The organism is Nicoliella sp. ESL1113, from assembly GCF_058509245.1.
Genome location: NZ_CP196388.1, coordinates 403127 through 458274 on the forward strand (window position 1 = coordinate 403127; position 55148 = coordinate 458274).

The 55148-nt window shown below is 43.0% G+C and carries 69 protein-coding genes, 1 riboswitch and 1 other annotated feature (1 of these 71 cut by a window edge); of the genes, 12 read left to right on the forward strand and 57 right to left on the reverse strand.

What is annotated here, in order from left to right:
* The 45 genes from ACSYTJ_RS08685 to ACSYTJ_RS08905 form a co-directional block, all read right to left on the reverse strand.
* Window positions 1–1026, reverse strand: the 5' end (the start) of a protein-coding gene (locus ACSYTJ_RS08685) for a hypothetical protein (RefSeq protein ID WP_491720389.1). 1239 nt of this gene lie to the left of the window's left edge; only the first 1026 of its 2265 coding nucleotides appear in the window; the start codon lies at window positions 1024–1026; the stop codon falls past the left edge of the window.
* Window positions 1027–1031: 5 nt separating this feature from the next.
* A complete protein-coding gene (locus ACSYTJ_RS08690) occupies window positions 1032–1586 on the reverse strand; it encodes a hypothetical protein (protein WP_491720390.1) in 555 nt (184 codons plus the stop codon).
* Window positions 1587–1692: 106 nt separating this feature from the next.
* Entirely contained in the window at window positions 1693–2859 is a 1167-nt protein-coding gene (locus ACSYTJ_RS08695; protein ID WP_491720391.1) for a baseplate J/gp47 family protein, read from the reverse strand.
* A gap of 3 nt (window positions 2860–2862) precedes the next feature.
* Window positions 2863–3237, reverse strand: a complete 375-nt coding sequence (locus tag ACSYTJ_RS08700) for a contractile injection system sheath initiator (protein WP_491720392.1) — start codon at window positions 3235–3237, stop codon at window positions 2863–2865.
* Window positions 3230–3595: a Gp138 family membrane-puncturing spike protein gene (locus ACSYTJ_RS08705; protein ID WP_491720393.1), complete on the reverse strand. Its 366-nt coding sequence runs from the start codon at window positions 3593–3595 to the stop codon at window positions 3230–3232. The genes ACSYTJ_RS08700 and ACSYTJ_RS08705 overlap by 8 nt, the downstream gene beginning before the upstream one ends.
* A gap of 37 nt (window positions 3596–3632) precedes the next feature.
* Entirely contained in the window at window positions 3633–4589 is a 957-nt protein-coding gene (locus tag ACSYTJ_RS08710; RefSeq protein WP_491720394.1) for a hypothetical protein, read from the reverse strand.
* Entirely contained in the window at window positions 4582–4977 is a 396-nt protein-coding gene (locus tag ACSYTJ_RS08715) for a phage baseplate plug family protein (RefSeq protein ID WP_491720395.1), read from the reverse strand. The genes ACSYTJ_RS08710 and ACSYTJ_RS08715 overlap by 8 nt, the downstream gene beginning before the upstream one ends.
* A gap of 2 nt (window positions 4978–4979) precedes the next feature.
* Entirely contained in the window at window positions 4980–6143 is a 1164-nt protein-coding gene (locus ACSYTJ_RS08720) for a LysM peptidoglycan-binding domain-containing protein (protein WP_491720396.1), read from the reverse strand.
* A complete protein-coding gene (locus ACSYTJ_RS08725) occupies window positions 6143–11077 on the reverse strand; it encodes an NlpC/P60 family protein (protein WP_491720397.1) in 4935 nt (1644 codons plus the stop codon). The genes ACSYTJ_RS08720 and ACSYTJ_RS08725 overlap by 1 nt, the downstream gene beginning before the upstream one ends.
* Window positions 11078–11079: 2 nt before the next feature.
* Entirely contained in the window at window positions 11080–11205 is a 126-nt protein-coding gene (locus tag ACSYTJ_RS08730; protein ID WP_491720398.1) for a hypothetical protein, read from the reverse strand.
* A 145-nt stretch (window positions 11206–11350) separates the two neighbouring features.
* Window positions 11351–11977, reverse strand: a complete 627-nt coding sequence (locus tag ACSYTJ_RS08735; protein ID WP_491720399.1) for a hypothetical protein — start codon at window positions 11975–11977, stop codon at window positions 11351–11353.
* Between the two features lie 105 nt (window positions 11978–12082).
* Window positions 12083–12541 carry a hypothetical protein gene (locus ACSYTJ_RS08740; protein ID WP_491720400.1) on the reverse strand — a complete coding sequence of 153 codons (459 nt, stop codon included), beginning with the start codon at window positions 12539–12541 and terminating at the stop codon, window positions 12083–12085.
* A 17-nt stretch (window positions 12542–12558) separates the two neighbouring features.
* Window positions 12559–13740: a hypothetical protein gene (locus ACSYTJ_RS08745; RefSeq protein WP_491720401.1), complete on the reverse strand. Its 1182-nt coding sequence runs from the start codon at window positions 13738–13740 to the stop codon at window positions 12559–12561.
* 17 nt (window positions 13741–13757) lie between these two features.
* Complete coding sequence (locus ACSYTJ_RS08750) at window positions 13758–14222, reverse strand: phage neck terminator protein (RefSeq protein WP_491720402.1); 465 nt, start codon at window positions 14220–14222, stop codon at window positions 13758–13760.
* 34 nt (window positions 14223–14256) lie between these two features.
* Window positions 14257–14700: a hypothetical protein gene (locus tag ACSYTJ_RS08755; RefSeq protein ID WP_491720403.1), complete on the reverse strand. Its 444-nt coding sequence runs from the start codon at window positions 14698–14700 to the stop codon at window positions 14257–14259.
* Window positions 14701–14720: 20 nt separating this feature from the next.
* Window positions 14721–15080: a hypothetical protein gene (locus ACSYTJ_RS08760; protein ID WP_491720404.1), complete on the reverse strand. Its 360-nt coding sequence runs from the start codon at window positions 15078–15080 to the stop codon at window positions 14721–14723.
* 15 nt (window positions 15081–15095) lie between these two features.
* On the reverse strand, window positions 15096–15626 hold the full coding sequence (locus tag ACSYTJ_RS08765) for a hypothetical protein (RefSeq protein WP_491720405.1): 531 nt from the start codon (window positions 15624–15626) through the stop codon (window positions 15096–15098).
* A complete protein-coding gene (locus tag ACSYTJ_RS08770; protein ID WP_491720406.1) occupies window positions 15580–15978 on the reverse strand; it encodes a DUF4054 domain-containing protein in 399 nt (132 codons plus the stop codon). Before ACSYTJ_RS08770 ends, ACSYTJ_RS08765 begins: the two co-directional genes overlap by 47 nt.
* Window positions 15979–15994: 16 nt before the next feature.
* A complete protein-coding gene (locus tag ACSYTJ_RS08775; RefSeq protein WP_491720407.1) occupies window positions 15995–17170 on the reverse strand; it encodes a hypothetical protein in 1176 nt (391 codons plus the stop codon).
* Window positions 17171–17188: 18 nt separating this feature from the next.
* The gene (locus ACSYTJ_RS08780) at window positions 17189–17788 is read right to left on the reverse strand and encodes a DUF4355 domain-containing protein (protein WP_491720408.1); all 600 of its coding nucleotides are present in this window, start codon (window positions 17786–17788) and stop codon (window positions 17189–17191) included.
* Between the two features lie 115 nt (window positions 17789–17903).
* Entirely contained in the window at window positions 17904–18851 is a 948-nt protein-coding gene (locus ACSYTJ_RS08785; protein ID WP_491720409.1) for a structural protein, read from the reverse strand.
* Window positions 18852–18862: 11 nt separating this feature from the next.
* Complete coding sequence (locus ACSYTJ_RS08790) at window positions 18863–20665, reverse strand: phage portal protein (RefSeq protein ID WP_491720410.1); 1803 nt, start codon at window positions 20663–20665, stop codon at window positions 18863–18865.
* A gap of 19 nt (window positions 20666–20684) precedes the next feature.
* Entirely contained in the window at window positions 20685–21992 is a 1308-nt protein-coding gene (locus ACSYTJ_RS08795) for a PBSX family phage terminase large subunit (protein WP_491720411.1), read from the reverse strand.
* Window positions 21993–22007: 15 nt separating this feature from the next.
* Window positions 22008–22541 carry a terminase small subunit gene (locus ACSYTJ_RS08800; protein ID WP_491720412.1) on the reverse strand — a complete coding sequence of 178 codons (534 nt, stop codon included), beginning with the start codon at window positions 22539–22541 and terminating at the stop codon, window positions 22008–22010.
* Between the two features lie 284 nt (window positions 22542–22825).
* Entirely contained in the window at window positions 22826–23068 is a 243-nt protein-coding gene (locus ACSYTJ_RS08805; RefSeq protein ID WP_491720413.1) for a hypothetical protein, read from the reverse strand.
* 1 nt (window position 23069) lies between these two features.
* A complete protein-coding gene (locus ACSYTJ_RS08810; RefSeq protein WP_491720414.1) occupies window positions 23070–23264 on the reverse strand; it encodes a hypothetical protein in 195 nt (64 codons plus the stop codon).
* A 1-nt stretch (window position 23265) separates the two neighbouring features.
* Window positions 23266–23454 carry a hypothetical protein gene (locus ACSYTJ_RS08815; RefSeq protein ID WP_491720415.1) on the reverse strand — a complete coding sequence of 63 codons (189 nt, stop codon included), beginning with the start codon at window positions 23452–23454 and terminating at the stop codon, window positions 23266–23268.
* A gap of 276 nt (window positions 23455–23730) precedes the next feature.
* Complete coding sequence (locus ACSYTJ_RS08820) at window positions 23731–24204, reverse strand: ArpU family phage packaging/lysis transcriptional regulator (protein ID WP_491720416.1); 474 nt, start codon at window positions 24202–24204, stop codon at window positions 23731–23733.
* Between the two features lie 172 nt (window positions 24205–24376).
* Complete coding sequence (locus tag ACSYTJ_RS08825; RefSeq protein ID WP_491720417.1) at window positions 24377–24811, reverse strand: DUF1064 domain-containing protein; 435 nt, start codon at window positions 24809–24811, stop codon at window positions 24377–24379.
* Window positions 24812–24901: 90 nt separating this feature from the next.
* On the reverse strand, window positions 24902–25039 hold the full coding sequence (locus tag ACSYTJ_RS08830; protein WP_491720418.1) for a hypothetical protein: 138 nt from the start codon (window positions 25037–25039) through the stop codon (window positions 24902–24904).
* Window positions 25036–25341 carry a hypothetical protein gene (locus ACSYTJ_RS08835; RefSeq protein WP_491720419.1) on the reverse strand — a complete coding sequence of 102 codons (306 nt, stop codon included), beginning with the start codon at window positions 25339–25341 and terminating at the stop codon, window positions 25036–25038. Before ACSYTJ_RS08835 ends, ACSYTJ_RS08830 begins: the two co-directional genes overlap by 4 nt.
* Window positions 25334–25708 (reverse strand): hypothetical protein, encoded by a 375-nt coding sequence (locus ACSYTJ_RS08840; protein WP_491720420.1) that lies wholly within the window; start codon window positions 25706–25708, stop codon window positions 25334–25336. Before ACSYTJ_RS08840 ends, ACSYTJ_RS08835 begins: the two co-directional genes overlap by 8 nt.
* A 1-nt stretch (window position 25709) precedes the next feature.
* Window positions 25710–26018: a hypothetical protein gene (locus ACSYTJ_RS08845; RefSeq protein WP_491720421.1), complete on the reverse strand. Its 309-nt coding sequence runs from the start codon at window positions 26016–26018 to the stop codon at window positions 25710–25712.
* Entirely contained in the window at window positions 26008–26517 is a 510-nt protein-coding gene (locus tag ACSYTJ_RS08850) for a hypothetical protein (RefSeq protein ID WP_491720422.1), read from the reverse strand. Before ACSYTJ_RS08850 ends, ACSYTJ_RS08845 begins: the two co-directional genes overlap by 11 nt.
* A 12-nt stretch (window positions 26518–26529) precedes the next feature.
* Window positions 26530–27588, reverse strand: a complete 1059-nt coding sequence (locus ACSYTJ_RS08855) for a helix-turn-helix domain-containing protein (protein WP_491720423.1) — start codon at window positions 27586–27588, stop codon at window positions 26530–26532.
* A gap of 18 nt (window positions 27589–27606) precedes the next feature.
* Window positions 27607–28221: a hypothetical protein gene (locus tag ACSYTJ_RS08860; RefSeq protein ID WP_491720424.1), complete on the reverse strand. Its 615-nt coding sequence runs from the start codon at window positions 28219–28221 to the stop codon at window positions 27607–27609.
* Complete coding sequence (locus ACSYTJ_RS08865) at window positions 28214–29014, reverse strand: DnaD domain protein (protein WP_491720425.1); 801 nt, start codon at window positions 29012–29014, stop codon at window positions 28214–28216. Before ACSYTJ_RS08865 ends, ACSYTJ_RS08860 begins: the two co-directional genes overlap by 8 nt.
* A gap of 73 nt (window positions 29015–29087) precedes the next feature.
* A complete protein-coding gene (locus ACSYTJ_RS08870; protein WP_491720426.1) occupies window positions 29088–29813 on the reverse strand; it encodes a DUF669 domain-containing protein in 726 nt (241 codons plus the stop codon).
* Window positions 29764–30468 (reverse strand): AAA family ATPase, encoded by a 705-nt coding sequence (locus tag ACSYTJ_RS08875; protein ID WP_491720455.1) that lies wholly within the window; start codon window positions 30466–30468, stop codon window positions 29764–29766. The genes ACSYTJ_RS08870 and ACSYTJ_RS08875 overlap by 50 nt, the downstream gene beginning before the upstream one ends.
* Window positions 30469–30483: 15 nt before the next feature.
* A complete protein-coding gene (locus ACSYTJ_RS08880) occupies window positions 30484–30987 on the reverse strand; it encodes a siphovirus Gp157 family protein (RefSeq protein ID WP_491720427.1) in 504 nt (167 codons plus the stop codon).
* The gene (locus ACSYTJ_RS08885; RefSeq protein WP_491720428.1) at window positions 30975–31124 is read right to left on the reverse strand and encodes a hypothetical protein; all 150 of its coding nucleotides are present in this window, start codon (window positions 31122–31124) and stop codon (window positions 30975–30977) included. Before ACSYTJ_RS08885 ends, ACSYTJ_RS08880 begins: the two co-directional genes overlap by 13 nt.
* 11 nt (window positions 31125–31135) lie before the next feature.
* Window positions 31136–31321 carry a hypothetical protein gene (locus ACSYTJ_RS08890; RefSeq protein ID WP_491720429.1) on the reverse strand — a complete coding sequence of 62 codons (186 nt, stop codon included), beginning with the start codon at window positions 31319–31321 and terminating at the stop codon, window positions 31136–31138.
* Between the two features lies 1 nt (window position 31322).
* Window positions 31323–31598: a hypothetical protein gene (locus ACSYTJ_RS08895; protein WP_491720430.1), complete on the reverse strand. Its 276-nt coding sequence runs from the start codon at window positions 31596–31598 to the stop codon at window positions 31323–31325.
* A 13-nt stretch (window positions 31599–31611) separates the two neighbouring features.
* Entirely contained in the window at window positions 31612–32307 is a 696-nt protein-coding gene (locus tag ACSYTJ_RS08900) for a Rha family transcriptional regulator (RefSeq protein ID WP_491720431.1), read from the reverse strand.
* Window positions 32308–32462: 155 nt separating this feature from the next.
* Complete coding sequence (locus ACSYTJ_RS08905) at window positions 32463–32705, reverse strand: helix-turn-helix domain-containing protein (protein WP_491720432.1); 243 nt, start codon at window positions 32703–32705, stop codon at window positions 32463–32465.
* A gap of 149 nt (window positions 32706–32854) precedes the next feature.
* Here ACSYTJ_RS08905 and ACSYTJ_RS08910 point away from each other — a divergent pair, with 149 nt between their 5' ends.
* Together ACSYTJ_RS08910 and ACSYTJ_RS08915 are read left to right on the forward strand one after the other, a co-directional pair.
* Window positions 32855–33496, forward strand: coding sequence for a LexA family protein (locus ACSYTJ_RS08910; protein WP_491720433.1), 642 nt, complete (start codon window positions 32855–32857; stop codon window positions 33494–33496).
* A gap of 61 nt (window positions 33497–33557) precedes the next feature.
* Entirely contained in the window at window positions 33558–34073 is a 516-nt protein-coding gene (locus tag ACSYTJ_RS08915; RefSeq protein WP_491720434.1) for a hypothetical protein, read from the forward strand.
* A 40-nt stretch (window positions 34074–34113) separates the two neighbouring features.
* Here the strand turns inward: ACSYTJ_RS08915 and ACSYTJ_RS08920 are convergent, their stop codons facing one another.
* On the reverse strand, window positions 34114–34380 hold the full coding sequence (locus ACSYTJ_RS08920; protein WP_491720435.1) for a hypothetical protein: 267 nt from the start codon (window positions 34378–34380) through the stop codon (window positions 34114–34116).
* A gap of 149 nt (window positions 34381–34529) precedes the next feature.
* On the opposite strand from ACSYTJ_RS08920, the gene ACSYTJ_RS08925 reads away from it, so the two are divergent.
* Together ACSYTJ_RS08925 and ACSYTJ_RS08930 are read left to right on the forward strand one after the other, a co-directional pair.
* Window positions 34530–35666: a site-specific integrase gene (locus tag ACSYTJ_RS08925; protein ID WP_491720436.1), complete on the forward strand. Its 1137-nt coding sequence runs from the start codon at window positions 34530–34532 to the stop codon at window positions 35664–35666.
* Window positions 35667–35928: 262 nt separating this feature from the next.
* Complete coding sequence (locus tag ACSYTJ_RS08930; RefSeq protein WP_491717419.1) at window positions 35929–36111, forward strand: hypothetical protein; 183 nt, start codon at window positions 35929–35931, stop codon at window positions 36109–36111.
* A 61-nt stretch (window positions 36112–36172) separates the two neighbouring features.
* Here ACSYTJ_RS08930 and ACSYTJ_RS08935 read toward each other — a convergent pair whose 3' ends face one another.
* Window positions 36173–36982: a carbon-nitrogen hydrolase family protein gene (locus ACSYTJ_RS08935; protein ID WP_491717418.1), complete on the reverse strand. Its 810-nt coding sequence runs from the start codon at window positions 36980–36982 to the stop codon at window positions 36173–36175.
* A gap of 136 nt (window positions 36983–37118) precedes the next feature.
* Window positions 37119–37210: riboswitch (TPP riboswitch) on the forward strand.
* A gap of 83 nt (window positions 37211–37293) precedes the next feature.
* Between ACSYTJ_RS08935 and tenA the strand changes: the two genes are divergently transcribed.
* From tenA to thiM, 4 genes are read left to right on the forward strand one after another with little or no spacing between them, the layout of a single operon-like run.
* On the forward strand, window positions 37294–37998 hold the full coding sequence (gene tenA / locus ACSYTJ_RS08940; protein WP_491720437.1) for a thiaminase II: 705 nt from the start codon (window positions 37294–37296) through the stop codon (window positions 37996–37998).
* A complete protein-coding gene (gene thiD, locus ACSYTJ_RS08945) occupies window positions 37998–38810 on the forward strand; it encodes a bifunctional hydroxymethylpyrimidine kinase/phosphomethylpyrimidine kinase (protein ID WP_491720438.1) in 813 nt (270 codons plus the stop codon). The genes tenA and thiD (ACSYTJ_RS08945) overlap by 1 nt, the downstream gene beginning before the upstream one ends.
* A complete protein-coding gene (thiE, locus tag ACSYTJ_RS08950) occupies window positions 38797–39441 on the forward strand; it encodes a thiamine phosphate synthase (protein ID WP_491720439.1) in 645 nt (214 codons plus the stop codon). The genes thiD (ACSYTJ_RS08945) and thiE overlap by 14 nt, the downstream gene beginning before the upstream one ends.
* Window positions 39441–40223, forward strand: a complete 783-nt coding sequence (gene thiM, locus ACSYTJ_RS08955) for a hydroxyethylthiazole kinase (protein ID WP_491717414.1) — start codon at window positions 39441–39443, stop codon at window positions 40221–40223. The genes thiE and thiM overlap by 1 nt, the downstream gene beginning before the upstream one ends.
* Before the next feature lie 61 nt (window positions 40224–40284).
* Here thiM and ACSYTJ_RS08960 read toward each other — a convergent pair whose 3' ends face one another.
* Both ACSYTJ_RS08960 and ACSYTJ_RS08965 read right to left on the reverse strand, forming a co-directional pair.
* Window positions 40285–41049, reverse strand: coding sequence for a sulfite exporter TauE/SafE family protein (locus ACSYTJ_RS08960; protein WP_491717413.1), 765 nt, complete (start codon window positions 41047–41049; stop codon window positions 40285–40287).
* 85 nt (window positions 41050–41134) lie between these two features.
* Window positions 41135–42091, reverse strand: a complete 957-nt coding sequence (locus ACSYTJ_RS08965) for an NAD(P)-dependent oxidoreductase (RefSeq protein ID WP_491720440.1) — start codon at window positions 42089–42091, stop codon at window positions 41135–41137.
* 221 nt (window positions 42092–42312) lie between these two features.
* On the opposite strand from ACSYTJ_RS08965, the gene ACSYTJ_RS08970 reads away from it, so the two are divergent.
* The gene (locus tag ACSYTJ_RS08970) at window positions 42313–43404 is read left to right on the forward strand and encodes a PTS sugar transporter subunit IIC (protein ID WP_491720456.1); all 1092 of its coding nucleotides are present in this window, start codon (window positions 42313–42315) and stop codon (window positions 43402–43404) included.
* A 157-nt stretch (window positions 43405–43561) separates the two neighbouring features.
* On the opposite strand, the gene ACSYTJ_RS08975 is transcribed toward ACSYTJ_RS08970, so the two are convergent.
* Window positions 43562–44644, reverse strand: coding sequence for an Ldh family oxidoreductase (locus tag ACSYTJ_RS08975; RefSeq protein WP_491720441.1), 1083 nt, complete (start codon window positions 44642–44644; stop codon window positions 43562–43564).
* A gap of 133 nt (window positions 44645–44777) precedes the next feature.
* On the opposite strand from ACSYTJ_RS08975, the gene thiD (ACSYTJ_RS08980) reads away from it, so the two are divergent.
* Window positions 44778–45602: a bifunctional hydroxymethylpyrimidine kinase/phosphomethylpyrimidine kinase gene (thiD, locus tag ACSYTJ_RS08980; protein ID WP_491720442.1), complete on the forward strand. Its 825-nt coding sequence runs from the start codon at window positions 44778–44780 to the stop codon at window positions 45600–45602.
* Window positions 45603–45630: 28 nt separating this feature from the next.
* Here the strand turns inward: thiD (ACSYTJ_RS08980) and ACSYTJ_RS08985 are convergent, their stop codons facing one another.
* The 3 genes from ACSYTJ_RS08985 to ACSYTJ_RS08995 form a co-directional block, all read right to left on the reverse strand.
* Entirely contained in the window at window positions 45631–46794 is a 1164-nt protein-coding gene (locus ACSYTJ_RS08985; RefSeq protein WP_491720443.1) for an aminotransferase class I/II-fold pyridoxal phosphate-dependent enzyme, read from the reverse strand.
* Window positions 46795–46858: 64 nt separating this feature from the next.
* Window positions 46859–47102 (reverse strand) — a binding site (T-box leader).
* A gap of 156 nt (window positions 47103–47258) precedes the next feature.
* Complete coding sequence (locus ACSYTJ_RS08990) at window positions 47259–48086, reverse strand: 2-keto-4-pentenoate hydratase (protein WP_491717409.1); 828 nt, start codon at window positions 48084–48086, stop codon at window positions 47259–47261.
* Window positions 48087–48608: 522 nt separating this feature from the next.
* Window positions 48609–50024 carry an amino acid permease gene (locus ACSYTJ_RS08995; protein ID WP_491717408.1) on the reverse strand — a complete coding sequence of 472 codons (1416 nt, stop codon included), beginning with the start codon at window positions 50022–50024 and terminating at the stop codon, window positions 48609–48611.
* Between the two features lie 359 nt (window positions 50025–50383).
* On the opposite strand from ACSYTJ_RS08995, the gene ACSYTJ_RS09000 reads away from it, so the two are divergent.
* The gene (locus tag ACSYTJ_RS09000) at window positions 50384–51451 is read left to right on the forward strand and encodes a family 20 glycosylhydrolase (RefSeq protein WP_491720444.1); all 1068 of its coding nucleotides are present in this window, start codon (window positions 50384–50386) and stop codon (window positions 51449–51451) included.
* 49 nt (window positions 51452–51500) lie between these two features.
* Here ACSYTJ_RS09000 and ACSYTJ_RS09005 read toward each other — a convergent pair whose 3' ends face one another.
* The 4 genes from ACSYTJ_RS09005 to ACSYTJ_RS09020 all read right to left on the reverse strand — a co-directional run bounded on the left by ACSYTJ_RS09005 (window position 51501) and on the right by ACSYTJ_RS09020 (window position 54323).
* Window positions 51501–52250: a hypothetical protein gene (locus tag ACSYTJ_RS09005; protein ID WP_491720445.1), complete on the reverse strand. Its 750-nt coding sequence runs from the start codon at window positions 52248–52250 to the stop codon at window positions 51501–51503.
* Entirely contained in the window at window positions 52210–52563 is a 354-nt protein-coding gene (locus tag ACSYTJ_RS09010) for a hypothetical protein (protein ID WP_491720446.1), read from the reverse strand. The genes ACSYTJ_RS09005 and ACSYTJ_RS09010 overlap by 41 nt, the downstream gene beginning before the upstream one ends.
* 129 nt (window positions 52564–52692) lie before the next feature.
* Window positions 52693–53277, reverse strand: a complete 585-nt coding sequence (locus ACSYTJ_RS09015; RefSeq protein ID WP_491717405.1) for a hypothetical protein — start codon at window positions 53275–53277, stop codon at window positions 52693–52695.
* Window positions 53278–53393: 116 nt separating this feature from the next.
* The gene (locus ACSYTJ_RS09020) at window positions 53394–54323 is read right to left on the reverse strand and encodes an NADP-dependent oxidoreductase (RefSeq protein WP_491720447.1); all 930 of its coding nucleotides are present in this window, start codon (window positions 54321–54323) and stop codon (window positions 53394–53396) included.
* Window positions 54324–54501: 178 nt separating this feature from the next.
* On the opposite strand from ACSYTJ_RS09020, the gene ACSYTJ_RS09025 reads away from it, so the two are divergent.
* Window positions 54502–55148, forward strand: a 647-nt coding sequence (locus ACSYTJ_RS09025) for an SDR family oxidoreductase (protein WP_491720448.1), incomplete at its 3' end; no start/stop codon positions are given.

The following is a 55148-nucleotide window of genomic DNA, read 5'->3' on the forward strand; positions in this document are numbered from 1 at the left end:
ATTGGCATTGACCGCAATCGTTCCGTGGAACGTTCCAACGAAAGTGTTAGGGTTGTAGTCGAGGTAACCATTCGTAATGCTAAAGCTGCTGTTTAAATTATTGAGCGGTATTTCGATGTTGGGCGCTGGATTATCGCCGTACGTGTAGATGCCAGAAACATCCACTACTTTCCCGTATGCTTGGGACTCTGGATATACGCATAAACCAGGCCTGGTAGCAGTCAGAGCATAGCTAATCGCACTGCTCCGAGTCGTAAAAGGTATCACGGTCTGGTCAGTATAGTTCTTAGCGGTAGCAACTGCACTTTGATAAGCTGAAGAAGTAGTCGAACTGAAATGTGATTCGGCATTAGATATGCTAGCACTATTAGCAGCTACTGATGATTGAAGAGTAACGATAGCGTTGCTGTTGGTTGAAACGCTAGCTTCGACTGCGCTGAAAGATTGTGCGATTCCGCTATTGCTATTTACAGCAGAACTAATATCAGCAGCTGCTGCTGAATAAGCGCTATCAGCTAGTGATTTTGCGTTAGTGTTAGCTGACATTACAGCTGTTGACAGCATATCCTGCGTAACGTTTTCCATGTTAGTCATCGTGATGTTAACTTGACTAGCACGTCCGACGAAAATCCCCCAAATGAATTTTTCATGTTCAGCCACACTGCCGTTATAGGCTGGGAAAATAGTTGGTGCTTCGTTTACTAGAACTGAGTACAAGTACTCGTTCGTCCCGTCTGAAAAGTAGATGCCGACGGTCTTGATGTAGTTGTCACTGGTTTGTTTGTCATTTAAAAAGTCGATTGGAATGTTGACGTTAGAAGCGTCTTGGATAGCTCCAATATCAATTTTTATTTCAGTAAAACTGCTTAGCGAAGTTAAGGCTTCGATGGTATCGTCGTCTGCGTTCGAGTAGTCATCAGAACTTAGTACTGCTCTAGTTGGTGTTAACGTAATTTGCCCATTGATTGCTTGCTGAGCTAGCTCTTGCCCTTTATCAGTCTGATATCCTTGCTTGTACTTGGACAATTAAATCACTCCTTTTTATTGGTTTGCACATAGTTGACATGTTGATGTTGGACCCCGATTCCAGTGTATGCTTGCACATGATCTCTGGTAATTGCTTGCGGTGTGGTAACGTAGTTGACGTGTTGGTGTTGGACTACCACAGCTGTGTATGCTTGCTGGCTGAGATAAGTTTGGAAAGATACACTGTCCACTCTAATTCCGTATGCGACAGCATCTTGAATCGTGTCGAGCAGCAACGCTGTTTTACGAGCATCTTCAGCATAGTCAGCTGGGATATCTTTTACCGCAATCGTGTTGGGCGAGCCGTCGACATCCCACATCGTTTGAATCTTGAAGTCAGTTGGCTTACAACCGAGCGCAGATGATACCAGGTCATATAGTTTCGGCATCGAACCATCACAGAGTCTGACTAGGATGTGGGACTTGATTCGAAACCGTAGAAAGTCATCGTCATCGCCATCACGCTGGATGTCATAGTTGCGAGCGACATCATCAAGCATCTGGCCTGAGCAGTTGTCCAAGTCGTTGGACTGGTCGATCATGGTCAGCTTGTTCTGCACATCTTCGATTGGTCCATCCCAGATGCTGTAGTACTTCTGCCAGTTCGTACCATCATCGATGTGCATCGCAGTCGTGAACTCGTTGAGAATATCGTCAGTTGTGTAGTTAGCCATTGCCTACCACCACCAAGTCTGCGAGATTGGCAGAGTCGAAGGACGATAGCTGGATATCTGACTGGCCTAGTTTGTTAGGGTCAGTGCCAATCTGGATTTCAGCCGTCTTGATACCGTCGATGTTGTATGCTAGCTGGTAGAAGCGGTTGTAGTCAATCGTATCCCCCATTTCAAGTGAGTTGATGTAATTGCTCATCGATTGCTTAAGGTCGCTCATCCCGTTATCAGCATCGTACTCTGGACTAGTCGTGAACTTGATGCTGACGTAGATAGGTACGACCGTAGCAACATCGAAGTTGATCGTGACGGGGTTATCGCCATAGTCTCGAACTTGGACTGAAGTCGAGCCGACGGTGTGAATTCCCCAAGCGATATTGTCTTGGATCGCTTGGGCCACGTCCGTTGGGTTGCCGCCTTGCACGTAGAAGTGGAGAACGTCTGGAATCGACTTATCGCCGCTCTTAGCGACCTCTTGGTTAATCTTGACTAGCTTGACACCTGCCACGGCGTATAAGGCGTTATATAGGCCGTTCTGGGTTGGACTGGCCTTGGACGTGTTAGCCAGTTTCAGTCGAGCTCGATAAGCAGTATCATCTTCTTCGTCCGCACCACCGCTGGCTTGAACAGGGTTGGTAACTGAATCGACTCCGTTCACGACCTCTAGCTGGGTCGTGATGGTGTTAGCTGCCACGTTAGCATCATTGTTGCTATCAACACTGTCCGCATCACTTTCCGCGATACCACTGCCACTACCGTTATCATCGAGCGTCACATCATCCGTTAGCACGAACTCAACGTCGCTATCAGTCGCATAACGGCTGTTAGCTGGAATCGTTGTGCCTGGAGTTCCAGTGAACTGCAGCGTTACTTGCGCGTCGCTAGCTGGAATCCTGTCAATCGAAACGTTGGCACCGTAGCGATCAAGTTCAATCCCGTCCATCAAGTCTAGGAAACGACTGTAGTAGACAGCTTGTGCTTTTTGATTCAGCTGGGCCATGAAGTAGCTTAAGATGCGGTTCTGCATCCCTAGTGCCGAGTTAGCTGACACATCCGCTAACTCTGAGAAGATTACCTTGACGTGCGCGTTAGCTTGGTCAAGAATCTGATCGTAGTTGTCAAAGGTCAGCCCAGTGTACTGCGAGTTATCCGTATCCGCCATTCATCACACACCTCCAATCTTGATAGAATTTGAGAAGTCCCCTTCCGCTTGGTCTGCGGTAGTATACGATATCGTGATGTCCATGGAACGATTAGCCTTGTCCATGCTGATATCAATCGTATCGAGCGTGTCGATTTCGGGGATTTGGTCTTCGATAGCTTCGCGGACATCTTGTTTAACATAGTCTGGGACCACGTTCCGTCCGAAAAGGTTATCTGGTCTCAGACCGATGGTTTGGTCTAATTCGAACTCAGCTAGGCAGGTGCTGAGTGTGATGTAGACTTTTTGATTAACGGCTTCGATGGGGTCTTCGATGCCGATGAAATCGTTATTCTCAAAGGCTAAGTCACCCGTTTCAGTTAGTTTTAAGTCAATCATCGTCAATCACCTCGTATCTCCCGATGACGATGCCGTCGTTCATCGAGTGCATCGTTTCTGAGTTCTTTTCATATGTTTTCCCTTTTGCATCCGTGAAGTTATCCATGCTGCGATTATCAAAAACTACCATCACTTTTTCGTCCTTTTTGAGTTCCTTATATTTGGGCTCGTTAGTAACTTTGTCAAAAATGATGAGTGCTGATGTCAAGACAGGACAGCCGATAATCGTAACGGTGTCATCCGTGCCGTCCTTATCCTTGATCGCAGTCGTAACATCGCAAACGTTCTTGCCCTTGTCGTAATTCTTGACGATACACTGGCTAGCCACGTTCAAGTCGTACATCGTCCTTGTTTGCATGGCTGATAGCAGCTCACGGAACTCGTTTGATGCGCTTTTAGTCATGGACATTCACCTCCATCGTGGTGCTGAAATCATCGTCATCGCAGTTGTGCTGACCCGACTGAACTGGTTTCAAGAAGTTGAACTGATAAGCATCGACTGCAATCAGCGAGTTACTGCTGACTTGTGGTAGCAGCATCGACTTAACTTCAATTTGCGGATTATCATCATCAGTCACGGTCGGGATTGCGATCAAACCGCTACCGCCATGCGTACCTTTGACCCTGTCAGTCAGATAGACATGCTCGTTCTGGGCAGTCGATGCGTCATCCTTTTCAATCATCAGCTGACCCCGACGATAGTACAAGATAGCGTCACAGTCCTTAGCAACTTTCGTGATGATACTCATCGGAGTCCCCTTGGCTACATAGCCTTTTGGATACTTCTTGTTAGTGGGTAACTTCAGCTTGTTAATCTTGATCTTAGCGTCGTTAACTACCCGTGAGATGATTGCTTTAGCTGTGATGTTCTTGCCAAAGCTGATCGCGCTGGTCGTGAGTTTCGTCTTGACCTTGCTCTTAGCTTTCTTCTTCTTTTTCTTTGATTTGGAGGTTTTCGCACTGCCACTAGTAGTTGTAACCACATCTGAACTTGGTAAAGAGTTTGCATAATTGGACCCCTCTCTGACTGTGAAGCTGAACTGACCATCTACGCCATCATAAGCGTAGGGAGCAACGGAGATGATAAGACCGGTCGTGAGTAACTGTGGTCCCGTGTTTTCTTTATAGCCCGCAAATATTTCGACCTGGTTACCGACCGAAAACAGCATGCGATGTTGTAGTGACAGGTTCATCATAGTCACGGTCGAGGTTGTCTGCTTACCCGACTTATCGAAAGGAACTGTAAAATGGATGCTATAAGTGCTGGCCTTTTGGTAAGCTTGGAACTGATAGACTCGGCCACTATCATGAACTTGGATCACTGTCTGCCGATTGAAGTAGTACTTAGTCACTTCCATCACCCCAATCTTGGTCCAGCTCGACATCGTCACCATCTGAGTAGTCGTCACCAATCGTATCTTCGTACAGCTGCACCGTGATACCAAAGTTAGTAACGCTGACGCGCTTTTCTTGTCCCGATTCATCCATTGGAACGAGTGGGGTCAGTGGCAACCGCGTATCAGTGTAGTTAGCGAACAACGGTTGGTTTAAGACCAGCTTCTCACAGCTAATGATTGTTCCATCGCCATCTTCAACGGTCGGGTCTGCGATCGTGCATGTATAAAAGTCGCCTTCCGAGTTGTACTCGAAAGTAAACTCGTAAGTGACGTTATCTAGGTCATAATCGAAAGTTTCTGGTAGGTCGGTCACGTCAACTGGTACATAGTTTCTGATTGCCATAGTTATCGCGTCCTTTGATAGATTTTAGTCTTCGACTTAGCTGTAGTTTTGCTCGATGCCACTTGTCCAGCAGTCACTTGAACTTTTTTGCCAACCGTCAAGGTAGAACCGTTCCAGCGTTCCAGCTGAGAAACACTAGTGCCGTACTGCTTGGCAAGGCTGTAGAAGGTCGTGCCACGTTTGACTGTCACGTGCTTCGGACCCGCATACTTGCCTTTTTTGCTCTTCTTACCTTTGTTGTTGACGTTTCGCTTGCTACTCAGCACAGCAGCCTTGTAGACGAACTCGAAAGTGATGTTGACCTTGAAGGCATCTACTGTGGCTTGGTCCAGTTGCTTTTCGAGCGTGCTGATAACTAGGTTGTGCATGTAGATGTGCGGAACTGTCTTATCGGAATTAGAACCGTTCGACATGTAGGTCAGCTGAGTACCCTCACGCTTGTACTTTAGCAAGCGTTGATAGTACCACTCGGCTGATTTCAGTTTGTTCTGTTCTTGGCCGATCGAGTCGCTACCTACTACCATGCCTTGAATTGACAAGGTCTTTTCGGAGTTCCGCGAGTGGTCAGATACCGGTTCGTCCTTGTCGACAGTGTACTTCGTTACATCTGAGGAGTTGGACTCGCTTTCGGACTGTGAGAAAAGATATACGACACCCGTTGACTTTGACTCAGTCGGATAGATGCGGGCATGCGGAGCTAGAAAATCGTTAACGTTATCTTCTTTCGGTTTAGCGACTGGCTTGATACCCATTGCTGCCTTATAACGGAACATATTGTTGTAAGCGCTCTTTTCACGCTTGGATAGCCGATTGAAGTGGCTGACAGCTTGCTTGTACTTGCTGTCCTTTAGCATCTTCTCATGTTTATCATGCTGCTTGATCATATCGTTCTGCAGTGAAGTAACGTATTCTTCAGTCGCTCCAGAAACAACTTTCTTACCCGATACATACTGGACAGTTTCCTTGCCGTCGATACGTTCAGTCTTAGCATGATAGCCGTTCTTCTTCAGTATGCTGACCAACGTTTTCTTGTCTTGGTTGTACTGAGCTTGATAGTTATCGACCTTCTGGATGAGCTTAGCTTGTGCTTTGGGCAGCGCGTTCTTACCCTTAGTAGCCATCATCAGGTAGGTCTGTAATTTCAGATAAGTTCCTGTTTTGAGCATTAAGTCATCCCTCCTTGAAGATCAATTTTGCTTTCGCGGAAGAGCTTCCGTAGCTTTCTTTCGATGATGTTGCCGACTTCGGTAGCTGTCTTAGATGCGTCCTTAGCTCCTTGCACTGTCACTGAGATAGCGCCTTTTTGAAAGTCTATTCTTGCACCGCTACTAGTTTGGTTAGTAGTCTGGCTTCGTAAGTCGCTGACTGACTTAGCATGGTTTTTGATCGTGCTAGGACTGTCGAAGTGTAGAAGCTCTGGGCCTTGTTCACCGACCCAAGCCGTTTCGCCAACCGTCGGCTTACCACCAGCAGCATATCCATGGCCGTTACCTAAGAAGCTAAGACTATCGCCGTAGCGGTGCTTAGCATAGTTAAGACCTGCATAGATGCTGGCGTAACCATTGTTCCACTTACCAAGACTAGGCTTACCATATGCTGCGAAAGTGCCGGGCTTGACTTGCATCAGACCCATCGCACGACCGTCAGCTAGGCCGTCAGTACCACCGATCGCATTCGGGTTACCAGAGCTTTCAGTGTTGATTTGGCGAAGCACCCGATTGACCATATCAGCTGAACCAGAAAGGCCTAAGGCACTCAACGCCTTCTTGACTAGTGGCTTCCAGCGTTGAACTCCGTCACCAGCTGGGTTTCCAGCAGCGCCACCCGCATCACTTGTGCTCAGTTGCTTAGTGACGTTGTTAAGTGCGCTAGAGCCTAGTTCGGCAGTGACCAGTTTCTTCATGAAAGGCGAGACACCCTTGATACCACTGCTGTTGCTTGCTTTTTGTTTCGAAGCAGTCCCAGAGACACGACCAAAGTGCATCGTGCCTGGAAAGTAAGTCGAGTCAAGTGGTGTCATCAAGATGTTCGGATGTGAGCTGGGGTTGAAAGCTGAGAAGTAGTGATGACCACCCTTATCAGCCACGACCCCGATGTGCTCATCGTTTCCGACTAAGTCACCAGCTTCAGCATCTGATCTAGAGATGCTCGATGCCTTAGCGATTTGCTCGCCGGAAGTCCGTGGATAGCTGATACCAAAGGCATGTTTTAGAGCGTACTGAACTAGTCCAGAACAGTCGAAGCTATCTGGACCCGTTGCACCCCAAACGTAGCTATGCCCTTTACCATAGTTTTCAACGGCTGCTAGTAGTCCAGTTGCAGCACCACCACCAGAGATGGCATTACTGATCACGTTCCACATTGCACCAGACCACTTATAGCCTTGCGTAGCACTAGCAGCAGCATTCGCGCCTGCTTTAGTCAGTCCTTTTTGCAAGCCTGAGCCAGTAAGGCTGATGTTCTTGCTGAATTCTTGTGCAAAAGCGCCAGTCGGGTTCTTAGCGTTCGCCTTAGCTAGCGAGCGGAGCGCTTTCTTGGAAGATTTACCCTTAGCATAGTGAGGGATAAGGCCTTCACGAATTGCTTCTTGAGTATCGTTACCGTTTAGCACTGATTCGCCCTTGCGAATAACCGTCGTAGCATCTGAACCCTTAGCATATCTAACGCCGCCTTGTGGGTTGACGATAGCTTCCATCTGCGGTCCAGACTTAGCATCGTTGACCACAGCTAGATGGTCTTGGGTAACTTCGCCTTTCGTCCCATCAGCATAGTGGATCGGATTTAGGACGCTATCATTACCCCCGAACTGCGATAAGGTCTTGTCGATACCGCTAATTCCTTGATTTAAGGCATCGACAGCGCCTTGCATGCCAGTCTTTGCGTTTGGCCCTAAACCGCTGAAGTAGTTGCCAAAAGCGCTGATTGTCTTTTCCCAAATCGGGTTGAGTTGCTTGCCTAAGTTGGTAAAGTTAGCCAGCGTCTTATTAGCAAAGCTAGTGTTGCTATCGTTGACCTTTTTGTTCCCGCTATCGTTGATTTTCAGCAAGTCTGAGTGCATCTTCGTGCTGTTAGTCTTCATCGAGCGGCTGAGCGCTTGTAAGCTGCTGACAGGTTGTTTACTGTCCACATTCATCTTGACCACGCTCGAACTAGCACCAAGCCTAGTCGTACCTTGAGCAAAGTGTTGAACGCCAACAATTTTTTGAGTATCTTCAGCAGAGTAAACATGTGAACCCTTCGGTAGCGTAGTGTGGACGTTGCGTCCCTTGTACATGCCATAGCGACCGCCGAAATCAATCAATTCTGGTCCACGACCGTCATTGACGACAGCGTTCGTAGTGTTCGGAAGTCCGTTAGCGTACTTGCCTTTCGTCCCAGTTGCGAACATGGACTCGATCGCCTTGACAGGGTTCTTAGCGATGTTAGCTACCTTGCTACCCATGCTTGCGATTGAGCTCCAGATGCCCTTAACTGAGCTGATGATGTCAGAGCCAATCGAAGAGATCGTAGACCATGCTGCCTTGAAAGGTGCAACTAGGACATCGAGAATGCCAGAACCAATCGACTTAAGATCACTACCTAGTTTGCTCCATCTACCAGTTAGTAGGTCAGCACCAGTTTTAAAAATTCCACCTACTACTTTAAAGATTCCAGTAAAAGTAGTGCTTAGATAAGTTCCAATTCCTCTGACAACGCCCTTGATAACTGAGCTAACGCCTTGGAAAATAGCGCCAACTGTTGAGCCCCAAACTTTAAAGTAAGTTTGAATGCTTTTAACAACATCTTTAACTGCTTCACTCTTCTTAGCAGCGTTGACGAAGTCACTAAATCCTTTAGTTACTGGTTTAAACGACTTTCCAATCGAGTTCATAGTAGAACTGACAGTGCTTTTTACTGAGCCGAAAGCTTTATTAATTGAGCTGATAGCGCTCTTTGGAATGACATTTTGGATAGTTTGCCCGAGCTTCTTACCAACGGCACTACCACCAATCCCACCAACAGCTCCTCCGACTAGTCCACCTACTGCAGTTCCTATAACTGGAACAGCAGAACCAAGTGCAGCTCCTCCAGCAGCACCTGCGATTGTTCCACCAAGCATGCCACCTGCGGATCCAATCTTGCCACCGGCGTTCTTATTGTTTATTCCGATTAGTTGAGTACCAGCTGCAGCCACGTCTAAAAGTGGAATTCTTGAAGCGAGTGCCCCAGCACCCCTAACTAATCCAGATTCAGCAAAACGACTTCCAAATCCACCTAATCTGCTTGCAATGGATGCAAATCTGCCAGTCTTAGCTATTTCTGGTGCTGCTGAAAAACCTTCACCACTTAATTTGACTGCATCAGAAGACAGGGTTGATTTAGTACGGAAAAGTCCGTTGCTGAGTAAGTTGGCACCTTTAACGTTCTTAGTAACGGTTCTAGCTGACTTGCCTAGCTTAAGAGCAGTAGTTCCGCTTAAATCGCCAGAAACATCATCTACGATGCTGGATTCTTGCTTTCCTCGACTGAACTTACCGATGCTGGTATTACTAGCAACTAATCTCTGTAAGAAACTGGACTTGCCACCACCTTCGCCACCTGCTTCAGCAGCATTGACCAGTCCGATTGCTCCAGCCACTTCTTTCAGTGAACTAGCAAAAGCTAGTGCCTTCTTAGCTACGAACATCCCTGCTAGCGTTGTCGCTACAACTTGAATCGCTTCTTTGTGGGATGCAATATCTTTCAAGATGTTGGCAAACGTCTGCAACGGCGAGTTAGACGCTTTAGTGTTCCCACTAACTAAGCCGAAGGACTTGCCGATGGCTTGCACGATCGTGCTGAAAGTTCCCCAGACAGCGTTGCCGACTGTTCCAACGATAGATACTAACGATTGAGCGATACTGCCGAGTGGCTTTTGGTTCTTGACTAAGAAGTTGATTGCTCCACTAGCAACGTTTGTCAGGCCTTTACCAATACCAGTCATCATGTCAGCAATCGGCTTCTCATTTTTGGCAAAGAGGTTAGAAAGCTGAATTAGGCCTTGGTTAGCATCGCCAGCCATGCCCTTCATCGTATCTTTCCAGAGCTGAGTCTGTGTACCTTGTAGCTTAGCGATTGCTCCGCCAGCAGTCTGTCCGTACTTAGTCCAAGCGTTTCCACTATCTTGGGCAGCCTTGACCATCAGATCGCGAAGTTGCGAGCCGCTAATCTTACCAGACTGCATATCAGCAGTGAATTTAGCAGCAGATTCGCCACTAGCACTGATGATCGCGCTCTTCATCGCAGGCATCTGCTTAGTGATCCGACTAAACGAACCGACGCTGACCTTGGATGCGCTGAACAAGCGGCCCATTGACCCAGTCGCTTGCACGATTTGGCCACTGGACATACCAGTAGACTTACCGAAGGCAAACATCTCGTTAGTCAGTTCTTTGGTCTGAGCGATGTTACCGTTCGTGGCGTTGTAGAAGTTTTTCTGAACGGCAGTCGTGTCAGCACCGCTGATGTTGGCCTGCTTAGTCAGCTCACCAATTTGCGAAGTAAGGGATGCGACGGCATCTTTCGACTTGACCCCCATCGTAGTCCAAGCTAGTTGAACCTGTTGGGCTGCTTGGTCCGCTTGGAAAGCAGACTTGGCCATCGAGCTAACATAGCTAGTGACACTACCGATCGCGCCACCGACTAAGCCACCCACTGCACCACCAATTACGGTGCTACCTAAGCTATGTGGTTTGGTTTCAGTCTTTTCAGTCGTTCTAGCAACTGATGAGACTGGCGAGACTTCTCGGCTACTACTTAGGCTGCCTAATCGGTCCTTCAGTCTAGCAACTTGTGAGATAGACTTGTCGATAGAAGCACTGAAGCGGTCCATGCTGCTAACGGACTTGTCCATCCCCAAGTCAGTAAGTTGTTTCTGCGCATCTAGTAGGCTTCGGAACTTGTCCTTAGTCTTATCGATGCTATCGCTGACTGAACCAAAGGAGCTGCTGAACTTCTTAGATGCGTCAACTCCGTTACTGCTGATCGAGTTGACTAGCTTGTCAGTCAGCATCTTGGCCCGTTCTAACTCAGATGTGTCAAGTTTCCAACCTAAGTTGATTGTCGATTGCTTTAGGTCCATAGTTACCCTCCTTTCTTCTTATCATCGCCACCGAAAAGTTTGCCGATTGAGTTAGCGATACGGTTCGCATTCTCACCCAGTAGCAGTTCAGCGACTTCGTTCAATTCTAGTAGGTCTTGATAAGGCATGTTGCGCGTTTCTTCAATCGTTGCTAGCCCAGCATAGACTGGACGGTAGATTTGAACCTTTGAAGCAACGTTTTCACGAATTGAATCATAGTCTAAGAACCATTTACCTTTGTAAGGCCCATCCTTGTATTGCTTTGCATATGGATTAGAGAAACATTCTCCCTAAAAAGACCTCGATGTAGTCGATAACGAACTTGTAGTCAGACTTTTCGTATGTCGAGTTCAAGAACTCTTTCCCCGCTACGATGATTTGGCCGTAACCAGAGTGTGTGTTGAAGTAGTCCATCGATAGCGGCTTAGTTAGCACTTGTTCAAGAATCATCTTGTTAAGCGGCTTGGACTTACCGGTCGTTTCCAGTTCTTCTTGCGTTTGTTCTAGCGTTTGGAGTTTTGGGAACTGTAGAGTGTACTTGGTCTTCTTGCCATCGTCTTCTTCGACTTCGATAGTCTTCTTAGCCTTGCGAAGTTCCTTTTCAAAGTCAGCAATCTTCAAGTTATCTTCCAGTATCTTATCCAAGTAAAGTTCATGCTTGTGATATTGAGACAAGTATTGCTGCGCATATTGAGCTGAGTTCGCATCATCGATCAAGTCTTGCGCTTCTTCGATACCTGGGAAGGTTACAGTTAACTTCTTCCCGCTTGGTGTCGTGAAGTCTTCTTGCTTCAAGAACTTGTTGATCGCGTTCTTTTGCTTTTCCTTGATTTCTTCGGTCTTAGTCTTCTTGCCAACGGTTTCTTCAGTTACATCTAAATCGATTTGTTCTTCTGCCATGATTAATACCACCTTCGTTTAATTTGTGTTGTTGCAATAGCACTGCCAGGAATCGAACCCAGCAGTGCTTGGAAACTAAAAAAGCCGACACCAGTCAGCTAGTTATTATTGGTCTGCGTTACCATCGTAGACTAAGTTAGAAGCAGTGATCGCCCATTGTCTGATTGGGTAGGTCTTACCAAGCGATAAGTCTGGTAGACCAGTTAAGAAGCAGACGTTGGAGCTAACTTTTTCTTCGTCTGATAGCACTTGGATTGCTAGCGCATGTTCTTGGTCGTAGATATTTGACAACCAGCGGCATGAACTAGAACCCTTTTGCAAGTTGATCGTGATAGACCCGATTGACGAGTTGATTTCAGTCATCATTGGGCTACCTTGTGGATCTTCAGCAGGGTCAACGTTCTTGTTAGTCTTTTGAACGGTAACCATGTCACCATCTTGAAACGACTTGAAGGACTTAGTTTCGTTAGTCACTAAGTCAGTTGCGATGATTGATGCGCGCTTAGCGTTGTAAAGGTTAAGTTCACGTTCGGCATCTAATTGGTATCTTGAGTTGTAAGCCATAAATTAGGTCCTCCCTTCTAGTAAGCGATTGCAGTACCCTTAACATTGACCTTCGCGATTTCGGAGGCTGCGTGGTAGTCAAACTTCACGCGGTTAAGGATACGGCGACTAAGTTCAACGCCCTTGACTTCATCCATCGTAGGAAGCGTAGTAGTGTAAGCAGCCTTACCAGTAGTTGCATCAACAGCGATGATGCCTTGTGCGAAGGCAGTGTCTAAGACGTTGTCCATCACAGCACCAACCTTCTTGATCCCGTTAGCATTGAAAGATACACGGCCACTACCGTTAACGTCAGCAAGCGCATTTTGGATAGCAGATTCAAGGTTAGCCTTGACCCAATCTTCACCAGCGTAGACATCAACATAGTTACCAGAAGCGTTCACAGCTGATGTGAAGTTAGCGAAAGTACCTTTTTGCACGTACATGATCAAGTTTTGGCTTTCTAAGCCTTCAATTTGTGTAGCAGTCATATTTTGGCTGGAATCAGCGCGGTTGTTAACGGGAGTAACGTCAGCAAGGTTGGAAACGAATTCCCAGCTAGCTTTTCCAGTGTCTTGGGCACCAGCTTCGCCACATAAAGCAGCAACGATAGATTCACCGTCAACATCGTGGTAATAAGTCCAGGTCCGAGTGTAGTTAGCAAAAGCAGTTGAGTCAGTGTAGTTAGATGGGTCAAATTGCAAGAAAAGCAAGTGGAAACCTTTACCATCATCTCCACCGTTTTCGATGATATCTGCTAACGCTAAGGCATCTGCCTTGTTATAGTCAGCTAAGATAGCATAGTCCCAAGGTTCGTAGAAGTAGTCGTAAGCTGCCTTTGCGATACCCGTTAAGCTGCTACCACTAGCAGCACTGACGTTAGTAGCACTACCGCTTGAAGCGGGAGTAGTTGAGGTAGTCGAACCACTGCTAGTTACTGTTGAGCTTGGTGCTGGTGCTTGGCTAGTACCTGAACTAGCGGGATAAGTGTAGACTTGGATAGCATCTGGACTAGCATCTTGGTCGAAGATCGTCGTAGCGAGGTTTAAAACGCTAGAACCACTTGCATAGTCAGCAGCAACATCTTCTAGCATGAAGTATGTCTTCTTCGATTCTGCTACACCAGACACATAGATAGCAGTTGTGTTTAGCCCTGCGGTGTTTTGGGGATGTTCGAGTGAGATTGAAACTAAAACATCCGAGATTTTAGGGATAATCATGTATAACGCTCCTTTTTTTATTTAGATTGTTCGACGTTCACGTCCTCGATTGGGTCGTAATCGTCATCGAAATTATTTCTAGTCCGCAGCACGACCGCAAAACCGATGCTGCGTTCGACTTGGACCGAAATAAAGTTGGTAGTATCAGCAGGACTGGTAACATCAACGACCACGAAGCCGTTAGCGACCGCGTAATCGTCGAAATGATATGAATTCAGTAGCGAATATAGCTGTTCAGCCAAATCGTTCGCATCGTTGGTGTTCGTAGCATGTGCATCGAACTTGATGGTCATCTCAAAGATTTCGTTGGTCGTGTTATCAGTGAACGGTAGCCGCTTGTGGGTCGTGATCCAGTCGTAAGTGGCGAATGGATAAATCGGACTAGCTGGCCCGTTGTCATTTGCCAGATAGATACCACGGTTATGGTACTTGGCATCCCCTAGCTCAGTGTTGGACTTAAGCCACAGCAAGATAGTACTCATGAACTTCTGAGTGCTAAAGGGGGATTGGTTAGCATTAAAGGTCATTTGACACCTGTCTTTCTAGCGATTTAAGCCCGTATTCAGCGTAGGTAGCTTGTGGACGGTAATCAGACTTGGCTACAACTTTGTACGTCGTATCGGTCGATTTCACGTAGATTTCAGTGCCGATACCAAAGTTGCAGTGGCGTGAGTACCAGTCCATATCAACGATGGTCTGTACACCGTCCGCTGTCTGTTGCCAGTTACCTGCCTTGTAGTTATTCGGAGCAACGATCTCACCGGTAATGACAGCGTTCGAGTCATTGCGCAGGTCTTTTTGCGATAACGTGCGGTCATGCCAGACCCCAGCATCGTCAGTGTAACCATCTGCATCGGCTTGCTTATCAGTTGTGGACGATAGGACTTGAATAGGATTCTTGTATCTTCGCCAAGCCTTGAACAGCAGGTCGATTTCATGGTCGATGTCTGTCTTTACCATGATTAGTCACTCCTTTCTAGCTAAATTGCGTGATTTGATGAAGCGTCTGAACTAGCACTAGCATCAGAAGATGCACTAGCAGAGTCCGCACTAGCTGAATTTTGTGCTGAGTTAGCTGATGCACTATCAGCAGTAGCAGCAGCTACGTTATCAGATGGTGCTGGCGATTGAGCTTGCTTAGTATATGCTAGTAAGCTGACGTGAACTGAGTCAGAGTCAACACCAGTATCATCGTGATTAACAGCGTAGTATTCGCCGTAAGCAGTTGTAGTGCCTGCTGGTAAGAAGTCGATGAACTTGTCGTAAGCGGCACGTTCTGGCGTTCCTTCGGCAACTAAGTTGTTATCTGAGGCACGGAAAACTCTCGTTACAAAAGCCATATGAAAACTTCCTTTCTATATCGTTAGTTTGTTCGAAATTTCAAAATCGATCGAGTTGTACAGCTTGCCAGTATCGATTAGTGGGTCGTTGAAACCCTTCGCCCGAATGGTATCGACCGCATTTTCGGGGTTCGTCCAGTTCTTGATTTCGGCCTTCATGTCAGCAACGATGGTCTTGCCGATCATCGTCATGATGTCGTGAGCAGAGACACCGTTGACCACTAAATTGCTGGCCATGACGACAAAGTCGCGTTGCCATTCGTCCTCGTGGTCGATGATGGTCTGTTCTAAGAAGTGACGAGCTGGAATGGTGACCGACTTGACCTTACGGAAAGTTGGCTGTCCGTTCACGTCCTTAGTCGGGATGACTAGATAGGGTCTGTTTTTGGCTACGATATGACAACCGTCGTTGTTGACTTGAGCTATCATCTGTAGCTGAGCATCGCCGAGACTATCTAGCACTCCGATGTTGATTTGTGACTTGCTAATCTTATCCAACTCAGAAATGAGAGTAGGGATATGATCGTATGTCGATTGGTCGGTCAAGGAACTCGCCTCCTGCATTGAACAAAACTTCGCCGTTCATGCTGTACTGACTGATAAGGTCGTTGAACCGAGCTAAGAACTGGTCAGTAGCCTTAGAATTGTCATCATGCTCGATCATGATCTGTCCAACTTTGGTCGCGGTGATGTTCTCACCGTCACCCATTGCGATCAGATGGCAAGCGTACAACTTTGTGACTAGGTCCTTGATGTCAGCAGGTACATTGGGGAAACCAGCAACATAGGCTTGGGCTTCGTCGATATATGCGCTGAGTTGGTCATCAGTCAGTTCGGCTGTGTCCATCAGTTCTGGTTCGCTAGATTTGATGAACTGTGCCATTGCTTGTTCGTCCATCTAATCACCTCGATTCCTACTTAGCTGAAGAGCTTGAAGTAGCACTAGAACTCGAAGCGTTGTTAGCAGCGCTTGAAGTAGCCTTGCTGCCTTTGCCCTTGAAACTACCGTCTGGGTTAGTCGTACCGTTGACTGATGGAGTTTCACCAACAAACGTATTAACGCCTGGTACGATGAAGTTTGCATCAATCTTGAAATTGTACTTAACGATGCGGATTTGACGTAGTGAGTCACTGGAAACTGGCTTGTAAAGTGGAACATTACCAGCAAGACCAGTCTTCCAGTCTCCCATCGCAACCCCTTGAGTTAAGTCAGCTGAAGTTCCGTAAACATGTCCAGTTGAAACCCGTCTGTGGATGATGGATTGGATACCACCTTGGTGCATTGGGTCACGGTATAACTCAACCCCGTTACGTGGGCTAGTAACTGCGTTGTAAGAAACAGCCCCGTTGCTGAAGATGTAAGCAGTGGTAATTCCAGTGTTTGGGTCTGCAGGGATGTCATCATCCGTGATGATCCGTAAACCGTTGTAAGTAGCAACTGCTTCACCAGCTTCACTTGGTTGGATGAAGGCAATTAAGTTTTGCTTTTGCATGTAGTTCTTAGTAGCTGAGTTGACCACGATAGTAGTTGGTGTACCGTCTACCACGTCACCCATGCGAGCCATTGCTTTAAGGTAATCTCCGGCATTGAAGTCAGTTTCGTTTCCGATACCAAAACTCTTAGCTTCTAAAATATCAGCATTCAAGAAGGTATTTTCAACTAATTGAATGATTCGGCGGTTATCAACGTTGGCCCAGTATTGAACGAATTGTGATGAAATTGCTTCTAGAGTTTGCGCTCCAGTAACGTAGTCATCGTAGTCATTGTTACCAAAGGCTTGGGCATCAGTGAACTTAACATCTTGTTCAGTGTATGATGAAAGCCCGTTGGACACGATATCAGTCTTTGAGTTCCAGTCTTGAGTTGGTAAGTTATGGTCAACTGAGTGGATGTGAGGAATTGTGATTCCTAGACCAATCCCAGCTTGTAAAAGTTGTCCTAAGACGTTGTCGTTCCCATTCACAACGCCCGAGTTCAAGAATTTGTTGGTGCGAGTAGAATTGTCATCTACCCATTGTCCCCATTTGACAGGGGTGAAGTTATCGCCTAAATCGGCAACTTGACCTGGAATAAGTGGTGTTCCTGCCATGTTCTACACTCTCCTTTGTTATTCTGTTTTCATGAAGTCAACTACACTCATGCTCGTTGGGTCGACAGGTGGTTGTGTCTTGGTAACTTTAGGTTGACTTGCAGGACTAGCTCCTGCTTGCGGACTCTTGCTACCTTTTAGCTTTTCCGTAACTGCAGCGTCAACGGCCTGAGTGAAAGCTTGCTTGAAGTTGTCAATCTTGGTATTACGAGCGTCAACGTCCACGTCAGACAAGAAGTCAGCGAAGGTAGTTGGTAGCCCTGCGTCAACTAGCGCATCTTTGGTTTCATATAGGCTCATGCGAGCTTTCATGTTCGCCATTTCATCAGCAGCGGACTTTCTTTCAGCTTCGAGCGCTTTTTGACGGTCAGCTTCATCAGCTTTAGCTTTTTCTTCAGCGGTCATAGTAGCTCGATCAGCGCCTTTTTGAGTTGCCTTATCGAGCAAGTCTTGCAGTTCTTCGGGAGTGAGTACCTTTTTGCCATCAAACTGTTTCTTGACTTCGCGTTCTTTATTAGCCATTGCCTTGTTGAAGTCGTCTTGGGTATACTTTGCCTTTGCTTCTTCAGCTTGTTCAGTAGTTTCTTCAGTGTTCGTTTTGCTTTCATTTTCTGCCATAGTTAACAGCTCCTTTTTTAAGTCCGCAGACTAATATGCCTTTTAAGTGGGCTAGACTAAAGGGATGTTCTTTAAGGACTGCATCCCGAAAAAAGTCCATAAAAAAAGACGCTCATCAGCTTGGATAAACGTCGAGTAGGTTACCGTCCTCATCACAGTAAGGCTTGGTACACCGACAGTTGTTATGCGTATCAATTTCTGGTTCTGGGCCTTCGCCAACGTCGTAGATCGTGCCGTCAAGCGGCGCACAAATCTCACAGACCTTGTCGTCTTCTTGAGTCTGCCAAATCTGCTTCACAACATTGTCGCCAGATGCTCGATTGACCGCCGAATAAGCGTCCTTAGCACCTTGCACGGTGTTGTTGATTGACTGGTAGTTGAAAGCACCCATGATGCCCGAAACTAGGTTATTCGCAGCTGAACTGATGTTCTTGCTCAGCCGCTTATCTTGCTGCGATTGAACTTTGGTCAGCTGGTCTAGGCTCGCTTGGGTCAATCCAGCCGTGATCGCACCGTTCAGCACTTCTTGAGCACGTAAATCAGCAGTACTGGCATGCACCGACAAGCGATTGTTGAACTCCGCTTGATTATCATCGACTGATTGCGGCTGATTTAAGCCGTTGATGATATCTTGTGGGCTACGATAGCTCAATTCGTTGAAATACTGCTTAGGCAGCTCGTTTGAGGCGTAATTCTTAGTCCGAAAAGCAGCAACTGCGATACCAGAGCTGACTAACGCCGATAGCATCGCATGTTTGTCGAGCAGCGCTTTTGATTGCAGCACTTGCAACTGTCTACGAAGCTGTGTATCGGGTTGGTTATCGCCCAGCAGTGTGCGGACAGCTTGCATGTAGTGCTGGATATCCCACTGATTGACGGCTTGCTTAGTCTGTGCAAGTGTCATCCCTTCATCTGTCGCATATTCCTTGTAGAACTCCTGCAGATGTTGGCTGATGACCGTCATCGCATCGATGAAGTACTGGTCAATCTGACTATTGTTCTGCTTATCCCGCTGGACGAGCTGGTGAATGTGACGTGATTCTAGTGCATGACTATTCTGCATCTAACCACCGCCTAGCTATCTTCTTTTTCCATCGAGTTAATTTGTGATTCCGTTTGATCGTCAGCATCGGGTGCATCGCCAGAAGCATCAGCAGCGTCGTCATCGCTTTGACTAGAGTCATCGCCAGCCCCAACGTTGTTCTGCATGCTGTTCATCAAACTAGCGTTACGAGCATCGGTGGCTTGCTGTTGTTCGTCCATCCGTTCTTGTTCGGTATCAGCAGGAATACCGGATAGTTGAGCAGCAAGTTCTTGAATGGTCTCGTTCGAAATCGTGCCAGTGGTCTTCAAGGTGTTGATGATTGCCATGATGTTAGCATCGTCAGATGGCAAGTTCGGCTTGAAGTCTAACGTCACGAACTTAGCCAGATTGGAATCGTCCGACTGGGCTAGTTTCTTGTTCAGTTGCCAGTAATTAGCAGCTAGCGTCAAGCGTCTTGTGATTGCTTGAAAGAAGTTGTCCTTGAAAGTTGCAAAAGCAGTCAAACTACCAGCCAGTTTCATCTTGATGGCTTCACCAGTCTGGTTACCAGCGAACTGGTCGTCAGTTATGTCGGGTGTGAGCGTATAGACATGCAAATCATGCAAAATCTGGTTCAGATATATTTGCCAATCAGTTGCGTTGAGTTGCTTAGTCAGATAGCTAGCGGTTGGTTGGCTTAGTACGACATCCCCGCTTGCTTTCATCTCTTTGAACGGCTTCAAGATCATCAAGTTCCCGTTCGTCCGAATCTTGTTGCTGATCATCACTGGGTTGTTGGTACTCTTGCCGTCAGCAGTCTTGGGGTTGATGGTGTACTCGTTCGGATGGTCCTTATCCAGGTATAGCAACCTGCCTTGACCATCACGCATCTGCTTGTACTTGTCTGGCACAGTCGCATCACCAGAAATCACGAGCGTTGAGTTGCTGAAGTCTTCTTGACTGTTCGCCATCTCAGACATCGCCTTGTCATAAGCGTCGAGTGCGTCAAGACTAGATTCCCATAAGCCAGTCATCTCATCGTTGAGTCGATACTCAGTGATTGGAACTTGACCGAAAAAGTGTTCTTCTTCGCCAGTATAAGCTAGCGACTCTTCTGGACTGTCACCACCATCAAAGTGGTAGATGTGATCGTCCGTGTACACTTCGACGTTGAAAGTCTGCGTACCACAAAAGTCGACTAGATAGTAGCGGACGGCACATAGCTCAACTGGTTCAACGTCCGTTGACCAGATAACAAAGACTTGATTCGGGTCAATCGGAGCAAAACTAACGTCGTTGGTGCCTTCCTTGACGTAGACAAGGTCATAAGCTCGGCCGACGTTGAATAGGTCCTTACCCAGCCGTTTATCCTTGCTGGGTTCGTCGTTTTCGGAATTGAAGTCGGTCACTAGGTCTAGAATATCGTCACCAGTGTCTTCTTCGTTCTGTTTGTCTTCGTATCCGTATTTCAGCGGGTTACCCAGGAAAAGTCCGACGTTGAAATCGGTAAAGTACTTGGCCAGCCCGTTCGCAATCCGATTATCAGCACGGTTCAACTTGTCTGACTTCCAATAGTGGATGTCGTTATCGCCGACGTAGTAACGTTGTAGCGTGATAATCCGCGGTAAGTGGAAAGTTCTGTGCTGTTCGATGTAGTACTCGATCGTCGTCGCAAAGTCGTTACCTTGCGGACTGTCTTTCATCGCTTGCCACTTGTCAGCAGGGATGCTGAACTCTTGGTTCGCGAAGAAGTTGCTCCGTTCTTGCCAACGTTGTCCCGATAACAGTGTCTTGCTGTTCGGTTCAAGTGGTAGCGAGCGGTAGTGTGAGTACTGATCGTTGGTTACTGCCATTGTTTCATCCCCTTTCTGTTTATAGTCCTAGTTCGCCTAAATCTTCGGCCATTTGTTCGAATGTTTGAGCAGGTTGAGCGTTGTCTACTAAGTATTGGCTCGCAACACCGTAGCCTAAACCGTCCATCTGGTCATCACCGTCTTGCTTAAGTGGTTCGCCAGACTTCTCATCCCATACGTAGCGGTAAAAGCCATCTACGACCAAATCAGCACCTTCAGCGATGATGAACAGCTTGCCGTGATTAATCTTGTTGGTCACGATTTCGACCCGTTTGAGCACGTTCTGTTTGTATGCGTACTGGCAATTTAAGCCAGCATCTTGGAAAGCGTGCACGTTGTCTGGTCTAGCTGAATCAGCGTAAATCGGAACTTGGTAGTTCGAGATATCCGTCCACTCGCGAACTTGGTCTTGCAGTCGCTTGGCTGTCTCGACGTGATGGCCGATTGGCTGATGCTTTTCAGATACCTCTTTTAGCATGTAGCAAGTGCCAGTCTCATCTTCTGCGAACAGCATGATGACGTTGGTATGCTCATATCCCCAGTCAACGCCCATAAAGTAGTGCAGGTCGTGGCCAGCAGTACGTTGCTCGAAGTCTGCTTGACTGATAACCATCTTCGATTTGTCGAAGCTGCTGTAGACCATACCTTCGCCAGTCACCCAGTTACCAAGTACGGAGCGTTCGTAGAACATCCCGGTCTGTTGTTTCATCGCAGCCGCATACTTCGGGTCAAGCGTCGGGTTATCGTCCAACGTGAAATGATTGCTGACGTACAGATTAGAATCGTTATCGATGTAGTCTCGCTTCAACCAGTGGGTCGGGATGTCTGGATTGGTATCGCAAACGATCCTTGCACCGCTAGTTGAACAGCGGTCGATAATTTCGTGGAACACTTCTTCGTTAGCTAAACTGGCTTCGTTGATATACGCACCGTATGAAGTCATCCCACGAATTCCAGCTAATCCAGCAATCGATTTCGTGTAAGCTTGCACGACTCGCACGGTTGGTAGCCCTTTGAAGCTAATCTCGAAGGCGTTGGAGTTGTCGAACTTAAACTGCAAACCAAAGACGTTGTACAGCTCGATTAGGATGTTGGACTTGATGGTCTTGGATGATGTTCCAGCTAAGATGTATTGCGGAGTTCGTACACCTTGCTGTTTGGCGATGGTTGCAGCACGTCTGACTTCCATCAGAAAAAGGTAGTTGTCAACATAAGTCTTGCCACTTCGCTTCGCACCGTAGTTGATCATGACCTTCCAGTCGTGGTTGTTGAGTGACTGGTCGATAACTTCTTCTTGCTTCGGGTTGAACAGTGCTGTACTTACCATCTTCATCCCTCCTAACTACTTGCTACTGTAGATATCGTCCACCTTGTCTAGCAACTTGCTGACTTGGTCGATGTTCTCGTCGTTAGCTCCCGACAAGATTTCTAGTTTGCGTTTCTTGATTGCGATATCAACATCCTTTTCAGACTGTTTCTGTTTCATCTCAGCAATCTTCAGCTTGTCGGCTTCGGTCAAGAATGGCACGCGCTTGAGTATCTCCTTCAAGGCGGTGTTCTGCTCGGTGAATGTTGGCGGCACTTCGACTTCATCGTAGCCGACTGGAGACTGGACAATCGTCTTGACGGTGATGTCCGCTCGTGCGATATGTGACAGTCTCGCCATCGCTTCTTCGGCGGTCATAATGTCGCGTTGGAAGGATTTCTTGGTAATCTTGTCTATATAGGCTTTGATTACAGCATTTTCCCGCAATTTTGATGAGCTGGCTTTGGCATACTTCGCAGAATATCCTGCACTAACAGCCGATTCATATGCGTTGCCTGTTCTAACGTATTGAATCGCGAATTCTTTCTGCCGTTTGTTGAGTCCTGCCATCTTTTGCACCTCCTTGTCTTGTAACTAAAAAAGCCCGCTAGACCGTAGTCTAGTGAGCTTGTATATGTATCTTGCCGCAGCAACGTCTGACAACTTGCTGCAGCAAGTGCTAGTTTATCGTTTGCTTGTTTGCGTCCTGGCTTTTAACGACATCAAGGCTTGGTCGAACTGCACGACTTCCGTGCAGTTGGTTATGTATACGGATAGCCCGCAATCGGCTCCGTAGAGTTACGACCGCTCATCTGGTTGATAGCTATCCTATGTACGCAGCTAACAGCTAGTCATCATCTCTTGTATGTTCCTTCAACACCTCTTGACTTGCGGTCAGCGTTTCGCTTGTTTTGAGCGTCCAAAGCAGCTTCAAGACTAGATAGAGTCTGATCATTGTATTCACTGTGAAATTGACTGTCTAAGTACTTAACACGGTCAATCAAGGCTTGGATAGCTTCGTCAACTTGAATCCCGTTAACGCCTTCGTCTTTAACCGTTCCTTCTTGGAACTTAATGTATTGATTGTTTTTTGTCATGTTAATCATCCTTTCTGGCTGTTCCACGCACTACGATTTCTTCACATGCTTCTGTAATCTGGTCATCTGTTAAACCAGCGACTTTGAAGCTACTTTTAAAAACTTTCTTGATACAAGCCATCTGTTCTTCTTTAGACATCTTTTCGAGATCTAGCTCATCTTGGTTGTGAATATGCCAAAGTCTAATCTTTTCCATCCTAGTCATCCCTTTCTTCGTCCACGTGATCAAAGAAGTTGTCGCTATGCTTGTCCCACCAGTGTTCGTGATGACGTTCAGTCGATTGGCTGCCATTAGCATATGTAATCTGTACTAAGCAGTAGCTGCCATCTTTCGTATAGGTGTAGCTGCGGTTGATAGCGCCACTAGTCTTGATTGCTTTATCCATACCGCTCACGTCCTTTCTTGTTGCTATGTATACGGGAGTTTCACCCGTCTAGGAAGATTGATTAAATTGGCATTAATCATGGGTCGTAGCATGCGTGCTGTGCTGCTGCGACTAAACTCACGTCGGGGCTTGCACCCGATCGCAAGTAGGAGATAATTTTATGAGGCAAGCAGCCTGTAAGTAAAGCGGCTGCCAGTATATCTAGTTTTTTCACACTATCATCATAGCACGAATATAAGGCACAGAAGTGCAATCTTCGTGCGCAAAAAGTGCAACCTAAATGTCAGTCTTGTAGACAAGGATATCGTCGTACCTGACCATCCCGTCATGGTCATAAGATGGCTTGCCTGGACAGACTTCGCTATAAGCCAGCAACGATTCGTTCTTCAAGTCGTAGTACCTGCGTTTGCTGTAGCCCAGCTCGTCCCAGATAACGGAATCGTGCAAGACTGGTGCGATGTAAGTATCAGTCAGAATTTTGCGGTAGATCTCGTTGGCAAGCGCTTCGATCGTCTTGACGCAAGTCGCGCAGTACAGTTTCGCTTCTTCTTGTCGGCTCAGATACTTGACTAGTTTGCGCTCGTTTGTGTTCCCATAAGCATGTCCAGTTGGCATATCGGTAATCGTTGGAGACTGAAGGGACGGGAAAGAAACTCGCTTGCTAATCTGCTTGTATACTCGATAGTCTTTGAGCATCACTTTGGCTCGTCTGATGGTTTCTGGCTGATTGACTCTTGAAAAAAATGACAACTGCTTCACTCTCCTTAGTTTTGCTTCGTTTTCATGTTAAAATGGTTCTATCATAAAATTAGGAACTTTATGTATCGAGCTGACCATCTACGGTCGGCTCTTTTTGTCTAGCGGTTTCTGCTTTGCACGATCAGCCAGATGATGACTAGTGCAAACACTCCGATTCCAAACATCACTTCTCCTCCTCTCTGAAACTTCCAAGTTTTCTATCCCACTTCGCAATCGTGACTGGGATATGGTACCTGTACATAAAAAGATTAATCCGCATGCTAGAACCGTCCGTCATCGTTGCCCGTCCGCCTTTGACATCAATCACTTTAACGAGCTTGCCGTCCTCATAAATGGTGAAATCGGGCGTATACTTGCGCGCTTGGTGCCGTCTGTCGCCAATCTTATAAGCCGGCACGATCTCGAAGCTGTCATGGTATCGAATCTCCACAGCATCGTTGCCTAAGTATGCTTGTTTGCACGCATACCAGTATCGGCTTTCAACTTTGCTATCGAAGGTGATGCCGTCAATCGTGACCTTTCTAGCATGGTACTTGTTAGCTCGTCTAGTCTTGATATGCTTGATGACTTTCGGTTTGTGGCCGTCTGGGTAGTTCATCGATTCATCAACTCATGCATCTGTTCACATATCTCAGCTTGCTCGGCATGCGTCAGTCCTTCGAAGTACGTCCAGAACTCCGCTTCAATATCACTTCCGCTCATGCTTGCCACTCCGTTCTTCTTCTTGTAGTTTGATTACCATCTCGACTGTGTCGAAAAAGTCCAGCAAGTTCATGACCATAAACGGTGTGATCATGATTGCGATGAAGATAATCATGTAAATCATTGTTCATTCACCCTTTCATACGTTTCTTCAAAGATATCTGGCTTGCAAGGATAGTACTCGCCGTGTACGCCTTGAATGATGTAGTCGCCCTTTTGCGCTGTGTGTTCGCCCTCTAGCGTGAAAATTGATATGTCGGAGCTTCTAGCAAATTCTTCATAGCCAATTCTTATTGGCTCTTTTCCAACAATTTTTACAAAATCATCAGGCTTGCCGACCGCATCAAACCATGACTTTAGTTCATCAAAGTCACCGTTCCATTGACAAGCCTCGACGACTACAGGCTTCTTCCTAAACTTACTCATGCTTATCATCCCCATCATCAAACTCCAGTTTTTCGTCAGTCCCTGCCATTACCGTCAGAATAAAATTCAGCTTTTGTCTAGCTCGAATAAGCCTGTCAAAGTATCTGTCTTCATCTTGACCAATGTTTTTCAACTGGATGATTTGATCCGAGATAACAGTTATCATCATCATTAAGTCCTGCTCATCAAGCTGGAATTTACCAAGCCTATCGTTGCCAATATCGTATCCGTAATATTTCAGTAGAATATCCAGAATTTTGTGTGCAGTATTACTAGCTAAGGTTATATCGCCTAAAAAAATTTCATTTAGATGGTTACGGACTTCCGCCTTCATTTTTTCAAACTGATTAACATACTTAAATTTCATCCTACTCATCCCCCTTGTCTTCCTTATCCATCATCGCCAGGTAAGCCTCAACCGCAATCTCGCCCCATTCTTCATCAAGCTGGCGTTGTTGATCCACTAGTTTGTGCAGCACAATGTCGTAGCGCATCGCGTTGATCACGACTGCTAGAATTTGCAAGAAGATAACAGCGACTGCCATCTCCACAAAGGCGTAGTCTGCAAACAGCAAGGTTGCCACTATAATGATTAGGCCGATTGTGAACAGAGCTGTCATGGTCGATAGCCCGTGATTGATGATGAAACGCTCGAACTTCGTGTATCTAGTCTTCATACATGTCATCTCCTAAAACATTCTCGATTTCATCAACTGGAATCTTACCCATGTTTACGATTCTGCGTAGAGCATCATTTGGAAGGCTATCCTTAAGATTGTCGATTTCGCGTTCAGTAAACCAATAAGCTTGATCATCAAGCAAATCTGTAAACATAATATCGTCGACTATTCGGAATTTATAGTCAACAGATTTAATATAAGCAGTGATGAAATTCGGATGACTTTGCCCACCGTAAATCCCAACCACGACAACGAACTTCATTTCATCTTCCCGTTCTTCTAGTGGCGTATAAGCAAAATCCAAGATTGCTTGTGCTTGATTTTCAGTAAATCTTGCACTTGCATTAATTCCTAGTTTGCCTGCTTCTTCCCTACTAATCGCAGCTTGAAGGTCATTCTTATATGCAATCGGTACAATCACATAACGAATAGTGCTTTCTCTTATCTTGTATTCTCCGCTTTCTTCGACAATTTGCTTAAATTCGCTAAATTTCATAATTAACTCCTCCTAGTCTTTGAAACTTTTCAACACCATCGCAGCTCTGACTCGCTCAGTGATCGTCCTAACTCCGAACGCGATGCCAGTCTTGAAGATGTGGTAGTCGTGTTTATCCAACAGTCCTTTTTCGAAATTCTGTGCAATGTCATCGGAGTCAAGTAACATCACGTTGTAAACATCAGTAGCACTTAGATCGTGTCCAACAGGTTCAGTCTTGCTGTCGAGTTCTTCTTGGGCCGCTTTGAGTGCTTCAGCAAGACTGGAGTTCTGAGCTTGTAACGCATCGTTTTCTTCCTTGATTTCTTTTAGATTCCCTTTCTGTACAAGTGCAACTTCGCTAACATCTTTGAGCTTGCTATTCTCTCTGAATAGTTTAATGACATTATCATGCTGGGGCTTGATCAGCTCAGCTTGGTCGCTGAGTTTTGTTCGTAGCTCTGCAATTTTTTCTTCAGAATCGGGGTCTTTCAGTTCCATAGCGGGCAGTTTATCAACTCTGCCGACAAGTTCACGGACTAAGCTCTTAACTACGTCTAACCCGCTTAAATCGGGCTTATCGACCCAGTCGGGTAAGAAAGTAGAGTGTGGGTTGTAGTAACGCTGTAAATCTTTCAGTAGTGCTAAGACCGTCTTATCCACATCTACGACTGCAACGGAGCCTTTCAGCGTTGGCTTAGTGTCCGTAGCTTCTGGTAGCAGTGTGCTCGGGTCAACATCTAGTTCGCTAGCAATCGCCTTGATGAAATCGATGTTGCTAGGTCTGATGTGCTCGATGCTATCTTGTGGGCAGCCTAAGCGTGCTTCTAGCTGTGAAATGTTCATGCCTAACTTTCTAGCTCGCTGCTGAATTTTTTGATACAGTGCTTCTCTAGCATCAGCAGTGTCCAAAATCTCAGTGACCTCAACATATAGATACTTGGCAATTTTAGGTAGCCACTTGCTGTGAGGTGTATTGATTTGTCGGATCGTCCCTTTCGGACAGCCGATCGCTCTTTCGATGTCTCCAAAATGTAGTTCTTTTTCTTCCGCCATTTCCTGGATTACTTCTGCAATTCTTCCTTTTTTCATGATTAACGCCTTCCTTTTTTACTGATTGATACCTTTTAAACTCGTAAGATGATGCCCATAACTGTCGTATAGCACGATCCGTCTGGCTAGGATCTGTTTATGAAAAGTGCCTTCGTACTTGCCATAGTAGAAGTACTCGCCTTCCATATCCTTTAGCAGCGTGCTGATTTTGGTATAGTTCGGCGCTTGCAGGCCAGCAGCTTTGATCTTTGCAGCCATCGCACTCGTGGTGGTAGTCTCGATCACTAAGCCATCGCAGGTTTTGTAGGTAAACTTGGTATCGATGAAGTAGCGTGCTTTACTCGAGTACTTCACACGGTCGATGCCACACAGTTCTTCGACCTTGCTGGGCTGATAGCCGAGTGAAACGAGCTTGCAGAAAAGATAGTCGCGGTACTTGCCGATATCATCATCGATATCGATACGCTCGCCATATGATAGTTTCTTGATCGGTTTTGAAAAGTCATAGCCGTACGTGATCGCTGAGCTGTAGTTATAGTCATCATCAGATAGCTCGTGTCTCTTGATGCCGTAGGTTTCATGGAACTCATGCAGCTGTTCTCTGCTCCAGTCCATGATGTCAGCATCATAGTCGCTTTCTGCTTTTTTCAGAATCTGCGTAAGTCTAATCATAGTTATCCTTTCTGAAGCGCTCGAGTTTTTCTCTGACCCGCTTCTTCTGTTCTTCGCTAGCAGGCTTGACCTTCGGCTTGTAATCTTTTCTAAGCCATTCTGGAACTGGCTTTTTGACCGTATGAGCAGTCGCAGAGCCTGCGATACGCTGCTTGACTTCATCGAGGCTTCTGATGCCTTCAGCCGCCCAGTTGCTGAGCAGCTTTTCTAGATATGATGACGGGTACTGAGCGACTTTTTCAGCATAGCTGGCAGCATAGTCAAGAACTGCTTGGCTGAACTGATACTTATAGCTAGACTTGATACGCTCGATTTGTGTTTCTCTCTCTCTCGGTTTTTCAATCTCGTGAGAGAGAGATCTCTCAATCTTAGTATCATCAATCTTGGTATCTTCAGTCTTACTGCTATCAGTATTAGTAGTGTGGAGTTTTTCCAATTGGTGGTTTTCAAATTGGTGGCTTTCTATATTGGATTTACCAATAACGTGTTTTCCAGTTTCTTCTTCTTGCGGCTCTTCGTAGATATACCAGTCGTACCCTGTAAAGCGGCCGTTTTCACGAGTTCTGACCCGAACTAGCAAATGGTGTTTTTCCAACTCTTTGATTGCTGATCGGACCGAATCGCGTCCATCTGCGAAGTGTTTTGTGATTTCTGTCTCATAGAAGCTCCAATCGTCTGGACGGCCCCAAAGATAAGCGAAGATGCCGATCGCTTTGGCATGCAGACCCATACTGAAAAGGTCGTTGTTGATCATTGTAAAGTTACTCTTTCGTTGCTTAACTAACTTGGTCATAGTGACGCTCCTTTCTATCGGGCTTCTCACCCGCTCGGATAGATACATAGTGCTATCTCACTTTAAATTGCGATTAGAATGGCAAGTTCGGATTGCTGAAGTCGCCATCGAAATTGTTGTTATTGTTGCCGTTATAATTGCCGTTGTTGCCATTGAAACCATTGTTAGGGGCTGGGTTAGGGTTGCTGTTATGGCTGTTACCGAAGTTGATATCGATGTTGTTACCTTGGTTTGGTTCGCTAGCTTGAACGTCGCTCCACTGATGTTGAACTTGCGGAAAATCGGTGCGTGTGACGTTGAAAGGAGCGACCCGATTACGCTTCGTCGTCTTACCGTTGTAAGTGTGGTCTTCGAGCTTGATGTAAGCTTTCAGCGGCTTCTTGGTCATGAAGTTGATGAAGTCAGTTGGAAAGTCGAGGCTCGATTGGTTGAAACCTGCTTGATATAGCAAACTTTGGATGTCCTTGACGTTGAACTGGCCAGTCTGGTTGTTCTTCCAAAGGTCCAAGAAAACGTGACGGTTGTGATACTTGGCGTTGGTCTCAGCTAGCTGTGGGACACCGTCCAAATCGTTCCGTACTACCAGTTCGAGCTGTAGACTTTGCGAACCTGTTTTAGCTTGATGTTCTTTGACCGACTTTACGATGACTTCGTAGTTGCCGGTGGGTAGTGGAGTGTAATCGCTGTTAGCACCTGCGTAGTTCTTGATTTCATTAGGGTTGAATTCCATTCTCATAATTATCGTCTCCTTATTTTGATTCTTGTTCTGCTTGTGGGAAAAGGTCCTGTGGTTGTGCATACTGACGGTCATCGAGTCGGTTCTTGGCGTAGATGCTGTCGTTGCCTTGCAGTAAGATGAACCGCTTGCCTTCTTGGCCTGGTTTTTGGCTGACCATCAACCGTCCACAGATATCAACGTGTCCGATCAAGCTGTCGCGAACGTTGTCTCTGACTTCGGGAACGTACTGGTTGAACTCCTGTCCCGATTCTGACTTGAACTTGGTTGTCGACTCCCATGCTGTGATGAGCACGTTGATGTTCACTGATAGCGCGCTTGCAATCCACCGATTGAAGTAGTTGGTCCAAGCCGAGTAGTCTTGCAGCTGATTGTTGAGTCTGGACTTGGTCTTGTCAGCACGCTCGGTGAACCAGTCTTTTTCGAAGCTGCTAATGTTATCGATGACTAAGTTCTTGATGTCGTACTTCTGGATCCAGCCACGAAAGTCACGCATGAAGTCGGCAACTTCTTCGATGGGCTTGCTTCTATCGATGGACGCTACGATAACGTTATCCAACCCGTTCAAAACGACGCTGGAGTTGTCGAGATCTAAGACGAGTGTCCGACCTTTTAGCTGTCTGATAAGTGAAGTCTTCCCAGTTCCTGCTTTCGCATAAATCAGCGCTTTCCAGCCGTTAGCGCGATTGATCGTGCTTGCTTTGAATATCTCCATGATTAACACCAACCTTCCTTATTTGAGCGAAATCGATGGCTTACGGACAAGCTCAGCACCTTCCACTTGTTTGCCCGCTTTCAAGTCATCTGCAATCTTCTTCTTATCTGGTGATTGGACGGTCTTAGTCGTGAAGTAAGCCACTGCTAGTTTGGACTCGTCTGGGATGTAGACACTTTCACGTCCTGCACTCTTGCGAACGCGGACTGGCGAGTCCTCAAAGGTTAGATTCTTCTGCTCCGTGCTGACCATGTAGTCGAGCAAGCAAGCCTTGATGCTGCTTGCTAAGTTCTGCGTATGCTTCTTTTCAGCTTGCAGTTCTTTCAAGTTACCTGCTAACTGTGCTTCACGATCTTGTAGATGGTGTAACCAGTTCGCAACTCCTTCGATATCAGCGTTGTTGCTGATCATCAACTGAAGCGTATCCTTGAACGTCTCGTCATCGATCATCCCGCTATCTAGCATCTGCTTGACCTGCATCGCCTTCCCGCTGATCTCGTAGATATCTCTTAGTTTCCCCATGACTTTAGCCATCCCTTCTTTTGCTTTTTATCGGAAACCCGTGTAGGATTGAAGTTAATTAGATAACTTTGCAATAATCTTGATTTCAAGTCGTCGGAGCTGCTACTCTGACGGCTTTTTTGTTTGCTTTTCTTCATCTGCTTACCTCCTATGCTGTCTTGTCGTTATCGTGCTTCCAGTCGTAGAACTCGCGATGATGAGCCTGCACTTGGACTGGTTGCCGAACTGGTCTACGTGCATGTGACTTTTTGCTGTTCTTACCAAGCATGTAAGCAGCTGGCGCGATGAAGACTAGTGCAAACAATAACGTTGGCGTATCTAGTGTCCAGACCATGCTAATCACCTCCTTTGAAAGCATCAATAACAGCTTGCTTGTAATCCAGTGTTCCCTTCGTGTTCCTTGACACACCCAGATTGACGATGAAACTGAGTACTTCTGACGTATCGAAGTCCTTGTCTAGCATCTGAAGCGACGTGATGAAAGCGTACGTCTTCATCTGTGCTTTCCATTTGACTAGATCTTCGAAGCTGCTTTCCTTTGCAATCTCTGCTTGTTGTGCTTGCATCAAGGCTTCAAGCGCTTGGTGTAAGCTCGTTTCTTGTCTATCCATGACTAATCGCCTCCTATAAAAGTTTTAACTGACTGTTTACTTTTTTGATTTCAAGGAATAGTTCAGTGTTCGGTCTCCAAGAATTCAAGAACTCTTTACCATCTTTGAACTTTGATTTTGGAAGTTCACCGTATCTTGGTAAGTCGAAGGCCTTTTTGAACTCAGACCAAATTGTTCTGAAGACTCTGTCACGAAGCTTGCGTACTTTGTATGCGTTGCTATCCTTACCGCCTAGCGCTTTGAAGGCTACACTATGATGAAGATCTAGGAGCGTCTTTTCTTGAGACCCATCAATTCTCATGCTGTTTTCAAGTTTGGAAACTCTTCCATCTAGTTCATCAGTAGCTTGTAAGACTAGTTTTACCTTTTCGGTAGCTGTTAAAGGCTTTTCGTTAGCCTTAATTGTCGCTTCCATTTCATTGAACTGATTGATATAAGCTAGCTTAAATTGCATTGCCTTACTGCCTGTGTAACCCATGACAAGAAGTGTGAATCCATCTTTAGTCATGTAGTAGCCACGTCTGTCACGACCGTAACTATCAGGAATATTATGTTCTACAAACATGTGTCCAAAATTGGACACATCTTTTTTAAGGTAATCGATATCTCTTAATACATGCTGATGAGTTTTTTCAAACACTTTCGAAACTTGAATAGATGAAGTGACTGCTTGATTATTAACGAGTTCCACTAATTTTTTATCTTTCATTTTTAAAACTTCCTTTCAGTTTTTATTTACATATTCATCCCTGCTTTAGCTTTGCCGACCAAGCAGTAATGCTAGATCAGTTAAGTGATCTAGCTAGTGGAATCTTGGCTGGGTACTAAGCAAGGAATTAAGTTGTCAAAGAGCAAATCTATCTTCTAAGTCTTCTGTGTACTTTTTTGCACATAGGTAACTGAAAAAATAGAATGCAAGTCAACGTTAAGGTTTCTTTCAATCTTAGCAGCTAAGCTAACAGATGGCATGATGTGACCATTCGAAATGGTTGAAAGATAATTTCTAGTGATGCCTGACTTTCTAGCAAAACTAGCAAGAGAGTATCCATTGTCGATAATCATCTTTTTTAAATCAATGCCTTCGTTAATAACTATCTTCGGCTTCATACTTTTGACCTCCTCTCTTTATTACAATTACTATTATAACACCTTGTGCAAAAAAGTAAACGCTTTTTGTGTATTTTTTTAAACAAATTCGTACGCTTTTTGTAAATGTGTGATATTATGCAGTTATTAAGAGTGAAGGATGTGAGGTAATGGCAAATAGTGAAACAGTTGCATTTGGAAATGAAATTAAAAAGATGAGAACTGAGCGTGGTTACTCTCTAAGACATCTTGCTTATAAGTCTGGCGTATCGTTTTCTATGATATCTCAAATTGAAAGAGGAGCTAAAAGTATCCCTAAGCCTGCTACACTAGAAAAACTTGCTGAAGGATTAAATGTTCCGAAACAAGATATGCTTAAATTAGCCAAGTTAGAACTGATGCCAAGCAACATCATCTCTTTAGACAGCAGTAACACAGTCCAAGTCCCAGTACTAGGCACGATTGCTTGTGGCGAACCAATCACCGCTGATCAGAACATCGATTCATACATACCAATGATTAAAGGTTCATTACCAAATGGAAGTAACTTCTGCCTTCACTGCCAAGGTGACTCAATGGAGCCCAAGATTTCAGACGGTTCACTGGTAGTTATCCATGAACAACCGACAGTTGAAGATGGCGAGATTGCTGCCGTGCTAATCGACGGCGAAGCCACGCTAAAGAAAGTCCATCACGTCGGCAAGCAAGTACTACTGATGGCAATTAACGATAAGTATGAACCAATCGTTTTGGACGGCAAGAAAGATAGTCGAATACTCGGGAAGGCAATCCAGGTCATAACTAAGCTATAATATAAATAAGTCCAGATACGGATGACTATAAAAGCTGAACTTACATAAGAAGGTAATAATCATGGCAACGCTAGGAGCAATTATCATTGTCGTTGGTTTCTACATCATTTACAGGAACTCTAAGGTGGTCAAGACCACTTACTACTTGCCGCAGCACATGATGAGCGAACATGCTGATGTGACAGATACGCTAAGGCGAGACCGTAAGTCTGACACGGTCTGGTTCCCCAACTCGAAACGGCCTGAGCAACACTACTATCTGACTGGTATCGAGTTTTCGCCAGAGTATGTTAAGCGTGAAGGAACGATCAAGGGTAAGCCTGCTAAACGCGGTCACTACGTCCGTAACACGATTTTCTTCGGGCTGATCGGGACGGCAGCTACACACGATAGAGCGGCGACCCCAGACAAGCACTACACTTACAACGTTGAAAAGCCTGGGTATGGTTATCTATATCTGATAGACACGGACTTACGGCATAGCTTTAAAGTTGAGTTCAAGTCGACTAGCTACAAAGCTGACTTGCTTAAGAAGTTCGTGACTAGAAACAAGGAAATAAGAGATATTGAGCTGTAAATAAAAAAGAGCGGTCAGTCCCTAGCTGATCGCTCTTCGTCTAGTTGCTATGTGTGCTGAGGAACTCGCGTACCTTGGCCTTGTCGAAGTAGTAGATACCATCGATGTGGTCGTAAGGCAGTCCCAGTGCCATCAAGCGCTTGGCTTTGAGATGGCTGAGACCATCAAGATAAGCTTGCAGGTTCTTGATACCTTTTATAATCGGCGTGTAAGGCACTTTCGGTTCGGCTAAGTTGCGAACTTCGAGCACCAGCTTATGTGTCAGTTGCTCTTTGAAGTCTTCGTCCAGCTGGATAGACACTTCCATGATGACTACCCCCTTTTAAACTATGCTATATAATAGTAGGAAAATTTCATAAACTATCCTCTACTATTCATATACAATCATATAATGATACGAACAAAAGTTCTACGAGATTTAGTCATTAGGAAGATTTTTTTGAAAGGATGATAATCATGGCAGTAATTAAACAGTATAAGACTAAGGACGGCGAGAAGCGTTACTTCTTCCGAATTTATCTGGGCGTTGATGAGCAGACTGGCAAGAAGCGGCAGACAACTCGTCGGGGTTTCAAGACCAAGCGTGAGGCTAAACTGGAGATATCTAAGCTCGAACTCGAGATTGAAAAAGGCGGTATCAAGAAGCCTCAGCAGGTTAGTTTCAAGCAGGTATATGATGAGTATGTAGAAGCCAAGCGTCTGACCGTGCGTGAGTCTACGATCTATAGTTTCAACCTGCTCATCAAAAAGCACGTGCTGCCTAAGATTGGCGACAAGCGTATCGGCACTATCGGCTCAGCAGAGTTGCAGCGACTAGTCAACAGTATCTTCAAGAAGACCGCCAACTATAAGAACATCTACTCCAGACTGCGTTCCATCTTCAAACTAGCTCGTCAGAAGGGTTACGTGGACAAGGACCCCTTCGAGTTCGTGACGTTGCCCACTAAGCACGTCATCAAGGATAAGGAGAACTTTTACAGCAGAGATGAGCTGCAAGCTTTCTTGTCGCTTCCCTACTTCGCCAGCCACTTCAGAGAGCTGACTTTCTTTCGTCTGCTGGCTTTCAGTGGCATGCGGAAAGGTGAAGCACTAGCGCTGCGCTGGAGCGACTTTAGCTTTGATGAACGGACTGTCAGTATCAGCAAGACCATCTCGATCGATGATCATGGCCGTGGGACCGTCAACGTTCCTAAGACTAAGAACAGCCACAGGACGGTCATCTTGGACACTAGGACCTTATCTATGCTAAGGCAGCTTAAGCTGGACCAAGTAAGACAACTGATGCGGGAAGGCATCGGCAAGCTGAAGGACGCTATCGTCTTCTCACCAGATGGCACGCACCACTACTCAGCCAACGTCCCGAACAACTGGTTGCGACTAGCCTACAAGGGTCAGCATATCGACCATATCACGGTTCACGGCTTTCGACACACACATGCTAGCATGCTCTTCGAAGCTGGGGTCTCCATCAAGGAAGCTCAGCTACGGTTAGGACACTCCAACGCCACCACTACTCTGCAGGTCTACACGCATGTTACTGACAAGCAGAGTGAAAAAGCTGCTGATAAGTTCGCCAAATTTGCCGATTTCTGAGCAAAGGATAGTCAAAAGGACGCTCACCGCTTCTTGAAAAGCTAGCTGAGCAGGCATAATCACTGGTTTAAGAGCCTTTTAGAAACTATGGATAATAGTTACTATCTAATAGTGATATAGAAAACCATTCAAAATAATAGTAGATTACTTATTCTACACTTAGTGAATTGATTCACAATTTAAAATTAAGTTATTACATGATTGTTGATTTAAATTGCTCATGTGCTAAAATGAATTGACTAATTTAAAGGGATGGTGTGAAGTGATTATCGTATTATTAATAACGATTTTGATGCTCTGGTTAGTATGGAAGTTTTTCAGTAGTTGGCTTTGGTGGATCCTATTATTTGCAGCTATCATCTGGATGTTGAAAGTGTTTTTCTGGGGAGCAATCATCTTAGTGGTATTAGGAGTTATTGGTGCATTCTCAAATAACAATCAATAATAAAAAAACGGTAGTTCCATAGTGAAATGGAGCTACCGTTTTTATTATTGGATAATTTATTCTAATCATATAGTTCTGGCATCCGTTGTGCAGCAGATGGTAATTTTTGGCGCACCTTCTTAATCACATCTAAATCAATATCAGCATACAAGATGGTTTCGTTAGTTCCTGCTTGGGCAGCGACGATTCCCATTGGATCGACTACTTGACTCAATCCAACTCGGTTGTCACTATCGGGTTTATCGCATCCCACAATGAAGGTCGTGTTTTCAATTGCACGAGCTTTCAATAAGGAACTCCAGTGATATTCTTTTAGTGGCCCGCTAACCCAAGCTGTTGGAATGATAATAATATCAGCGCCATGAATTGCTTCATAACGCGCTACTTCTGGGAACCGAAGCTCATAACAAACAAATAAGCCAATTTTACCGAATGGCGTATCAATCGGTTCAAATAATTTATTACCAGGCTTAATCTGATCAGACTCCTTAGTCCCAAATGCATCGTAGAGATGCGTTTTATGATAGGTGCTAACAATGTTACCCTTATCATTGATGACAACGATCGTGTTATAGACCCGTTTATCATTATTATCATCATTAGTTTCACGCATCCCGAATATGATCCAGACATGCTTTGTCATCGCTGTTTGTCTTGCATTGGTTACAAATGGGCCATCCAGGGCTTCAGAATGTTGATTAATTTCATCCAATCCAGCCGTTGGTGATATGGTGCTCATGAACATTTCTGGAAAGACAACTAATTCAGCGCCGTGTTCCGCAGCTTGATTAACAAAGTCATTAAATTTAACTTGATTAACATTTTGGTCAATATCGGAATATGCTTGGGCTAATGCAATTTTATAAGTCAAATGATCACCTACTTAATATTATTTTAATTGAATTCTAATCTAACCATTAAAGAATGTCAATCTTAACTCCATTATGTGTTTGTGAATAGACACTAAATAGTAGATATGGTATATTAGTTTTGTAATTAAATAATCTAACTGTCCACTGGGGTGCCGTATGGCTGAGATAATACCCATTGAACCTGATTCTAGATAATACTAGCGTAGGAACGTGGCTGAAGTCGAAATAAAAACGATTAATAGGCGCTTTCTGAATTGCTCAGGAAGCTTTTTTTATTTCCCAGGATGGTTATTAATTAGGAGGATTCAACATGTTTTCAGATCAATTGAAACAACAAGCACAACCAATTCTAAAGGAAATTTTCGAACATCCCTTCATCAAGGGGATTGCTAATGGTGAGGTCCCTGCCAAGGCATTGAAATTCTATGTTCAACAAGATTATCAATACCTTAGTGAATTCATTAAAATTTATGGTAATGCGATTGCTAAATGTAATGACCGTGAATTAATGAATTTCTTTAATGGTCAAATTAGTTTTATCTTAAATAGTGAAATTCATCCCCATCATATTTTCTGTGACATTGCGGGGGTCACATATGAAAGTCAACAACACGCTACCCCATCGCCTAAGGCATATTTATATGAATCACATATGCATCGGGCAGGAGAAACGGGTTCGTTACTGAATATTTTAGCCGCTTTTCAACCATGTCCTTGGACCTATTCAGAAATCGCTGATCACTTGGTTAGTGAAGGGTATGCTACTAAGGATAATCCCTATTATGATTGGATTATGTTCTATGCTAGTAAGGAAAACGATAAGACCATGAGTGATACTGTGTTTGAATTTGTTGATCGATTTGCTGAACATGCTTCTAATGAAGAACTAGCAGAAGCAAGTCAATACTTCTTAAAGAGTTGTGAACTAGAATGGCAGTTCTGGGAACAGGCGTTTTATCAACAAGACTGGCAATTTAAGGAATCTCTAGAAGCTGCTAAGGAGGAATATAAGTAATGAAAGAATTTCCTGAAACGTTAACGATTGCTGGAACTGATTCTGGTGGCGGTGCTGGGATGATGGCTGATATTAAAACCATGCAGGAATGTCATGTGTTTAGCACTAGCGTGGTGGTCGGAGTAACCGCTCAAAATACATTGGATGTTCAAAAGGTATATCCCCTTCCCCTCGAGATGGTGGATGCTCAGTTTGCTTCAATCGCTGATGATTTTGTGATTAAGGCGGCTAAGACAGGGGCGCTATTTGACGCTGAACACGTTGCATGCGTTGCTAAAAATATTAAGAAATACTCGTTCGGCAGCTTAGTGGTGGACCCAGTTATGGTTGCTAAAGGTGGTGCGAAACTACTGAGCGATGATGCGATCGATACTGTGATTTCAGATCTCATCCCGCTAGCTGACATTATTACGCCTAATATGCCTGAAGCTGAAACGATCGTTAAACATAAGATCGAAGGTAAAGAGGCAATTAAAGATGCTGCTCGAGAAATTCAAAGATTGGGCGCTAGGAATGTCGTTATTAAGGGTGGCCATAGCGATGGTCCCGAGAACGCTGATTATGTACTATTGGCCGATGGCACCGATTTTTGGATGACTGGTAAACATGTTGACTCTAAGCGTAAGCACGGTACTGGTGATACCCTTTCATCAGTAATGGTGGCAGAACTTGCCAAGGGTTGTCATGTTGAAAAAGCAATTAAGTGTGCTAAAGCCTACATGAATGAGATCTTGCAACATGAAATTCATGTTGGTCAAGGACACGGACCACTAAATCATTGGGGAGCTGAAGGAACAGATGTTAAAATTTAATACGGATATGTTGAAGGTCTACTTTATTGGTGGTACCCAAAACATTAATGGAGATAAGGATAAATTTATTGAGCAATTAACGCTGGCTTGTCAAAATGGAATTACTATGTTCCAATACCGTGAAAAAGACCATGGATCCTTGAGCGGTGATGATCGCTTAGCATTAGGAAAACAAGTTCGTCAGATTACTAGTAAGTACTCGATTCCATTAATTGTGGATGATGATTTTGAGTTAGCGCGCCAAATTGATGCTGATGGAATTCACGTTGGCCAAAGTGACACACCAATTCAAGACGTCGTAGCTGAAGCAAATGGGATGATTGTTGGTCTATCAGTTCATAATATTGATGAATTAGTTGCTAGCGGTGACTTAACGGGCGTTGATTACTTAGGTGTCGGCCCAGTCTTTTCAACTCACAGTAAGGATAATGCTAAGGAACCGATTGGTTTAGATGGCCTATTTCAGATGAATCAAGCGACATTGAAGCCCATTGTTGCCATCGGTGGAATCCATGAAAATAATGTAGCATCAGTTCTAAAGCATTCCGTTAGTGGTGTTGCCGTTATTTCTGATATTATGCAAAGTAAAGACGTTGCCCATACGATTCAGGTATTGAAAGGAGAAGCATAATGTTAACGATTGAATCAATTCATAAGCTTAATCCAGTGATTTTAAACGTTGCCAACATGGTGACCCCCCAACACGTAGCGGATGCAATCAATTTTTACGGAGGCTCACCCATCATGTTCACGGATGAACGCGAGGCAGCTGCCCTAACTAACATTGCATCAGCAGCTGTTTTCAACATGGGATCCACTAATGAAGATACGTTGAAAAATGTAATCGCAAGTGGAAAGGTCGCAAATAAACGTGGAATTCCCGTTGTGATCGATCCAGTTGCCATTGGTGCGACTGAACTACGTCAGGATAATTTTTTCCGTGCTGCTAAGGAAGTCAAGTTCAATGTGATCCGTGGTAATGCTGGTGAAATCGCCTATCTTGCAAACGTTAACTGGACTGCAAATGGGATCGATGCTGGAAATGGCGATGCAGATGTTGCGTCAATTGCCCAAAAAGTGGCTCAAAAATACGATTGTTGGGTCGTCTTATCTGGAGAAAGAGATATCGTTACCGATGGCAATACAACCTACTCAGTCGATAACGGCCATCCATATTTTCAAACAAACGTTGGTTCTGGTGACATGCTAGATGGGATCTTAGCTACCGCAATTGCAGTTGAAAATGATCTTAAATCGTTAGTTCGAGCAACTGCTACCTTTAGTATCGCTGGTGAAATTGCGGGGGAAAAATACCCTAACCAACCAGCATCATTTTTCGTTGAATTATATAACCAACTAGCAACGATCAATGATAATGAAATCGACACGCGAATGAAAATCCATCAATTATAATTTACAATTTTTGATTACGACACACAAAAGCGCCCTACCATCAGGTAAGACGCTTTTTATTTTAATATGCTTGAATAAATAATTGGATTGCAAGGCCGAATGCTAAGATGGCCACGATCCATTTGATTACCTTTTCAGGGATGATCCGTACGATCTTAGGGCCAATGTAACTACCGATCAACAATCCAGATCCCAGTGGTAACACTAAAATCCAGTAAACATGGGATTGAAATGCATAAATAATCATGGCAACCAAATTACCGAAGAATGATGAAACGTTTCTAATCGCGTTGTAAACAGCGTATTTCTCATTAGTGATTTTTGATAAGATTGCATTAACGATAATTCCAGAAGCGGCCCCAAAGTAACCAACATAGGCTCCCGTTAAAAAGATGGCAACTGAGTATAGGATCTGTCCTAATTTACCAACTTCACGTTTCTGAAGCTCTGCTCCCTTTTTCTTTGGCCATATCATCGTAAGTGCAGCAAATAAGATGAAGAATGGTACTAACTTGGTAAAAGAAGCACTTGAAAAATGAAGTAATAGGAACGTTCCCATGATACTACCACCAAAAATAAAGATGGAGGTGGTAATTAACTGCTTTACGTGTCCCTTCAATTCCGGCATTGATGACAATCCAGAACCGATCCCGTTAAAAATAACTGATGAACTATTGGTGACATTCGCATAGACTGGTGGTAATCCAGCAACGTATAATAACGCTGGATAAGACACTAGTGAAGCCATGCCGACCGTACTACTTACGATTCCCGCAAGAAAGCCGAACGGAAAAAGTAGTAGGAGTTGACTAATACTAAAATGCATTTTTTCACTACCTTTTTATGTAATATTATTCAATTATAGTCCCAAAAGGGTCCCATTTTCCAGTTAAAAATGGGACCCTTTTATTTTATTTGTTCAAATTAACCTCATTGACCAATAATGCACCGTCATATTCATACTCGCGAAGATTTTCTGAGAAAATTTCTAACGATTGTTCGCCATACTGATCGAACAAACTAGCAATGTGCGGAGAAATAAATACATTTTCCATTTGCCAAAGCGGGCTGTTATCTAGTAATGGCTCTTGATCCACTACGTCTAAGGATGCTGCACTTACAATTTGTTGATTCAATGCATCGATCAAATCATTTGTAACGACGCTGCCACCGCGTCCCACATTGATGAATATGGGATGATTAGTTAAACGGTTGAAAAAGGATTGGTCAAAGAACTTATCGGTGGCTGGAATCAAGGGGAGTGAATTAATAATAATATCCGCATTCACTACGTCCGCATTAAAGTCCGTCATGGTGAATGTTTCATCAAAGAACTTAGCTTGATGTCCATTGCGATTGATTCCAATAGTTTTAACGTTAAACACATGTAAAATTTCTGCTAACCGCATCCCAATTGCACCAGTCCCATAAATTACCACACTGCGATCTTCTAGGATCTTGAATGGATGCGTCGGTTTTTCCCATCGGTTCATTTTGGTGATCCGCTCTAAGTTCCGATATTGATTAAAAATCATCCCCATGATCGTTTCAGCAATCGGTTCAGAATGAATTCCCTTGACCGTAGCTAATCTAATCCCCCGTTCCCTCATTTTTGCAAGTGGGAAATAATCTACCCCGACTGAAAGGGCTTGGATCCATTTTAATTGACTTTTCGGATTATTAATAATTGCTGGAACCAATTTATGATCGTAACCAATGATGACGTCAATTGAATTTAAATCCATTTCAGATAATTGTTGATCAGCAAAAAAGAGGTTTTCTTTCATCAAACCAGGATGTTTAACCATTTTTTGTTTCATTTGTTCGATATCAAAGTTTTCATTAGGTGCACCAACTAAAATATTCAAGATGAACACTCCTTTATTATTAGTAAACTAAATAATTATACACTGATTTATTTATGAAATCTAAAATTTTGCTTGACGAATTAAAAAGATTATGTTTTAATTATAAACATCGAAAAGAAATTTAATCTAATTCTAATATTTCTAATCGATACATAATATATATTTCATAGTAAAGGAGTTGATTCAATATGATGAATTCGACAGAAAAAGATTCACCACAGATGAATGCTGCTAACATGTCAGATGTTAAAGCAAAGTCTAGTTTCAAAGAAAGTGCTTATCTAGTTTTTAATGGGGTGTCCAATGCAATTTTAGTCACCTTGGGAGTTGGATTATTACTTGGTGCCATTTCGAACTTTGTTCATTGGCAAGCACTTGGGCAAATCGGCTTGATTTGTCAATACTTATTAGCACCAGCAATTGGTGCGGCGGTGGCCTCACAGTTAAAGACGAATACGTTGGTTCTTTTTAGTGCAATGGTTGCTGCTACTATTGGTGCGAACAATGTCTTCTTCACTAGCGGTCCAATGAATGCGACGACTGCAACCGGACATTTATTAGCTCAACCAGCTGGCTCTGCGATCTTCATGATTGGTCAACCAGTTAGTGCCTTGGGTGGAGCAGTTGTTGCAACACTTGTTGGTAAATACTTAACCGGGAAAACCCCATTGGATATGTTCTTAGTTCCATTCGCAGCTACCTTAGTAGGAACGGTTTCAGCATTAGGAATGGCTGCTGTTACTACTCCCACCCTGGTTTGGCTTTCCGGAGTAATTGCTAAAACAATGACGATCAACCCATTCTTGGGTTCAGTAGTAATCTCAATTGTTTGGTCAGTCTTCATGATGACCCCTGCATCTTCTGCAGCCCTTGCCATCGCAGTTATGCTTGATCCCCTTTCGTCAGGGGCTGCGTTGTTAGGAACGACTGCTCAATTTGTCAGTTACACTGTAATGTCATTTAGAGAAAACAAGCCTGGTGCAAACATCGCCCAAGGCTTGATCACTCCAAAGGTTCAATTTGGTAACATCACTGAGAACCCTTACATTGCAATTCCAGGAATGGTTTCAGCAGCAGTTGTTGCTCCAATTGGGACGCTTTTCTTCCACTTCTCAGTTTCATTTAAGTTAGCTGGGCTTGGTTTGAACTCACTGATTGCCCCAATTACGCTAGCATCCCAAAACATGGGAATGTTCGTTATGTACTTGGTTCTCGGTGTTGTTGTTCCCGCAGTTATCGCTTACGTTCTTGGTAAGTTCCTACGGGCTGCTAAGAAGATCAAGAAGGACGATATGCACATCGACCTAGTTTAAATCGATCAAATTATTAACCACAATTCTTTTAATAAAAACACCGCTAAACTGAAGGCTAAGTTTAGCGGTGTTTTTATGTTTGGAAAATGATTAAAGCATAAAAAATCGGGACATAATTACTCTGCTTACCAGTAGATAATTATATCCCGATTTCAGATTAAAGTGCCTGTGGTGCTGGGATTGATAGTTCCGTAGCAATTTGTTGAATTTGTGCTGACGTTACATCATCGATTGATACCCCATGTTTTTGATTATGCGCATAGTTTTTATATTCACGATCACCAGGAATCTTAATTTCAGTTTCTGGGAGGTGATCTAAGTTTCTAATACGGTTAAACATATCGGTCGCCTTAGTTCTTAGATCAGCTAAGTTGCCAAAAAACGAGGGATCAATTGTAATTAAACATTGACTAAAATCATGTTTTCCAACATTAGTATCAGCAGAAATTGACCCTTGTGCTAAGATTCCAGTTAAAATTTCAACAACTAGTGAGTTGCCGAACCCCTTATAGTTAGAATTGTGTTCGTTTGCACCACCAAGTGTTAAAACACCGCCCCCCTTTTGAGTTGGCGTTAATGCTGCAGTGGCTAAAATATCTTCCGCTTGTTTCGCATCTGAGACGACGTTGCGTTGCTTGTCAACCGCCCACTCACCAGGAAGGGGTTGTTTTTTCTTGTCTAAAACTTGAATCTTTCCACCAGAAACGACCGAAGTTGCTCCATCAAATACAAATGGATGTGGTTCAGCTGGGAAAGTAAATGCGAATGCATTCGAACCTAGAAAAGCTTCTAATGCATTTGTTGGCACGACCAATGGCCTTGTATTCGTGAACGCAATGCCGATTAATCCTTCTGCCACTGCCTTTCTTGCCCAATAGCCAGCAGTTCCAAAGTGGTTGGAATTGCGGATGACGGCCATCGAAATTACCGTTTCCTTTGCTTTTTGAATTAGTTTATTCATTGCAACATTACATGCAATTTGGCCCATATTTTGATTTGCGTCCACTAACATACTGGTCGGAGCCTCTTTAAGAATCTTAACCTGATTTTGCGGTTGGATTGTCCCATCATCCACCATTTTTAAGTACCATGCTAACCGCTGGATTCCATGGGATGAGATTCCCCTTAAATCAGCATCCACAAGTGTATCTGCCAATAGTTTACTGTCTGTTTCCGAAAACCCCTTCTTATTAAAAACTTGTTCTAAATATCTTAATTCATCAGTTGCTTTAATTTTCATATTAAAATCCTCCTAGGTATGTAGTTACTTGGTGCCAACTTATTTTTAAATTAACGCCCCCCTTCAATTTTGATATAATTAATACTAATGTTAACTGAATTTAGAACTGAATTTAGAAACGAGGTGCATTCGAATGCAACAATTTCCAGAAGCCCTAACGATTGCTGGGATCGATAGTGACGGTGGTGGTGGCATGCCGATCGATCTTAAGACGATGATGGCAATGAAGGTATATGGTCTTTCAGTAGTGACCACCACTGTCGCAGCTAATTCATACGGGATTTTAGATAGTCATATGCTACCGATGTCATTCATTCAAAATGAATTTAAAGCCTTAAGTGCTGACTACGATATTAAGGCTTGTAAAACTGGATTATTAGAAAATGCTGAATTAATTAAATTAGTGGTTAATAATTATCATCAGCATGACTTCGGTCCTCTGGTTGTAGATCCAGTCATATTAGCCAAAACCGGTGAGGTGTTATTGGATCAAATTGCGATTGACACCTTAAAGGAAGCATTAATCTCAATCGCCACCATTATTACTCCTAACTACTATGAAGCAGAGGTGTTGACTGGTTCTAAAATTCAAAAAAAATCAGATATGGTTAAGGTCGCCAATCAACTATTGGAGCTAGGGTGTGAAAATGTAATGATCAAGGGACGTCATGATCGTAATGGTCAACAACAAGAAACCGTGAGTGATCTTTTATTATTAGCATCTGGCAAACAAGTATGGCTAAATGGCCCCTACTTTAAAACGAATCGTAAAAATGGGACTGGGGATGCGCTTTCTGCTGCCATTGCTGCTGGATTAGCAAGGGGACACTCAATTGAAAAATCAGTTCGTGATGCTAAAAGCTACGTTGATTTAGCAATCAAAAACGAAATTATTGTTGGTCATGAATTCGGTCCAATCAACAATTGGGCTGGAAAAGAAAATGATAAACCTTATTAATAGATTTATCATTTTAGTCGTTATGAAATTAGTGTTCATCAACAAACTTTTGAACGCGATTCACAACTTCAGTTAGGTCTTCAGTACTAGCGGCATAGCTAAATCTGACATAGCCATCGCCACCAGGGCCAAAGATTGCACCTGGCATGATTCCAACCAATGCCTCTTTTGCAAGTTGATAACCGAATTTATAGCTGTCTTGTTCAAATTGTTCTGGAATTTTGGCAAAAATATAAAACCCCCCACTCGGTTCAGGGCTGGTAAATCCAGCACGCGTTAAACCATCACGAAGTAACTTTCGCCGTTTTAAATAGGTCTTTTTCATTTCGATCCCGTCATTTTGCCCATTTTTAAATGCTTCACTAGCAGCGTATTGGGCATTATCGGTTGCATTAGTATTAATCAAGGTATGAACGGCGTTGATTTTACTAATAATATTTGCAGGTCCGCAAACGATTCCGATTCTCCAGCCAGTCATTGCGAATGTTTTGGAGGCTCCGTTCATAACGATCGTTTGGTCAGGGAGTAGCTTTCCAAAAGAAGTATGCGGTTCATCATACGTTAGCTCACTATAGATTTCATCACTAATCAAAAAGACCTCGTGTTGCTTAATAACATTAGCTAATGCAACTAATTGATCTTTGGTATATGTATTACCAACTGGATTATTAGGGTAATTAATAATAATTGCCTTTGCATTGGGATGTTCTTGAAAAGCATTTTTGAGTTTTTCTGGTGATAAAATAAAGTCATTATCAGAGGTATCAATGAATACAGGAGTGGCCTTATTAAACTTTACGTTAGCAGCATATAATGGATAGGTAGGGGTCGGAATTAACACCTCGTCTCCTGGATTTAAAATGGTCGTAAAAACATCGTGAATCCCTTCTGCTAAGCCAACAGTGGTGGTGATTTGAGTATCTGGATCATAATTTAGACCATATTTATCTTTTAAAAATTTAACTGCGTTCTGGCGCAGCGGTTTGATTCCCCTGGGGTCAGTATAGTGACTTTCATCATCCTCAATTGCTTTAATAGCAGCATCCTTGATGTGTCGAGGAGTGGCAAAATCAGGTTCTCCATATGTCAATGAAATTAAACCAGGGATGTCGGCAATTTTTAAATTAAATTCGACAATCTCGTTTGACTTCATTTGTTTTACCGTATTGTTAATTTTACTTGATAGGTCCATTTTCAACGCCTCACTATCTAAATGATTTAATTTACAGATAAACAAAGCCCCCATTTCTACACTGTCTAGAAACGGAGGCTCCGTGGTACCATTCTAATTTAGACTCGTTATATTATGAGTCAACTTATTAACGTTTTTGAAAGATTCAAAAACGTGTGCACCGTTAATGGGGTGCCAAGTCATTATTATCTAATATTGATAATACCAAATCACAGGTCATTTTCATTAACCAACAGCTAATCCATTTACATCGACCATGGACTTTCTTAGTAGTGTCACTTAATTACTCTCCTGCTCAAATTGTTTATGCAAATATTTTATTTTTCTAATTATATTATAATCATTTTCAAATTATTTTCAAGTGATGTTAATTTAGATTAACTTATTGAAAAATAAAAAGCGGATTAATTTCTTGATCGTGAAATTAATCCGCTTTTTATTTTTATTTATTGGCTTAAAATTGATTATTCCTTAACGTTAACGGTAACATCGCTAAATCCATTATCGAACTTAGCAGTCCAATCACCAGCAGTTAAGCGTGGTGGTAATAAGAAAGTACCTGATGATACACGTTGACCAGCTTTAAATGATTGGCCTTGTTCGTGTAATTTCTTCACAAGCCATTGAAGTGAATTTAATGGGTTGCCTAATACTTCAGATGAAACCCCATCGACTTCTTCTTTACCATCATGATAAAGTTTGGTATGGACGTTTTCTAAGTCCTTCAAACTGAATTCGCTGGTATCTCGTTCTTCACCGTAGACTACGTATCCACCAACAGCGGCATCTGCCATGACTAAGTATTTAGATAATGATGGGAACCAGTCAGAGAAGCGGCAATCAGGAACTTCAACTCCTGAAGCAACGGTCGTCTTACGAGCTAAATCTTCAAGTGAATCGTTAACTGATAGGTCTTCTTTGGCCTTGAAAACTAATTCAACTTCAGCAAGTGGATCCATTAAATCACTACTTAATGATAATGTTGCTGGTGACTTAACGAAATGTTCTTGAACTTGAGCTCCATATAGTGGTTCGGTAGAATCGAACATGTCTTGGGTTTGCTTGCTAGTTAGACTAACTTTGTAACCACCTAATGGTTGTGACTTAAGTTCCATTAATCGACGTTGTACTCGATATGATGCATCTTCATCACTAAGTAAGTTTGCCCATTCATCCATCTTAAGAGCTTCGCGGTTAGTATAAGCATTGAAAAGTGCTTGTGCTAATTTTTCTTCAGCGTCATTTAATTCTACTACAGTTAAGTTTTCTTGGTTAGTGTTAGTGTTTGTCATAATAAATCGCTCCTTAATTTTTAGAACGAATCAATTGAAATGATTCGTACTATCATCCTAATGTAATTTTTAATCTGAATATCGCTGTCATCTGAGTTGTTGCTAATGTCTGATTTCATACGAACCACTTCTTTCTTATTATTATTTCAGAAAAGCAAAAAGCGCCCTTAGCCTCCCAAATTAATTGGGATCCTAAGGGCGCTCACGCGCGTTACCACCTTAATTCGCCAAGCAAGAATCGCTTGACCTCGACGTACGGTTAATTTAAAAATCAACGATACGCTGGCATGATAACGGGTGCTTCCGGTAGGACTTACTTTAAGTTCAGTCTACTAACTAAAGAATGATAACTACTCATAATCTCAATGCATTGTCACATCAACCCAATGCTTTCTGAAAGATCGATTAATTCGTTTTTTCTTATAATCGCTATTTGTTTATCTGATTGTTTACAAGTATATACCCTAAAATTATAAAGTCAACACTTTTTGACATTTTATTTTAATTTATTTTCATTTTATTCTAACTTTGCTTTTCTAGCTTGGAGTGATGCTTGCCATATAGGACATATACGACCATCCCAATTGCGAACCAAACGACGAATCTGACCCATGTTTCCCAATTCAATCCTAAGATCAACAGGATACAAAATGCAATTGAAATCAATGGAACGAAAGGAACACCTGGAACCTTGAAGCCTCTGTGAATTTCTGGGTGTTTTTTGCGCATCCAAATAATTCCAGCTGATACAAGGATAAATGCGACTAATGTTCCGATATTAACCATTTCTGAGAGGACATTTAAGTTAACGGCTCCAGCAACTAGTGCAGTGATAATTCCAAAGAACCACGTTCCCTTTACTGGCACTTGTTTCTTCTTATTAACTTCACCAAAGAATTTAGGGAATAAGCCGTCCCGCCCCATTGAGTAACTAATTCTAGTTTGGCCGTATAGGGAAACCAGTGTAACGGTCGTCATTCCGAGGATGGCCCCGACACTTACGATTACTGATAGCCATGTTTGACCAGTCGATCTTAATACGGCAATTACTGGATCGTTCAAGTAGTTAGCAAATGCAGTGTATTTAACTACCCCAGTCATGATTAATGTCATTAGGATATATAAAACAGTTGAAATGATCAACGATAGCATAATTCCTCTTGGAAGGGTCTTGCTTGGATTAACGGTTTCTTCAGCACTAGACGAAACGGCATCAAAACCGATAAATGAGAAGAATACGATCGAAGCCCCTGGAATAATTCCTGAAGCAACACCATGGTTGAATGAATACCATCCATAAGGAGCAAATGGTTTCCAATTGTAACTCTTGATCGCCCAGAAGGTCGAAACAATAAATAATACAATCACCCCAATTTTTACGAACACCATGATGTCATTAATTCGCTTGGTTTGGTTAATCCCCTGTGAGATGATGAACGTAAGAACAATGATCAAAAGAAAAGCAGGGACATTGAAGTATGAAGTTACTCCAGGAGTCGTACCAGCAGCGCTTGCTAACGATGGTGGAATATTAATCCCAAAACTATGTAGTAAGCTCGTTAAATACCCTGACCAACCTACAGCAACGGCGGAAGCACCTAATGCATATTCCAAAATTAGATCCCATCCAATAATGAATGCAATGATCTCACCAAATGCTAGGTAAGAATACGTATAAGCTGATCCAGAAATTGGTGCGAACGATGCGAATTCACCGTAACATAGTCCAGCAAACCCACAACAAATCGCAGCAATAATGAACGATACGATAATCGAAGGACCAGCAGTTAGGGAGGCCTTCCCTGTCAATACAAAAATCCCTGTCCCAATAATTTCACCAATTCCTAATAAAGTTAAGTCCATGGTCTTAAGGCTTCGCTTTAATGGGGATGCATTGGCAGTTATTTTTGTTAAATCTTTTTTCCTAAAGATATCCATTAATATCACCCCATGAAATATAAAAGTTGAATTAAAATTAAATTATAAATATCTAATTTTTACTAATATTATTCTAATTTTATTCATATGTCAAGGATTAATGTAATAAAAAATAACATAACTCGCTATTACATGTATATATATTAATTATTAACTATCATCATCATAAAAGATCGGTAAAGAAAATGATTTATAATGTAACCCACTTTTAATATAAATATATATATATTAAAATATGTTATGAATAAGTTAGTGATATAATTATCCATAAAGAGAGATGATGATATATGAATAAATCCGGATTCAAATCATTGATGATGGTTTTTATCGTGTGCCTAATCGGGGGCTTGGGATTAGGGATGAGTTTTACAAGTGCCAGCGCTTCCAGTACTAGGTGGCACGGCCTTGATTATGATGATGCAAGGAACCCCACTAATGTTAAGCAGATCAAAATCATGATTAATAATGTAGCTAAACACAAGGGCAATTACCTTAAATTGCATCTGACTGACGATACGGATTTTGCAATTGAAAATGATACAATTGGTCAAACAGTTAAAAAATACCCTAAAATGAAGGGTGGGCTTTACTATAATTCTGATACCAAAAAACTATTTATGAGCAAAGCACAATTTAAAGAGTTGGTTAAATATGGTTTAAAAAAACATATTACTGTGATTCCTGAAATTGATGTTCCTTCGCATACGGTTGGGTTACATAATGTTTTAAAGGTAACTAATCCGAAGTTGGATAAAGAAGTATATGATACGGCGTATGAACAACTTAGTTATGGTAAAACGGCAACTAAAGACCTTGTGAAAGCTATTTTTCAGGAATATTTACCGTTGATTCCAGCAGGTAGCCCGATTGGCACTGGTGGTGATGAACTATCCGTAGCGAGTGCAAAGCATAAGCAAGCATTGCTCAAGTTCGATAATGAACTAGATGAAAGCCTCAAAGGTTATCAAATGTGGATGTATAATGATAGTGCTCAAAAATTAACGTTCAAAAAGCTAAACTTAGATATTGTAATTGAATACTGGAGTCAAACTGGTGACCAAGATGTTAAGTCATATACGAAGGATAACTTGGCCAACAATGCTTCTGCTTCCCAATTACTTAGTAATGGGTATAAATTAGTCAACATTAATTCATACTTTCTATATTTACTACCTGAAAAGAGTTTTGTTACCAAGGAAAATTACAAGTACTACTTAAAGGATCTAGACACCTATTTTGGTGAAAATATTTTTAACGAAAAAAATTTTTATACAAAGGTAAAAGCTTCCAAGAATATCATTGGATCTGCCTCTAGTATCTGGTATGATGACAAGCCCGAAATGACCCCAGCTAAGACAGTTAAAGAATTAATGCCATGGGTCAACGCATTTTTAGATTGGGTCCATAAGGGTAAGCTTACTAAATAAAAAAACTAGTCCAGCTGGACTAGTTTTTTTATTCCATATTTTCAAATATTTATTTTAATAACTTATGGTGCCATTTTTGACCATCATAGCTATTATGATACCAATTTTGACCATTAAATTCATAACTATAATATCTAGTTTTACTAAAATCACCATTTTTAGCGGACAATCCAATATTCCAAGATTGGTAATTAGTATTGTATATGGTATCACCAGCCCTTAACACCACTTTCTGAATCCCGCTTGTGGTTGGCTTTTCTAACGATGTGATCCCATTATTACTAGTGGTGTTGTAAGGTAAAATATTTGAATTACTTGCATAATAAATATGGTTACCAATTTTTACTTGAACTGTTTTATCTTTATATGCACGGACTTTAAATACCTTAGTAATATCTTTTCCCTTATAATTAATAAAATTATTTTTTAAGACCCGCTTAATTTGGGTAGTAAGTTTTTTATCTTTCGAACTGTCGGTATCAGTATCATTATCTTGATTCATTAATTTTTCATAGCGTTTTAACCCAGAATATGATTGAGAAAAAATGCTGTTATTCCCAAGACCATCTGTTAAATTAGCTAATGAAAGATATCCTGATTGCCATTTATCATTAGTAAATGAATTACTGGTTAATGTTTTAACGTTAATTTTACTAATCTGATCGTTGTTACTAGTTAATTCAAAGTGGACAATATCATTATAATTAATCGTCCAATATGGCTTTATGACCGAAAAAATGTTTTTTCCATAAATTAGATCATTTTTGCTTTTCGTAATTTTTGCTTTTCGTAATTGCAAAATACGAATTGCTAGGCGGACTATAGGAACGCATCCCCTTGGCATAGATGATTGTATTTGCTGGAATGATTTTTGTTTTAGTGACGATCTTTTTCCCTGAAGAATCACTTGGGTAATGAACTAGTTTTGCTTGAACTGGTTGGGTCAATTTAATTTCACGCCAGTAGTCCCAATAAAATTTAATCGATGCTGGAACCTGGTCATTAGATACGATGATTCCATCTTCATTTTTGACTTCGGCATGAACTTCATTTGTTACCAGTAGAAATAATGTTGCAGATAACAACATAGTGGTCGTGATTTTTTTAATCATGAATTCCCCATCTCCTTCAATACATTATCTAATTTAGTCTTTTTACGCTTAAACTAGCTAATAATTAAAAAATAACCTCTGGATGAAGAACCATCATTCAGGGGTTATTTAAACTTTCATTTTTAATGATTATTTTTTAGCAACCACAATGGCGATGCTTTCGTGGGGGAATTTACTATTATTTGGATTGTATCCATAAACGAACCCAACTCCGAGACGCTTAAAGCCCTTAGTCTTAATGAATTTATTATAATTCTTACCAACTTTACCACTACTACCAGCGTTAAATAATGGTTGTTCTACCCAACTTGCTGTCTGAGCAGCATTTAAACGTTTATTGTTCCAAGCTCTAGAAGTAAAAATAGATTTATTGTGGTTTTTAGCATAGTACTTACCTGCAATTTTATTGAATGCTTTATCATTAAATGCTCTATGTTTACCACCAAAGATATACTTCATTGCTTTGCTGGCATATGTCTGTGCTTCCTTGTTTAATTTCTTATCAAATTTCATTTGTTTGGCACCACGAATATTAATATATTTTGCTTCGTTAGCATCATCTAAAATCATTTCCTTAACAAGGGGGACGTAATCTTTTTGAACGTGCTCTACGTGTTTAGCAGCAGAGACGTTCGTAGGATTTGAATATGTAAGTCCGAAGACAGTCCCACTAGCCAGAATTGTGGAAATCAATAAAGTTTTTATTTTTTTCATAATATTCACCTCATAAATATTATAATTTAATAAATATATTTAATCAATTATTGTGATTAAATGATTATAACAATCATTTAAATCGTTTCATAATTATTATCTTAAAAATTGATTAATTAAAATATAACTACAATCTTACCCGTTGTATGCCCTGATTCACTTTCTTCGAACGCCTGCTTAACATTCACCAAGCTAAAATCATATTGCTTTGAAATGGTCACCTTGACTTTATTATCAGCAATTTGTTCTGCAATTGCAGCTAATTGATTCGGCTTAACTTCAGTCTGAATGAAATCACCATTAATGGATAGTTGCTTACAAATATCCTGGTCAGGCATCCCACTAGTTGAAACGATTGCTCCACCGACTTTAATCAGCGAATAACTAACCGCCAGCGTCTTGCCACCAATCAAATCTAAAATTTTATCAAACTTATCAACGTCTTTAAATGCATCGGAATTGTGATAATCAATTACCTTATCAACTCCTAACCCCTGCAAAAAATCATTATGATCAGGACTAGCGGTCACTGAGACATTGGCTCCAGCATTTTTAGCAAATTGAATTGCAAACATCCCCACTGCTCCTGCGCCACCTTGGATCAATAACCGTTCACCTGCTTGAAGGTGCAATTTATCGAATAATGATTGATAGGCAGTTAAACCAGCCACTGGAATCGTCGCCCCATCTTCAAATGATACTGAACTCGGCAGAATCACGGTTAAACTATCTAAAGTAACAGTTTCTTCTTGAAGCGTTCCCTTATAGGTATTAACAAATGATACGACCCGATCACCTGGTTTGAATTTGGTAACAGATGATCCAACGGATTCAACCACCCCAGTGACATCGATCCCAGGCGTTGCTGGAAATTGCATGGACATCATCTGTTGCATATATCCCATCATTAACTTCCAGTCCATTGGATTAATGCTGACCGCCTTAGTTTTAACGATGATTTCATGTTCAACAGGGTTCCTAGTAACTTTGTCTGCTAACTTTAGAACTGAATTATTACCATATTCATTGTATTCAATTGCTTTCATCTTAATTCCACCCTTATGATAATTTACTACTATACTTAAATGCTAGTATTATCAAAAACTAAAGTCAATTGAACGTATTTTAATAGTGAATCCTAAATTAATAAATAAAAAACGTTGACTTAAACCCAACTTTAAGCTGTAAGCTAATAACATCAAATCAAGAAAGTAGATGAATATTTTGGCAAAAGATGTAATGATTGTAACGGGTGCTGGTCAATTAAGTATGGCGATTGCTAGACGGATGGGTGCCGATAAAAAGATTATCCTAGGGGATAAGAACCCTAATAATGCTAACCGAATTGCTGAAACGATGACGAATGCGGGCTTTGATGTCGAGGCCGTAGAAATGGATCTATCGTCACGGGCATCAATTCAGGAAATGATCCAGACTGCTCAACAATATGGTGAAATTAAACAACTCGTTAACGGGGCGGGACTATCACCTAGCCAAGCATCGATCGAAGCGATTTTAAAGGTCGATCTATACGGAACGGCAGTTTTATTAGAAGAAGTCGGTAAGGTTATTGCCAAGGGCGGAACTGGGGTCACCATTTCTAGTCAATCTGGATTTAGAATGCCCGCCCTTACTGCTGAAGAAGATCAACAACTTGCTTGTACCCCAACTGAACAACTATTGGATTTAGCCTTACTACAACCCGATAATATTGAAAATACCCTTAAGGCTTATCAACTGGCCAAGCGTTGTAACGAAAAACGGGTCATGGCAGAAGCCGTTAAATGGGGCAAGCGTGGTGCGCGGATTAACGACATTGCTCCTGGGATCATTGTTACCCCCCTTGCAATTGACGAATTTAACGGGATTCG

Coding starts and splice junctions, on each gene's coding strand:
- ACSYTJ_RS08695 (WP_491720391.1), bottom strand. CDS start 2,859: ATGGCGGATACGGATAACTCGCAGTACACTGGGCTGACCTTTGACAAC.
- ACSYTJ_RS08700 (WP_491720392.1), bottom strand. CDS start 3,237: ATGATTGACTTAAAACTAACTGAAACGGGTGACTTAGCCTTTGAGAAT.
- ACSYTJ_RS08705 (WP_491720393.1), bottom strand. CDS start 3,595: ATGCAAACAAGGACGATGTACGACTTGAACGTGGCTAGCCAGTGTATC.
- ACSYTJ_RS08715 (WP_491720395.1), bottom strand. CDS start 4,977: ATGGCAATCAGAAACTATGTACCAGTTGACGTGACCGACCTACCAGAA.
- ACSYTJ_RS08720 (WP_491720396.1), bottom strand. CDS start 6,143: ATGCTCAAAACAGGAACTTATCTGAAATTACAGACCTACCTGATGATG.
- ACSYTJ_RS08725 (WP_491720397.1), bottom strand. CDS start 11,077: ATGGACCTAAAGCAATCGACAATCAACTTAGGTTGGAAACTTGACACA.
- ACSYTJ_RS08730 (WP_491720398.1), bottom strand. CDS start 11,205: ATGCCTTATCAAGACCTACTAGAATTGAACGAAGTCGCTGAACTGCTA.
- ACSYTJ_RS08735 (WP_491720399.1), bottom strand. CDS start 11,977: ATGGCAGAAGAACAAATCGATTTAGATGTAACTGAAGAAACCGTTGGC.
- ACSYTJ_RS08740 (WP_491720400.1), bottom strand. CDS start 12,541: ATGGCTTACAACTCAAGATACCAATTAGATGCCGAACGTGAACTTAAC.
- ACSYTJ_RS08745 (WP_491720401.1), bottom strand. CDS start 13,740: ATGATTATCCCTAAAATCTCGGATGTTTTAGTTTCAATCTCACTCGAA.
- ACSYTJ_RS08750 (WP_491720402.1), bottom strand. CDS start 14,222: ATGAGTACTATCTTGCTGTGGCTTAAGTCCAACACTGAGCTAGGGGAT.
- ACSYTJ_RS08755 (WP_491720403.1), bottom strand. CDS start 14,700: ATGGTAAAGACAGACATCGACCATGAAATCGACCTGCTGTTCAAGGCT.
- ACSYTJ_RS08760 (WP_491720404.1), bottom strand. CDS start 15,080: ATGGCTTTTGTAACGAGAGTTTTCCGTGCCTCAGATAACAACTTAGTT.
- ACSYTJ_RS08770 (WP_491720406.1), bottom strand. CDS start 15,978: ATGGACGAACAAGCAATGGCACAGTTCATCAAATCTAGCGAACCAGAA.
- ACSYTJ_RS08775 (WP_491720407.1), bottom strand. CDS start 17,170: ATGGCAGGAACACCACTTATTCCAGGTCAAGTTGCCGATTTAGGCGAT.
- ACSYTJ_RS08780 (WP_491720408.1), bottom strand. CDS start 17,788: ATGGCAGAAAATGAAAGCAAAACGAACACTGAAGAAACTACTGAACAA.
- ACSYTJ_RS08785 (WP_491720409.1), bottom strand. CDS start 18,851: ATGCAGAATAGTCATGCACTAGAATCACGTCACATTCACCAGCTCGTC.
- ACSYTJ_RS08790 (WP_491720410.1), bottom strand. CDS start 20,665: ATGGCAGTAACCAACGATCAGTACTCACACTACCGCTCGCTACCACTT.
- ACSYTJ_RS08795 (WP_491720411.1), bottom strand. CDS start 21,992: ATGGTAAGTACAGCACTGTTCAACCCGAAGCAAGAAGAAGTTATCGAC.
- ACSYTJ_RS08800 (WP_491720412.1), bottom strand. CDS start 22,541: ATGGCAGGACTCAACAAACGGCAGAAAGAATTCGCGATTCAATACGTT.
- ACSYTJ_RS08805 (WP_491720413.1), bottom strand. CDS start 23,068: ATGACAAAAAACAATCAATACATTAAGTTCCAAGAAGGAACGGTTAAA.
- ACSYTJ_RS08810 (WP_491720414.1), bottom strand. CDS start 23,264: ATGGAAAAGATTAGACTTTGGCATATTCACAACCAAGATGAGCTAGAT.
- ACSYTJ_RS08815 (WP_491720415.1), bottom strand. CDS start 23,454: ATGGATAAAGCAATCAAGACTAGTGGCGCTATCAACCGCAGCTACACC.
- ACSYTJ_RS08825 (WP_491720417.1), bottom strand. CDS start 24,811: ATGAACTACCCAGACGGCCACAAACCGAAAGTCATCAAGCATATCAAG.
- ACSYTJ_RS08830 (WP_491720418.1), bottom strand. CDS start 25,039: ATGATTTACATGATTATCTTCATCGCAATCATGATCACACCGTTTATG.
- ACSYTJ_RS08835 (WP_491720419.1), bottom strand. CDS start 25,341: ATGAGTAAGTTTAGGAAGAAGCCTGTAGTCGTCGAGGCTTGTCAATGG.
- ACSYTJ_RS08840 (WP_491720420.1), bottom strand. CDS start 25,708: ATGAAATTTAAGTATGTTAATCAGTTTGAAAAAATGAAGGCGGAAGTC.
- ACSYTJ_RS08845 (WP_491720421.1), bottom strand. CDS start 26,018: ATGAAGACTAGATACACGAAGTTCGAGCGTTTCATCATCAATCACGGG.
- ACSYTJ_RS08850 (WP_491720422.1), bottom strand. CDS start 26,517: ATGAAATTTAGCGAATTTAAGCAAATTGTCGAAGAAAGCGGAGAATAC.
- ACSYTJ_RS08855 (WP_491720423.1), bottom strand. CDS start 27,588: ATGAAAAAAGGAAGAATTGCAGAAGTAATCCAGGAAATGGCGGAAGAA.
- ACSYTJ_RS08860 (WP_491720424.1), bottom strand. CDS start 28,221: ATGATTAGACTTACGCAGATTCTGAAAAAAGCAGAAAGCGACTATGAT.
- ACSYTJ_RS08865 (WP_491720425.1), bottom strand. CDS start 29,014: ATGACCAAGTTAGTTAAGCAACGAAAGAGTAACTTTACAATGATCAAC.
- ACSYTJ_RS08870 (WP_491720426.1), bottom strand. CDS start 29,813: ATGCACAACCACAGGACCTTTTCCCACAAGCAGAACAAGAATCAAAAT.
- ACSYTJ_RS08880 (WP_491720427.1), bottom strand. CDS start 30,987: ATGGGGAAACTAAGAGATATCTACGAGATCAGCGGGAAGGCGATGCAG.
- ACSYTJ_RS08885 (WP_491720428.1), bottom strand. CDS start 31,124: ATGAAGAAAAGCAAACAAAAAAGCCGTCAGAGTAGCAGCTCCGACGAC.
- ACSYTJ_RS08890 (WP_491720429.1), bottom strand. CDS start 31,321: ATGGTCTGGACACTAGATACGCCAACGTTATTGTTTGCACTAGTCTTC.
- ACSYTJ_RS08895 (WP_491720430.1), bottom strand. CDS start 31,598: ATGGATAGACAAGAAACGAGCTTACACCAAGCGCTTGAAGCCTTGATG.
- ACSYTJ_RS08900 (WP_491720431.1), bottom strand. CDS start 32,307: ATGAAAGATAAAAAATTAGTGGAACTCGTTAATAATCAAGCAGTCACT.
- ACSYTJ_RS08905 (WP_491720432.1), bottom strand. CDS start 32,705: ATGAAGCCGAAGATAGTTATTAACGAAGGCATTGATTTAAAAAAGATG.
- ACSYTJ_RS08910 (WP_491720433.1), top strand. CDS start 32,855: ATGGCAAATAGTGAAACAGTTGCATTTGGAAATGAAATTAAAAAGATG.
- ACSYTJ_RS08915 (WP_491720434.1), top strand. CDS start 33,558: ATGGCAACGCTAGGAGCAATTATCATTGTCGTTGGTTTCTACATCATT.
- ACSYTJ_RS08920 (WP_491720435.1), bottom strand. CDS start 34,380: ATGGAAGTGTCTATCCAGCTGGACGAAGACTTCAAAGAGCAACTGACA.
- ACSYTJ_RS08925 (WP_491720436.1), top strand. CDS start 34,530: ATGGCAGTAATTAAACAGTATAAGACTAAGGACGGCGAGAAGCGTTAC.
- tenA (WP_491720437.1), top strand. CDS start 37,294: ATGTTTTCAGATCAATTGAAACAACAAGCACAACCAATTCTAAAGGAA.
- thiD (WP_491720438.1), top strand. CDS start 37,998: ATGAAAGAATTTCCTGAAACGTTAACGATTGCTGGAACTGATTCTGGT.
- thiE (WP_491720439.1), top strand. CDS start 38,797: ATGTTAAAATTTAATACGGATATGTTGAAGGTCTACTTTATTGGTGGT.
- thiM (WP_491717414.1), top strand. CDS start 39,441: ATGTTAACGATTGAATCAATTCATAAGCTTAATCCAGTGATTTTAAAC.
- ACSYTJ_RS08960 (WP_491717413.1), bottom strand. CDS start 41,049: ATGCATTTTAGTATTAGTCAACTCCTACTACTTTTTCCGTTCGGCTTT.
- ACSYTJ_RS08970 (WP_491720456.1), top strand. CDS start 42,313: ATGAATGCTGCTAACATGTCAGATGTTAAAGCAAAGTCTAGTTTCAAA.
- ACSYTJ_RS08975 (WP_491720441.1), bottom strand. CDS start 44,644: ATGAAAATTAAAGCAACTGATGAATTAAGATATTTAGAACAAGTTTTT.
- thiD (WP_491720442.1), top strand. CDS start 44,778: ATGCAACAATTTCCAGAAGCCCTAACGATTGCTGGGATCGATAGTGAC.
- ACSYTJ_RS08985 (WP_491720443.1), bottom strand. CDS start 46,794: ATGGACCTATCAAGTAAAATTAACAATACGGTAAAACAAATGAAGTCA.
- ACSYTJ_RS08990 (WP_491717409.1), bottom strand. CDS start 48,086: ATGACAAACACTAACACTAACCAAGAAAACTTAACTGTAGTAGAATTA.
- ACSYTJ_RS08995 (WP_491717408.1), bottom strand. CDS start 50,024: ATGGATATCTTTAGGAAAAAAGATTTAACAAAAATAACTGCCAATGCA.
- ACSYTJ_RS09000 (WP_491720444.1), top strand. CDS start 50,384: ATGAGTTTTACAAGTGCCAGCGCTTCCAGTACTAGGTGGCACGGCCTT.
- ACSYTJ_RS09010 (WP_491720446.1), bottom strand. CDS start 52,563: ATGATTAAAAAAATCACGACCACTATGTTGTTATCTGCAACATTATTT.
- ACSYTJ_RS09015 (WP_491717405.1), bottom strand. CDS start 53,277: ATGAAAAAAATAAAAACTTTATTGATTTCCACAATTCTGGCTAGTGGG.
- ACSYTJ_RS09020 (WP_491720447.1), bottom strand. CDS start 54,323: ATGAAAGCAATTGAATACAATGAATATGGTAATAATTCAGTTCTAAAG.